We start from the raw sequence: 57,671 nt of genomic DNA, 5'->3' as shown, positions 1-57,671 counted from the left end.
GCTACTTGATGTGCCGTGCTCAGGTTTGGGTGTGTTAAGAAGAAATCCCGACTCAAAATGGAAGCTGAAACCGCAATTCCTGGATGAAATCAAAAAAGTGCAATGGCAGATTTTGAATAATTATAGCCAAATGGTCAAACCAGGCGGTAAAATGGTTTATGCTACATGCAGCGTGCTTCCGTCTGAGTCTGAGGATCAGGTCAAGCGGTTCATGAAAGCCAATAAAAAGGATTGGAAATTTATTTCCGCACATCGCACCTCCGCTGCAAAGGATGGCACCGACGGGTTTTACATGGCCCTGATGCAGCGGAAATAAGCCTAAGGTCCTGAGGCACGGTTTTTTGCAATTCCGGCAAAAATTAAACTGGACAATATGAAATCTCAGACAGAAAAGCGCGAAGAAACGCTCGACGACGAAACCCGCGATAGACAGCCAAGGCAGCAACCGGTGCCGAGTTATGGGGAACCGGGTCAAATGGGCCCCATGAATACAACTCCGGAAGTGCCAGGCGCCGATGCTCCCGATGTGAGTACAGGTAACAGATTTACTTCGGACGAGCCAGATGAGGAAACAGACGAGCCCGCCGAAGAAACTGACGAACAGGAAGTAGGGGAAATTGAGTCGGAAAATCCCTGATATCAGCTGTTTTCGACCAGTTTTTTAATTTCTACAAGGATGGGGTTCCAGCCATCCCCATTGTTGTAGGAATCCTGGTAACGGCTTTCTCCATTTGCAACCGTGCTGAAATCGCCTTGCGAAACATTTAGAACCGTCTTACCTTGCTGAGATACGAGTTCATATGTCACATCGACATAATTTTCGGGCACATCCTCAATGCTGGAATTGGGATCAATGGTTGTGTAAATCAGTAATTTTTCCGGCTGGATTTCGACAATTTTGCCCTTTACATACACGATCTCGTTTCCTTCATATTGACCTCGCCACAACAATTCGCTACCCACTTTCCAGTCGGAAACTGTTTCGCAACCAAACATGTATTTTTTTGTTTTTTCAGGATTGATTAATGCGTCCCATACTGCGGAAGCAGGAGCATTGATTGTAATGCTATTTTTGACAATGAGTTGTTCAGCCATTTGTGATTTTCTGTTAATGTTGGTGGTTAGCAAAAAGCATTAAGTTTCTGCAATTTTAGCGGCTTTTGACCTCATCACTATTGCGCTTCACGGATTATTTCTAACCAAATAAGGTGTGATCCCAAATTTCTTCTTGAATGCATTATTAAAATGTTGCGGCGTCGCATATCCCAGCTGAGAAGCAATTTCAGCGGCGGTTTTCTGCGTGTCCAGTAAATATTGTCGCGCCAGGTTCAAGCGCTGGTCGGTGAGGTAGCCAAAGACGGTGTTATTAAATGTCTCTTTGAAGCCACGTTTGAGCTTGTATTCATTCAATCCCACATATTGGGCGATTTCGGACAAGTTTGGCGGACAATGTACGCGATCGTTAATCAGGTCCCTTACGGCGATGATTTTTTCCTTATCTGTGGAATTTTTTATAAAAATCTCTTTTTTGGTTTTAGAAGCACTCACCGCATCCGCGCAAAGGACAAGCAACTCAATGCTTTTGGATAATAAAAACAGCTTTTTGAGATCATCGGCATATTTGCAATGAATGATCTGCTGGATGACCTGTTGGATCGGGGAATCAATGGTGCCCCATTTATCAGAAAGAATAGCGCTTCTCCCTTCCCCGATGTTTTCACAAAATCTGCTGAGAGATTCGCTCGAATGCGCTGTGAAGCGGATGAAGAGGTCTTTGGGGAACTGAATGCCAAATGTTTCCAATTCCAGCGTTTTGTTGTTGACCACCATATCAAAATCATGGGAATACATCATATTATGATGTCCGCCAATGAGGTCAAAAGTTTTATTAAGCTGCTTATAATCAAAGCTGTAATTGCCCCGCATTCCGAAATGCATGCGAACAACATCCGTTTTACTACTGGATGAGAAGCTGCTAAGTTCGGTAAATTTGGAAACGGCGTGGCCAATCCGGATGCCATCACATTGCCAGACGACACCAGTCATGCTGCCTTTTTCAAATTCTCTGGTTTGTATTTCTTCCATTTGATGAAGTTTTGGACGCTTATTATTATTTTTTTGCTTTGCCCAGCCAGAGCATTGTGTTCAAAATCAACTCATTCTGCGTGGGATTGTCGAATGTGAAGGAAAGTTCCTTGTTTGTTTTGTTCTCATAATCAATGTCGTTGTGACCCATATTCATATACACCATTTTGTATTTTTTATTGGTCCAAACGACAGGATAATAACCACTGTGCCAGATTTCGTGCTGTTTCGGGCCCGTTCCCAGCGGAAAGCTTGCCTGATCGATGGATAACAGGACTCGAATGTCAGGATTCGCTTTAAGGTCCTTTTCCCAGCGATACCATTCATTAGGCGATGCTTTGAATGTTTTTGATAATCCTCTGGTTACAGGACTTTTAGAATCTTCAACCTTCAGAATAGCCGATGTTGGACGCCAGGTATTGCTTTTATACTGGCCCGAGCCCAGAAATGCATTGTGATACCAATCCCAATTTTGCGGATAAGCCGATGGCGTCAGTGCAAATGCTGCGAAGTGGAAACCCAGCCAGCCACCGCCGTTCTCCATGTATTTTTGAAATGCCTCACGCTGCTCTGGTGTTTCGGGTCTGGTGTCCAGAAACAGAACAACTTGATAATCAGCTAGAAAATTTGCGTTCAGATTGTTCCAGTTACTGGTGGTGTCGTAAGTGAAGTTGTTATTTTTAGCCATTTCGGGAAAGCGCTTATTGGCTTCTCCAACAAAACTGATATGCGCCAAATCGTTTTTCCCGGTGAAGAATGCGATGACTTTGAACTGAGATTGGGCGTGCCCGGCAAGAGGCAATAATGTTGTGATCAGCAGGAGCAAGCCAATTGTCTTTTGGCTCAGGATTTTCATGAAAACGGGCATAGGGTAGGAAAGTTAACGGCATTAAATCTACGAATATCTGCTTTATTTGCGGAATGAATTTTAGTCAGTTCATCTAATGATTACCCAATTTTATACAAATGAATTTCCCTTACATTGCCCATCAGACGTCGATTTCTGAAAAACAGGTTAGAAGTACGATCCAACTTTTTGAAGAAGGGGCCACGCTGCCGTTTATATCGCGTTACCGGAAGGAAGCCACAGGCGGATTGGATGAAGTGCAGATCGGGGCGATAAAAGATGCCTGGCAGAAGCAACTGGAAGTTGAAAAACGCCGGGAAGCCATTTTGAAAAACATTGAAGAGCAGGGTAAACTTACGCCTGAGCTGCGTAAACAGCTGGAAAATGCATTTACGACAGTTGAACTGGAAGACATTTACCTGCCATACAAACAAAAGCGAAAAACCCGTGCAGGCATCGCCATAGAGCGCGGACTGGAACCGCTTGCTCAGCTGATTTTTACAGGCAAGGAATCGGATCCTGAAAAAAAGGCTGCCTCGTTTTTGAATGATCAGGTTGCATCAGTGGAAGACGCATTGCAGGGGGCCAGGGACATTATAGCGGAATGGATCAACGAAAATCAGGATTCACGGACGCGCATTCGCAATCTTTTCCAGCGCAGCGCAGTCATTAGTTCAAAGGTCAAGAAGAAAAAAGAGGAGGAGGGCGTTAAATACCGCGACTATTTTGAATTTTCAGAACCATTGTCGCGCATTCCTTCACACAGGCTGCTGGCAATCCGGCGCGGGGAAGAGGAAGGGATTTTGAATGTAACGATTTCACCGGATGAGGATCAGGCCATTGAGGCGCTGGACAGGCTTTTTCGCAAAGGGCCGCCTGCTGTGTTACAGCAAATGGAGCTCGCCATTTCAGACAGTTACAAGCGGCTCTTGAAACCTTCCATCGAAACAGAATTTGCTAACCTTTCGAAAGAAAAGGCAGATATTGCTGCTATTCAGGTGTTTACTGAAAACTTGCGGCAGTTGTTACTGGCGTCGCCGCTGGGACAAAAAAGCGTGCTGGCGATCGATCCTGGTTACCGGACTGGCTGCAAGGTGGTTGTATTGGATAGTCAGGGTAACCTGGTTGCGGATCAGGTGATCTATCCTTTTGATAAACCTGCCGAGGCAAATGCCAAACTTTCCGATCTGATCCAAAAATGGAAGATAGAAGCGATTGCGGTTGGTAACGGCACGGCGGGAAGGGAAACGGAGGATTTCGTGCGGAAGCTTCTGACTAACGCCGGCAAGTCAGAAGAGGTCGGTTTGTTCATGGTCAGCGAGCAGGGTGCTTCGATTTATTCCGCTTCGGATGTGGCCCGCGAAGAATTTCCTGAGAAGGATGTAACTGTTCGTGGCTCTGTTTCAATCGGACGCCGGTTAATGGATCCATTGGCAGAGTTAGTAAAAATTGATCCGAAATCCATTGGGGTAGGTCAGTATCAGCACGATGTGGACCAGAATTCATTGCGAAATGCTTTGGATACAGTCGTGGAAAGCTGCGTAAATTCCGTAGGCGTAAATCTCAACACGGCTAGCAAGCATCTTTTGCGCTATGTATCGGGCCTGGGAACGGCTCTGGCGCAGAATATCGTGGATTTTCGGGCCAAAAACGGCGACTTTAAATCGCGACAGCAATTATTGAAAGTGCCTCGGCTCGGATCGAAGGCATTTGAGCAGGCAGCAGGATTTTTAAGGATTGAAAATGGAGTCAATCCACTGGATAATAGCGCTGTACATCCTGAACGTTACGATGTTGTCGGACAAATGGCGAAGGATGTGGGTGCAGACATCAAGGATCTGATGCAGAAACCCGAGCTGCGGAAACAGATCAAGCCGGAAAAGTACGTTTCGGAATCAGTGGGACTTCCAACATTGAAAGACATCCTCCTTGAACTTGAAAAGCCGTCGCGCGATCCGCGCGAGGGAATGAAGAAATTTGAGTTTGACAGCTCGGTCAGAAAGCCGGAAGACTTGAAGGTCGGAATGGTGTTACCGGGAATTGTAACCAACATTACCGCATTCGGTGCATTTGTGGACGTCGGCGTGAAGCAGGATGGTTTGGTGCACGTCTCGCAGATGGCCGATAAGTTTATCAAAGATCCTAACGAAGTCGTGAAGCTTCAACAGATCGTAAGTGTAAAAGTCACTGAGGTCGATTTAGCAAGAAAGCGCATCGCACTGAGCATGAAGTTATAGAAATGCTAAGCCAATCCGGCGTATCCCAAGACCGGATTGGCTTTTTGCTAACCCTTTAAAGGACGTGTTTTTTGTCGCCTTCGAGAATGCGTTTGATATCTCCGACCACTTTCATCCAGTTGGCTTCCGCAGCAACCACCGCTTCATCCGTTTCCAGATTGTCCTGAGTTATGATGAGCGTTGTCTCATCGTCATATGCTGAGATGTGGTAAGTAACGTGTGCATAATTATCTTCAAAATCGTCGGTGCCTGAAAGCGGGCTCCAGTATGTGTAGCTGAGGACCCGTTCCGGAATGATTTCCAGTATTGTCCCTTTGTCCTCGTATGGCTGGCCGTCCCAGACGCCTTTGTAAACGATCGGGCTGCCTACCTGCCAGTCAGAGTATACTTCTGCGCCGTACATATATTGTTTTACGATTTCCGGATCTATCAACGCTTTCCATACAGACGAAGGACTTGAATAGATGGATGTGGATGTAGTGGCAATCAGTTTTCTGTTCATGTTTTTTGGAGTTAGATCATGCCAAAACACAGAGAAAATCATGCCAAGAATCTGCAATTTGGTCTGGTACGCGTCTTTTAGCGTATATAGGTCTAACATAACTCAATTCCAGTGCAAGAATTATATTTTACGCAAAGTCTGCCCATTTCGCTGGACGAAGCATGGTCTTTTTTTTCAAATCCCGGGAATTTAAAGGAAATTACACCTGCAAAAATGGGCTTTGTTGTCACATCTGTGCATCATGGCCAGAAGATGTACGCAGGCCAGATCATCCGTTACATTGTCAAGCCGGTTTTGGGAATTCCGCTCAAATGGTGTACGGAAATTACGCATGTAGCTGATAAACAATACTTTGTAGACGAGCAGCGCTTTGGGCCATACGCATTCTGGCATCACCAGCACCGCTTTACGGAAATTCCGGGTGGCGTTTTGATGGAGGATATCCTCAATTACAAAGTGCCTTTTGGTTTCCTGGGCGACTGGGTTAATGTGCTGTTTGTGAGGAGTGAAGTAACCCAGATTTTCAAATATCGAAGGAAAATCCTCACGGAACGGTTTGGAACTCTTTAAAAGTTATACTGAACCCGGCATGTGAAGATGTCGTCCGGCGCATCTGCTTCGAAGCCTTTTAAAGCCGATTTCTCATTTCTGACAAATTCATAGTAAAATGTGAATTTGAGCGATTCGTTCGCTACATATACATAACCCATTCCGATGGTGTCGTACCGCAAGTCGGCCTTATTGAATCCTCGTGCTTCGGATATATCCATTCCTGAAACACGCTTGTTGGGGTCATACCAGTCATATTTAAGGACAAACTGATGTTCCAGGCTCCCCAAATGCTGTAAGAAATAGAAGTAAGCACCATCAAAATTGCGAACGTAAAGCGGGTCTTTTGTCCCGTTCGTTACAGGATACACGCCGGGAGTCTCACTGCTTGCAAATGTTGCGGTCTGGTCACCGCGAATGTATTCCAGTCTGAATTCCGTTTCACCTTTTTTGTTAGGAAAAGAAATTTGAAAATCGGCCCCGGCGTAGTTCCTGGGGGCAACTTTCAGGTAATTGGAGGCCGACGAGTCACGAACCATTGCATATTCCCCCACATTTGCCTTAGTACGATACAAAACCGGGGACTGACTTGTAATCCCGCCCGCGTAGCCCGAGACCGCTGCTGAAATCGTAGCGCCTCCCAAGGCATTGTTTTTAAAAGGTTTCAGGCTGAACCGGCCAATTATATCCTTATGGCTATCGTAATCCGTCGGGCCGGACATGCCCTGCCCGTTAAAGACGCCAACGTCCAATTTTAGCTTTTGCCACCATTCGATGGAGTGGCGGCTCGTAACGGTGAGCATGACGCCAATGTCCCGTTCGGTCCGCATTAATATTTGCGACATTCTTCCCCGTTCCGGTGCTTCGCGGTTGGATGAAGAAAGGTTTATTTCATAGCCAAACGGCCGTGCAAACATTCCCGTAGTTAGCGCGAAAATTTTAAACTTGTTTTCGTAAAACCGCCCCCAAAAATCGCGGATCGCTACGCCGCGCTCCGTCCCGTCAAACTGGAATACAAAATAGGACGTCGGATCATTGTGCTCATTTAAGTGCGCGTAATCCACGCGCAAACGCCCGCGTCGAAGCATAAAACGATTACTAGCCTGCGCAGAAAAGTTGCCACCCCCATACGTTTCTGCCCCTTTCTTTGAAATGAATTGAAATTGAGGTTGAATATAACCACTGATCCGGACGCGATTGTAGCGTTCATAAATGGAAAGCATCCCTCTACCCATCTGGTTGGTCGTATCCACCAAGTCCATCAGGAAGCGTTGCGAGAAAGCTTTCGGGTTACTTAACAGGGTAAAAAAGAATAGCAAACCGGTAATGCGGGATTTCATTGGAACGAAGTTGGTGTCAGCAAATGGGCTACAAAGAACTTTATTTTCCGCCAATAATGCTGCCCGCTGGCCACAACTTTATTCTTAAAACGAGTGAATATGCGAGGAGTCCGGTGGCTAATCTCAATGTTTTAAATGGGCAAATGATGTCGAATTGCATTTGTATATTTCAAATAATGTATCCGGAACCCTTATCACCTTAAAAGTAAAATACTATCCGAAATAAAGGAAAGTTTTTAATGTATCGAAAGAGTAGTACTTTTTTTATATTAAAAATGTATATTGCTTTCTAAATGTAAACTACTTTTTAAATGTATAGTACATTTAAAAAGTAGTTTATTGGATAAATAGTATAAAATGTTTGTTACTATATTAATCTATTAAACATCTAATACTTTCTATATTTTACGTATCTTATATTCTCCTAACGATCAGCTAGTAAGCAGCTGTAAATCGCTTTTTAGAAAATTGCGGATTTTCAATTTCGTCCGCAACTGCCACAGCAAGATCTTCAACAGCGATAATGCTTCTCCCTTGCTCATTGTATACTGGCGTATCAAGCGAGGTGCGGTAAGTGCCTGTCCGTTTACCGGAAGTGCCGGGATGCATCTCAATTGCCGGGCTGACATAGGTCCAGAACAACTCGTTTTCTTCTTTGATCATAGCCTGATATTTGCGTGCAGCGCCAGCCCCGGCTTTGTATTCTTCCGGGAAACCAGGTGTATCGATAAGCTGTAATCCCGGGGCTACTTCCAGGCTTCCTGCGCCGCCGATGACGATAAATCTTTTAACTCCGGCTTGCTTCACACCAGTTTGGATAGCCTGCGCGCCTTCAAGATATTCGGCATAGATATTGGGATTGGTCCATCCGGGATTGTATGCGCTTACCACGACATCGGAGCCTGCAACAGCTTCTTCAACTTCTGAGACATTCAACACATCCGCCTGTCTGGGTGTTACCAGGTCGCTTTCGGTTGGGATCTTTTCAATGTTTCTGGCGATGGCGGTAACCGCGTGGCCGCGTGAAATCAACTCCTGTAAAAGGGGAGCGCCTACAAATCCTGTCGCGCCGATTAATGCTACTTTCATTCTTGATTTTGGTTTAAAATGGAACTGATTGAGATAGACAAAAAGGGTCAATGTTGCGTGTGTTCGGATTGGAAATTCCTGCAAAAATCTGCCAGCGATTTCTCACCCAGACTAGCCCTTAACGCGTGCTCTGCTTCGATATAAAGTTCGTCGAGATAGTTGTTAATTTGACGGCCCACATTGCACTTGGGATTGGGCACATTGATGCCCTTTCCAAGCAAATCATTCTGTCGTACGGCGTCGTAAATATCGGAAATGAAAATGGTTTCCGCCGGCCTGGCCAGCTTGCTCCCGCCCGCCTTTCCTTCCTTGCTGACAACAAGTCCATGTGCTTGAAGATTGCCAAGTTCCTTGCGAACCAGCACCGGATTAATATTAATGCTTCCAGCTAAAAACTTCGACGGTACCCATTCCTCATCATCCAATGCTAGCAAGGACAGTATATGCAGGGATATCGCAAAGCGACCGTTATTCATAACTGTATATTTTATTGTTACAGTATAAATATTGCGATAGGAAAATTAGAAACCAAATGGTGGTACTTATTTACTTTCCAGAGTCGGAAGTAGGAGATTAATTAGTGTGGAGGGGACTAATAAATGATTGATTTCCAAGTAAGTAAATTTTTGCTTTTTGTATTTTAAAAAAATATTATACATTTATGTATTAAAATACTTTTAATACATATTAAATATTATAGAATGTATCAACCAAGAAATACATTCCATATATTCCCGATTTCTCATTGAATTATTAGGTTGGTACATAGTATTAATTTAATACTTTTATTATGTATCCAAAGTATTAAAAGTATCTATTTGATTAGTACTTATTGAAAATACGAGATGTTTTATACATTCAGCAAGGGTTGAATGCCAAACAGCTCGCCGGGATAGCGAGCTTACAAGATGCCCCAGGTTATTTAAGGATGGTTAGTCCGCCTTTATAGGACTTGTTGGTGTACTGGACCACGTAGTAATAATAGCCTTGGGAGATGTCTGTCGGGCACCAGTTATTGCGGATCTTGGAGTAGTAAACCTGCTTTCCCCAACGATTGAAAACCGTCACATCTCTGAACTGATTCACACAGTTATCGGCGGGCAAATGTTCCAAAACAAAGCAGTCATTTTTCCCGTCGCGGTTGGGTGTTATAACGTTTGGAAATTCGGGAACCACGTCCGAAGTATCGTCCTTTACAATCACTTTCACAGTGGTCGTATCTGTGGCGGCAGCGCAGCTTTTGTCCTGTGTAATAAAGTCGATCATGAATGTTCTTTCGGATTGTCCTTCGAGCATCGGGCATTCAGGTGACCAGGCGTAAGGCGAGGTCACCTGCTTCACGCCTGTCTTGTTCGCAAACTTCATCCCCGCATCGCTAATGCTGAACCCGCGGCCTGCCGCAGTAAGGCTGATCGTATTGGTGTCGGGATCAGTAGCAAGGACGTCAAACACAATTTCGGAGCTGCTGCCAATCGTGTAGGTGATTTCTGGTATGGCCAGCGAAGTTTCAACCGCGGGCGGATTATTGGGCGATTGATCAACAATAAAATACACCGGCTTGGAAACGGCAAGCGGATTGCCAACACAGCGCATATCTTCCACTTTGAAATCCACGGCCAGCGTATCACCCTTTTTGGCATTACAAGGCGGCGTCCATTTGAATGTTTGCTGGATCTGCGCTTTTCCACTAGTCGCTTTAAAATCCATGGCCATATCCACCATATTGAAATCCTGCCCGCGGCCGGAAAGGGAGATGCTATCTTTGTCAATGTCTTTGCCGTAGACGGTGAAAGTGATCGGCACACCGGCTGTAACATGCACATATTGCCCGGGCAGGGAAGTGGTGACCTCGGGCGACTTATTGCCACTGCTTTCGCGCCGGATCAGAATGCTAAGCGTATCCATCAACGGGACAGGGCAGCTCTCGTCTTCTGCGATGAGTTCGATCTTGATGGGACGCTCATCGTATGTCACAAAGCATTCATCCAGGCATACCTCGAATTTGAGCGTGTCATTGGCGACCTTCGTTTTAAATTCGGCGGGAAGGATCGTGAAATAATCCTTCGAATTATTAACGGCCCGGCCATTGATACGGATCACCTGATTGATTGTCGGATCGGTAACCATTACTTCAAAGCAGTTCGGGTCGCCTTCCTTCACTGTGATGATCTCGTTTTCCTTATAGTATGTGTTTTTCCCTTTGGGTTTAAACAAAAGTTTAGGCGCGTCCATTTTAGGGCAATCGACCACTTTTAACTGGAAGTCCCGGGTCAGGCTGCCTATCTTTACACCGTTTCTGAACTCATCAACTTGCACGGCAAACACATATAATCCTACATTTCCCGGCGTGACGGAAAGCATTCCCGTTTTGGGATTCACGGTCAATGGCTTCGGGCCGGGGATAATGTTGGCTTCTGAAATGCCGGGCAGCCAGGTAAGACGGGGATAATTAGACGAGCCTCTGGCTTCCACGCTTGGGTTGGCTTTGTCGGAAAATCCCTGCATAGGCGTGATCAGCTTATAGGTAAGGCTATCGCCATCCGCATCCTTTCCTCCGAAATCAAAGAAAAACGGAGAGTTTACGCAGGCATAATCGCCTTTAATTGCAGGAAAAACGGGGGAGGAGTTTTTGAAATTTGCGTTGTTTTTGAAAAGCGGGGGGAATTCGAGATAAAAAAGGCTTCCCGCATCACCCGGCGCCTGGATATTGGTAATCGTGCCATTTCGGCAGCAACGGTCCCAAACCATATAGTAGCCCTGCGGGTCGCTGAAATCGGTCGGTTCCAGCCTTAAAGACGAGCTGTAAGTGATCATATATGTTTCCAGCGACGATATTCCGCACTGCGGATTAGCATACGTGACCGATTTTCGTTCTATTTTTGGGGCCTGAAGATAACCGATCGGTTGATTGTCACGTTTTCTGAAGACGTAAATGTTTACAAACGGGTCTTCCGCGCCGGGGTTGCCGTTGAGGGCATCAAAATACATCGTTAAGCCGATGTTATAGTTATAGTAATTGTTTGGGTTTTCAGTGATAAATAGCTGGCCGCCGACGATATGGGTTGCATAAGTTTTCGAAAAGGCAAACAACATCAGCATGAATAAGATGTACCGTTTTTTCATGGCTTGACAAGGGAGTAGAATTTATCCGATAGGATTTGGAATTAGAAATTAAAAAAGAAATATGGTTAAGAATATCAAGTATGAATACGTTGAAATTACCGATTTTGCGGCAGAAGGCAAATGTATATTTAAATCAGAAGACGGCGTAATATTTGTAGAAGGAAATGTGGCTCCCGGTGACATAGTTGATTTACAAGTTGTTAAAACCAAGAAAAAATTAAAGGAGGCGATCGTTACCAAAATCCATTCGTACTCGCCTCTCAGGACAGACCCATATTGTCTGCATAACGTTGTATGCGGTGGCTGCAAATGGCAACACATTGCTTATGAGCATCAGCTGAAATTCAAAAGACAACAGGTTGTTGACCATTTCCAGCGGATCGGGCACATTAAAAATGTCGGTATTAATGAGATTATTGCAGCTCCGAAAACGGAATATTACCGCAACAAACTTGAATTTACCTTTTCAAACTGGCGCTGGCTGACGAAAGATCAATTGGATTCCGGTGCGAAATTTACCAAACATGCGCTCGGTTTTCACGTGCCGAAACGTTTTGATAAAATATTTACGGTTGATCATTGCCATTTGCAACCTGATCCTTCCAACACGATCCGCAATTCGTTGCATCATTTCGGTGAGTTGCATAATATTCCTTACTATGATGTGAAGTTTAATGTGGGAACACTTCGAAACTTGGTAGTCAGGACGGCCAATTCGGGCGATGTGATGGTTATCGTGCAGTTCGGCGAACAGAACGATGAAGCCATCGAGCAGGTGATGCAGTATTTGCACAAGACACACAGTGAAATCACATCACTCAATTACATTGTTAATTTGAAAGGAAATGATTCCTACCAGGATCAGGAAGTGATCCATTATGCAGGCGAAACTGCCATCCGCGAGACGATGGAAGACCTGACTTTTCTGGTTGGTCCTAAATCATTTTATCAAACCAATTCCGAACAGGCTTACCAGCTTTTCAGCGTAACAAGGGAATTTGCCGGGTTGACAGGCAATGAATCGGTGTATGACCTTTACACCGGAACCGGAACCATTGCCAATTTTGTAGCGCGTCGGGCGAAAAAAGTAGTTGGCGTTGAGTATGTTGAAGCCGCTGTGCAAGACGCCAGAAAGAACTCAGAATTGAATGGCATCACGAACACATCCTTTTTCGCGGGTGACATGCGCAGGATCATGAACGAGGACTTCCTTCAAGAGCATGGGAGGCCCGACGTTATCATTACCGACCCGCCCCGGGCAGGAATGGATCAGCCTGTGGTAGAAACGATCCTGAAGGCAGCACCAGACCGCATTGTATACGTAAGTTGCAATACGGCTACGCAAGCGCGTGACCTCGCGCTAATGTCCGAGGATTACGAGGTGACTAAGGTGCAGCCGGTTGATATGTTCCCGAATACGCACCATGTGGAGAATGTGGCGTTGCTGCAAAGGAAGTGAGTCCGGCTACGCTCACTCTGACAATTGATTTCAGGTTGAGCGTTGTCAAAGATAGCGGTTGTGAGTTGCTTTGCGCTTGTTTTGCCCCTAAATCCCCTGAAGGGGACTTTGCGTTTTTACTTGGATGTTCGCCACCCCTTCAGGGGCCGGGGGCCGAGATGAATGCCCAAGGCACCGATGACGTCAGAACGGTGGCGACTTTGCGTGTTACCAGAATGTTCACCACCCCTTCAGGGGCCGGGGGTGGAGTTGAGATGCCCAGGGCCCAAGGGCGTCAGAACGGCGGCTCGTTTTCCGGTCCTTTATAATCAAAATTGCTCAGGTCATTTGCCCTGCTCCTCAGCGTTCCGCCTGCGGGAGCGGGCTTGCTTTGGCTTTCGAAGGAGGCGATTGGATTTGTGGTTTGGATGGGGCGGTCCACCGAGAATGGTGCAGGTATAATATGTTCCCTATACGCACCGTGTGGAGAATGTGGCGTTGCTGCAAAGGAAGTGAGTCCGGCTTCGCTCACTCTGACAATTGATTTCAGGTTGAGCGTTGTCAAAGATAGCGGTTGTGAGTTGCTTTGCGCTTGTTTGCCCCTAAATCCCCTAAAGGGGACTTTACGTTTTACTCGAATGTTCACCACCCCTTCAGGGGCCGGGGGTGGAGTGAGATGCCCAAGGCCCAAGGGCCTCAGAACGGCGGCTCGTTTTCTGGTCCTTTGTAATCAAAATTGCTCAGGTCATTTGCCCTGCTCCTCAGCGTTCCGCCAGCGGGAGCGGGCTTGCTTTGGCTTTCGAAGGAGGCGATTGGATTTGTGGTTTGGATGGGGCGGTCCACCGAGAATGGTGCAGGTGTGAATTGTGAATCGAGGTCGGTGAATTTGGTGTATTTTCCGATGAACCTTAATTGAACTGTATCCAATGAACCAGCACGGTTTTTAGCGACGATCACTTCACCGATTCCGGCGACGGAATTGCCAGATTCGTCTTCTGTAATGCCATAATATTCAGGTCGATATAAGAAAAGAACCATATCCGCATCCTGCTCGATCGATCCTGATTCCCTTAAATCTGAAAGTTGCGGCCGCTTTTCGCCACCACGCGTTTCCACCGCACGGCTTAGCTGCGACAGTGCGATAACGGGCACATCCAACTCCTTCGCCAGATTTTTAAGTGAACGTGAGATCATTGCAATTTCCTGTTCACGGTTACCGGCTCCTTTTCCCCCCGTATCCCCGGTCATAAGCTGGAGATAGTCAATCACGATCATTTGAATGTCGTGCTGGGCTTTCAGACGGCGGCATTTCGCACGCAGTTCGAGAATGGATAGGGCAGGGGTGTCGTCAATATAAATGGGTGCATTGGTCAGGCGGTGAATGCGGTGGTGCAATTGCTCCCATTCGTGCGGCGCCAGACTTCCCTTTCTGATTTTTTCACTGTCGATCTCAGCCTCAGCCGAAATCAGACGATTAACGAGCTGAACGGAGGACATTTCCAGCGAGAAAATGGCAACGGGCATGTTGAAGTCCACAGCTGCATTTCGCAGCGATGAAACAACGAAAGCCGTTTTTCCCATACCGGGACGGGCCGCCAGGATCATTAATTCCGTTTTTTGCCAGCCCGACGTCAACCTGTCCAGGGCGCTGAAACCGGACGGAACGCCGGTAAGGCCATCTTTATTATTCTTCTTCTGATCGAGCTCTGCCAATGCCTGACGCATTAGGGCACCCATATCCGCGTAATTCTTTTTAATGTTGGATTCGGAGATCTGGAATAAACTCTGCTCTGTCTTGTCCAGCAGTCTGAAAACGTCAGTTGTGTCTTCAAAAGCTTCGCGCTGAATCTCCGATGCGACCTTGATCAGCTCTCGCTTGATGAAGGCCTGAGATATGATCCGCGCATGAAATTCAATGTTGGCAGCCGAGTTGACCTTCGAGGTCAGCTCCATAATGTACTGCGCTCCGCCGATCAGTTCAAGCTCTCCTGTGCTGCGCAGTTTGGAGGTGACGGTAAGCATGTCAATCGGCTCCGAATCAGCGAAAAGAGTGATGATTGCGGTGTAAATCCGGACGTGTGCTTCCTTGTAAAAACTGTCTGGCCGCAAGATATCCGCAACGGCTGTGAGCGCGTCTTTTTCAATCATCAAAGCACCCAGAACGGCCTCTTCCACGTCCACCGCCTGAGGAGGTAACTTGCTGAAAGTCTGATCAATACCAGGTGTTCTTGTGCCCATTGGCTTGCGCCCCTGATTGCTTTGTTTTGATCCTGATTTTGAGAAATTGCCGGGTGCCTTGTCGTTTTCCATGTTAACACAAAGTTAAGGAAACCGGGGCGCGTAAGAAAGAAAGGAAGGAGAAGTTCGGCCAATTATTTTTTTTCAAAAACCGGTTGATTTTGTCCGGCTCTGATAATGAAAGAGTTGATCAGAATATGTTTAATATTCGTTATAAAAAATGAGATCGGAATTGTAATTCTCAGCTTTTGTTTACAATTGTTGGTTATTATTACTAAATTTTAGAACAAATAGACAAACACTAAACTTTAATTCATTTGCTGGAAAAAATCATCACGCTCGAGGACGTTTCAATGGTTGATTTTTTGGGTATTCACAATGCGAATATCAAGGAAGTTGCAGCCGCTTTCCCTGGAAGCAAAATTATTTCACGCGGAAACGAGATCCGCATTCAGGGCACTGCCCCGGAAATTATTCGTATTACAGATGTAATGGACTCGTTAATAGCCCATTACCAAAAATACGGCAAGGTTACGAATGACAATGTGAAGGGTTATTTAAATGGCGTTGTAAAGTCGCCTGTCGCCAGTGCAGAAGATGATGCGGATGTGATCATTTACGGCAACAAGGGGCTGGTTGTGAAGGCAAAAACACCGAACCAAAAGTTACTGGTGGAGCAAGCCGAGAAGTTTGACCTCGTGTTTGCGGTAGGACCGGCCGGAACCGGAAAAACGTACACAGCTGTGGCCATTGCCGTGCGCGCTTTAAAAAACAAGGAAGTTAGAAAGATCATTATAACACGCCCTGCTGTTGAGGCTGGCGAAAACCTGGGTTTTTTGCCGGGTGATTTAAAAGAAAAAATAGATCCCTACCTGCGCCCGATTTACGACGCGTTGGATGATATGATCGCGCCGGAAAAACTGAAATTGTATCTGGAAAGCCGGACCATTGAGATCGCGCCGCTGGCCTACATGCGTGGCCGTACATTGAACAATGCATTCATTCTGCTTGACGAAGCGCAAAACACTACGCCGATGCAGATGAAAATGTTTCTGACCAGGATGGGGCCTAGCTCCAAAGCCATCATTACCGGTGACAAATCGCAGATCGATTTACCTAAGAACTTAAAATCAGGGTTAATTGACTCATTAGCAGTCCTGAAAGGGATCAAGGGGATTAGTTTTGTAGAGCTGGATGGATCCGATGTGGTTAGACACCGTTTGGTAAAAGATATTCTTGCAGCTTATGACAAATCTGAGCAGTAAGCTTCTGCTGATCCTTTTATTGATTGTTATTTCAAAAACGTTCGTGCTGGCGCAGGGAAGCAACTTGCCGCTTAACCGCTGCGCCAGCGATGAACTGAACGCGCTGATGATTTCCAAACATCCGGCTTTGCAGAGTCTGCGAATGAAGTCGGAGGAAGCTATTCAAACGCGCATCAAAGCAAACAGGGCGTCTTTGCGGAAAAACGCGGATGAAACGATAACCATTCCGGTTGTCGTGCATGTCGTTCATAGCAAGGATGATAACACAATGGGCGGGCAAGGCAACGCGAACATTACGGATGCCCAGATCCAGAGCCAGATCGACGTTTTGAATGAAGATTATGGTAATGCTTCGGGTTATAAGGGTTATTACACAGATTCGCTGGGCGTAGACACGGGGATCCGGTTTAAGCTGGTGAACATTGTGCGGACGTTTAATGATAAAGAGCAGTTCAGTCCTATTACGGATGCAGATGAGCTGGCGGGAATTTCTCCTGCGTGGCTTACCAACCGTTACCTGAATATCTGGGTTTGCCGGTTGTCGGACCGCTATTTAGGAACCTCCCAGTTTCCCGTTGTAACCGAGCTGACCGATCTGACAGCAGGCTTGTCGACAGCTGAGGACGAGGCATTGCGCTCTTTGACGGACGGTGTGATCATTGACTTTCGCTATTTCGGCAGGAATTCGCCAGCTATTACCAGCTCCGTTTACAACCTTGGCCGTACTACGACGCACGAAGTAGGCCATTGGCTGGGGCTGATACACATCTGGGGCGATAGGAATTGCGGAACCGATCATTGCAATGATACACCAACTGCTTTTACCAAAAACGAAACGACGGACATTTCCTGCACGCCCGTTTTCTCGGAGTGTCGTGGCACAATGACGCGGAATATGATTGAGAATTATATGGATTATTCTCCTGATGTCTGCATGAGCGTTTTTACCAATGACCAGAAAGAGCGGATGCACGCTGTGCTCGAATTGAGCCCCAGGCGTGCAAAACTCGTTGAATTCTCGAAAATTTCTGGCGAGGATCTGCTGGTAGACCTGTATCCCAATCCCGTCAGCGAGACTTTAACAGCCAATGTTTTTACACCGAATTTTCAGCTTTACACGGTCGAGGTCTTTAATCAACGCGGTCAGCGCATGGTTTCCGGCGCGACGAATCTGAATTATCTGCAAGTCGATAAGTTTCCCAGCGGATTGTACTACTACAAAGTTTCGTCCGGCGGACAAACGGTCACCAAACGGTTCGTCGTTCGTTAATATGCTCCCACGCTCACCATTTGTCGGCATCGTTTTATGCTATATAGCCGGCATTTTGTTGAGCGAAATCCTTCCTGTATTCGATCAATTGGCTGCATTACTTAGTTCGCTGTCTGTTTTGCTTCTGTCATTTTGTTTTGTGTTTTATTTCAAAGGCTTGAAAACGGCGTTTGGAATTGCGTTTTTGCTGTTCATAGTTTCCATTGGGGCATTTACAATGTCGGTCTTCGAGAAAAACAACGATGCGAACATTGCTGCATTATCCGAGGTCAGCTATTCAGCCTACGAAGCAGAAATCATAAGCTTACCCGAAAAGCGAAGCAAAACGGTTCGCTATGAAGCGCAAATACTTCGCATTAAAACCAAAGAAAAGTGGGTTAATGTCGATTTAAAAGCATTAATCAATATTAGCCAGGAAGCCGTAATAATGCCGGAACCAGGTAACAAGCTGGTCATTCACGGAACACTGGAGCGTCCGTTGGAAGCCAAAAATCCCATGCAGTTTGATTACCGCCGGTATCTCAGCAATAAGGGCATTGTGTGGACGGACTATCTGGATGAGGATTCTTTTCAGCTGGTTTCGGTTGCCGACCATTCCTTTTTGCTGAAACAATGGAGCACCGGCATTTCCAAATGGGCCGCCGGAGCGTTTAGGGAAAATGTGGATGACGATGAGGCTTATGGATTGATCAAGGCCATGTTACTAGGCAGGAGAGATGATCTGCAATCGGATCAGGTTAGCGATTACACGACTTCGGGGACGGTGCACATTCTGTCTGTTTCTGGCATGCACGTTGCAATTATTTTCCTGGTTATCAGTTATTTGTTTGGATGGATGAAGCGGTGGCCGGTGGGTAAATTTGCTTATCTAGCATTGATAGTCGGATTGCTAGGCTTTTATGCATTGGTTACCGGCTTGCCTCCATCGGTGCAACGCGCGACGCTCATGTGCATTATTTTTGTCATGGCCGAAGTGTTCAGCCGGAAGCAGAATGCGATGAATACGCTTGCATTTTCTGCATTGGTTATATTGCTTTGGGATCCTGCTGCGCTTTATGACGTTGGTTTTCAGCTTTCTTACCTTGCCATGAGCGGGATATTTTTGCTGTACGCGCCTTTGAACAGCATTTTCAGTCCCGAGAATAGAGTTGTGAAGTTCGTCTGGCAGATCTCAGCATTGTCATTAGCTGCGCAGCTGGCCACATTTCCGCTGAGTTTGTTTTATTTTCATCAGTTTCCCAGCTATTTCTGGCTGGTTAATCCGTTTGTGATTGCATTCACGAATGTGCTGTTACCGGCTGCGCTCGTCTTATTGTTAGTATCGCCGCTGCACGTGTTCTGGTTGCAATGGGTTGTAAATAAAGTGGTTTGGCTATCTGCTTACCTGACCAACGTGGCCGTCGCTGTTCCAAAAGCATTGCCGGGATATTTGATTGAAAACCTGAATCTTGATAAAGTTGAAGTTACTCTGCTATATGCATTGCTTTTTGCGATTTGGTATGCCTATCATACGAGGATTTACCAATATCTTAAATTTTCTTACTTGCTGGTGCTCGTTTTCGTAACCTATTCCGTCTCCAAAAGCATTCAGATCCGTCTATCCGATCAAATGGTCGTGCATTCAGTTCCCAGGCATCAGGTCGTAAGTTTTAAAAAGGGAAGTTCGCTTTACATAGTGAGCGACAGGGCTTTTAAGGAGAACATTGATGCCTATAATTTTTGTATCAAAAACTACGCAACCAGCCGGGAAGTGGTAAAAACGACGTTTATTACAGCAAGATGATAGACATTCGCCGTATTCAAAATTATTTCAGCATTACTGAACGGAGTAAACAGCCGAAATTTCGCCTGCAATTTTCCGGTCCCAGGCGGCTTGGGCGCCAGCATTGAGGCCGTGACCGGTTTCGCCGTCGTAACGTTCCTGGTCTCTATTCATCTCACGAAAGGCTTCCAAAAACTGATATTGAATTTCGCTATCATAGTCTTCAATGGTCAGATCGGCTTTCAGCAAACGCGCCTTAAATTTTTCGACCACAAGCCTCGTTATGTCGAAATGGATCTGCTCATGCCTTAATGTGCCGGCATTTCGGGATTCCGGGCGTCCCCAGGACATGCTTTTTACCATGAATGTTTTCAAACCGATTTCTACCACAAGATCATCGTCTTTGGGATAGGAACGGCCTTCATAGCCGAAACTGGTAAACACCGCCGCCGCATATCGGCTGCCGGGTTTGGCATTTCGTACTTTGAAATCGTCCCAGATCAAAGGCCTTTTGGGCGAATAAAAAACTGTATCGGGGTCATTATTAACGATTTCCTTAAAAACCAGCTGAATGTTCCTGGCCAGGGCCGGATTTTTCCCAGCATTCAGCGTCATCCATTTTTGAAAGTGCGCCAGGGATTGATCCAGGAGCTGTTTGACTAATTTTTCGTAGTCGTATTCCCTTTCGGGACGAGTGTAATTGGCAGCGGTTTGATAATTGGTCAATTCTACCGGCTGCATGTTTCTGTACCAGCGAAATTTGACGGAAAGCTTTACTTCGCCTGTCACCTTATTGGGCGCGACGCGCTTTTCATTTAAAGAGAGTTCCTTCACGCTGATATAAAGCGGCAAGTAAGTCTGTTCTTTTTTGGGGGCTGCAAACGACCAGTAATTGAAGAGTTCTTTATCCGCCTTTCCGGGTAACGTGGCAGGAACATCTTTGCCATACAAAACCACCTTTCCTAACGTAGAGCCTGGAATAAGGCGCTGATCTTCAACTTCCTGAATATAAAATTTATAGTTTTTAAGCAGCGATGCCGGATCTTGTGCAAGCTTCATCACAACCTTTTCCTGCTGCGAAAAAGCAGGAAGGATCATTGAAACCATTAAAAGGGCCAGCAAAAAACTTCTGATCATACTTTAAAATCTTGTGTTGAATCCCGTTTTCAATTCAATAAGTTTGTATAAAAATTATTAAAGAAACGAATGACTTTACCTACAACGAATTTGCGCCCGAAATTTGATGATATCTACATGGAATTAGCAAAAAATCTGGCGTTGCGTTCCCATTGTATCAAGGCGCAAGTCGGTGCTGTATTAACAAAAGACACGCGCATTATTTCTATCGGTTACAACGGTCCGCCTGCCGGAACGCATAATTGTGATGAGGAGTTTCCGGAAGTGGGTTGTCCCAGAGATGCGAAAGGAAGCTGTTCACTGGCTTTGCACGCAGAACAAAACGCTATTTTATTTGCTGTAAAAAATGGCTCAAATATTGAAGGATCGACGCTTTTCGTAACATTAGCGCCATGCATTGCCTGCGCCAGGGTGATTTATACAATGAAAATCAAAAAAGTAATTTTCCTGCATTCCTACGCAGCCTACAAGGGAATCGCAGTTGAGGAAGGAGTGGAGTTTTTGAGGAGGTTCGGAGTGGAGGTGGAGCAGTATGTAGTGAATGATTGAATGATCGAATGATTGAATAGGGAAAAAAACATTCAGTCATTCAGTCATTCAATCATTCAAAATTATCAATGATGATGCACCCCACCAGCACCATGCACATGCCCGTGGCTGATTTCTTCTGCTGTGGCTGGGCGGATTGAGATGATCTGCCCTTTGAAATGCATTTCTTTTCCTGCCAATGGGTGGTTGAAGTTCATGACAACTACATCGTCCTTGATTTCAATAACCTGGCCGTGCATGCGCTCACCGTCTTCGTTCGTCATGGGAATGATGTTACCGATCTGCAATAACTCCTCCTGGTTAACATCTTCCATCTGGAAAACCGCCTTTGGCAATTCAACAATTGCTTCTTCGTCAAACTCACCGTATCCTTCCTCAGGGGCAACGGTAAATTCGAAAATATCACCTGCAACAAGCCCTTCAATCTGGTTTTCGAAGCCCTCAGGAAGGCCGCTGATGCCTTGAATGAAGTACATTGGATCTTCCTCTGTCACAACTTCTACAACATCGGTTTCGCCATCTGTATCAGGAATTCTCAGGCTGTATGTTAACGCTATCACGTTATTTTTTTCGACTTTCATTTGCTAGTTTGATTAAAATAATTGTTGTTGTAAAAAATTGTTCCAAGAGGAGTAACGAAAAACAAACGTACGGCTAATTTGCCAAAATGCCATTTAGATGAATTTTTTAGCACACATTTTGCTGTCAGGAACAAAGGAGGGCGTGATTATGGGCAATTATGTGGGCGACTTTATCAAGGGCCGGCTGACGGATGAAAAAACGGAAAGCTGGGACCCTGATTTTGTCACCGGATTGAAGCTGCACCGGTTCATTGATTTCTTCACCGATCAGCACGGAACTGTCCGCGAGGCAACGCACAAGGCTGCCTTATCGCAGGGAAAGCTTGCCGGCATCGTGATGGATATTTATTTTGATTATTTCCTGGCCAAACATTTCGACCAGTTCCGACCGGAACCGCTTTTTACATACGCACAAAATATGTACGCGCTGATCCAGGAAAACGAGCATTTCATTCCCGTTGATATGATGCGCATGGTGCAGGCCATGCGGAGTGAGGATTGGCTGACGAGCTATGCAACACTGGAGGGAGTGGATTTGACTTTTCACCGCATGTCGCGGAGGGCCACTTACCTGGCTCCGCTGCGCAATGCGATGTTGGAGCTTAGCGAAAATGAAGATTTTTATCAGGACAAATTTTTCAGCTTTTTCCCGGAACTTCAAAAAGCGTCCAAAGAGTTTATATTAACACATTAACATCAATGCTTACCGGCATTCCCAATGGCGCAGACACCGGATATTGTCCTTAAAGAGATCAGAAGTAAAAAATTCAGGCCCATCTATTTCCTGCACGGCGATGAGCCGTATTACATTGATTCCATTGCCGAAGAACTGGAAAAACGGGTCGTGCCCGAGTCTGAAAAAGGCTTTAACCAGTTTGTCCTGTACGGTAAGGATACGGATATGGCCGGCGTGCTCAGCTATGCCCGACGTTTTCCGTTTATGGCCGAGAGGCAATTGATCCTGGTGAAGGAAGCCAACAAGTTAGGCGGGATCGAGCAAAAAGAGCAGCAAGCCAGGCTGGAAGATTATGCATTGAATCCGCTGAACAGCACCGTGCTGGTGTTTTGTTTTCATGCCAATGCTGACGAGCGTAAGACTTTTATCAAATCCATCAATACGAATGGTGTGGTTGTGCAGTCTAAAAAGATGTACGACAACAAGTTACCGGAATGGGTCGCTTCTTTTTGCCAGCATGAAGGTGTGAAGATCAGTCCCAAGGCCGTGCAGATGCTGGTTGATAACATTGGAAACGATTTGAAGCGACTGTCTAACGAGATCAGGAAAATAATGGTCAATCTGCGGGTGGATGAGGGAATTGACGCTTCGGCGATTGAGCGGTTTGTTGGGATCAGTAAGGAATATAATGTTTTTGAATTTCAAAAGGCACTAATGACGCGTGATGTCATGAAGGCCAATCAGATCGCCACCTATTTCTCTGCAAATTCAAAGGACAACCCGCTGGCACCGATCCTGATCATTCTCTTTGGATTTTATACAAAAGTGCTGCTTGCGCACGCCAGCAAGGATAAAACGGAGAAAGGGCTTGCCACTGAACTGGGTGTTAACCCTTACTTTGTAAAGGATTATTTGCTTGCGATCCGCAATTATCCGCTTCCTAAGGTTGCCAATATCATTCACTATCTGCGGGAATGTGATGCGCGGCTGAAAGGTTTGGATGGCGTGAGCATTCCCGAAGGTGAGCTGCTTAAAGAGTTGGTTTTCAAAATTGTACATTAAGATCATCATTAGCAAGAAACAGGTTTTGGCTTGTGTTCGGCTAGGATATATTTGGTAAATGAATAATGAGCATAAGATCTTAATCCCCGTTCCGGCGCTTTTTAGTTTTGAAGAATGTATGTGGTTTCTCAACAGGAACTACGATGACTGCCTCCACATCATTAAAGGCAATACAATTTTTAAAGCATTGGAAGTGGAAGAGGAAATGCTGCTGGTTGCCATTAAGGAGCACGCAGGTTTTCTGGAACTGGAAATTCTGCAAGGAGAGACAACACAGGAGAACAAATCCTATCTCGTTGATTATGTGCGTGAATGGTTTGATATGGACACCAACATTCAGCCATTTTACGACCTGCTCAAAGCCGACGGACGCATTGCTTACATGGCCGAAAGTTACAAAGGCTTGCGACTGATTGGGATTTCTAATCTTTTTGAAGCCATTTGCTGGTGCATTATCGGTCAGCAGATTAATTTGTCCTTTGCCTACAAAGTGAAGCGCAGGCTGGTGGAACATTATGGTAAGCGCATTGACCATGAAAATGATTCCTATTTTGTTTTTCCCGAGCCGGAAGTGCTGGCAGCGGCCGATCCCGATCTTCTGAAAGAGATGCAGTTTTCAAAACAGAAATCGGATTACCTGATTGGCATTGCGAAAGCGTTTGCAAACGGAAGTCTTAATAAGGAAGCAATTCGTGCATTACCAGACTTTGCAGCGCGGAAAAAGGCACTGACGGATCATAAAGGGATAGGTGTCTGGACAGCTAACTATGCGTTAATGAAGTCGTTGCAAGAGTCGGGCGGCATTCCGCATGGCGATATTGGTCTGTTAAATGCGCTATCCAATCACAACATTATTGAGGACAGAAGCCAAACGGGCAAGATTGAAGCGCTTTTCCAGCGTTTTGCAGGCTGGGAGAGTTATCTGGTGTTTTATCTCTGGCGAAGCCTCACGGTCAAGGTTTTGGAATGATGTTCTGTCCGGTTTTCCATTTCAAATAGGCCTCCCGCAAACAATGTCCGCACGGACGAAAGCCCTGCGCCAATGCCTCTGCCACCGAACTGAAAAACACCCGGTTCTTCATTTTCATGCGCTTTCCCGAAGCACATTGCAATGTCCCATAGATTTTAAGCGTGGCATTTCCACCGTAGCAAATCATATTTTTATCAATGAGCTTTTTCAACTTTCTGCTCGTTTGAAACGAAGGCGGCCCGAGGTCTGAATGCTTGAACATTGCTCTCAGTTTAATGCGTCGTGAAAAATAATCCCAAGGGTAAAGCGGTTGCCGGAAGTCACTTCGGAAATGCCATGCTTCATATTGACCCGATAATGACCTTTTGTCCCTTTCACTGGCTTGAAATTGGTTGTGAAGAGCAGAATGTCCCCTTTTTTCGGTTTTAAAACAATGGCTTTGGATTGCGCGCGCGGCGTTTGTTGGGTCAATACAAATTCTCCTCCCAGGTAATCGTTCTCAGGATCGCTGAGGAAAATAACCAGCTGAATAGGAAAGAACACATCTCCGTACAAGTCCTGATGCAACGTATTATGCCCGCCTTCACCATATTTCAGGATCAAAACCGTAGGCTTGGTTTGCTGCCGGGCGTGACATTGTGACTGAAAGTCTTGAAAATCAGATGGATATCGCTGGGTAATGTTTAGGACTTGCATCCACTTATTGGCAACCGGGGCGAGTTTTGCATAAAAGCTTTCGCGTAAATGCTGGATAATGTTCGGCAGCGGATATTGGAAATATTTATATTCACCTAGTCCAAACCGGTAACGCTCCATCACGATCGTTTTGCGATAATGTGCTGGTTCCTCATATGATGCAATCAGTTCATCACATTCCGCAGGCGAAAGGACTTGTGGGACTAACCCATATCCTTTGCTGTGCAGATCGTCGGTAATGTGCAGCCAGTCCAGCGTTTCAATGTTTTTCATCGTTCTGAATTATTTGTCCTAAACTTGAATGTTGACAGGACAAAATTATGGGTCACCAGACGGATGAAAAACCCGGATCTTGCTAGGTTTTAAGTATCAATGTGCATTATGACGAAAGCACCGACTCATCCTTCCGCTCGCCGATCTGCTGGCGCCACATGGCATAATACAAGCCTTTTTCATCAAGCAAAGCATGATGGCTGCCGGTTTCTACAACATGGCCTTTTTCAAGGACGTAAATGCGGTCCGCATGCATGATGGTCGATAACCTGTGCGCAATCATCACCGTGATGTGCTGACGCTGATCGGTAATGTTGCGTATTGTGTTGGAAATTTCTTCCTCTGTCAACGAATCCAAGGCAGATGTGGCTTCATCAAAAATGATCAAATGCGGCACGCGCAACAGCGCACGGGCAATGGATAAACGCTGACGCTCACCACCCGAAAGTTTCAGTCCGCCTTCGCCAATAACCGTATCAATCCCGCTCTCGGCTCTTGACAGTAAGTTGTAACAAGCCGCTTTCAGCAACACATCGTTGATCATTTCATCTGTCGCATCCGGATTTACAAAGAGCAGGTTTTCTTTAATCGTGCCAGAGAAAAGCTGCGTATCCTGCGTTACAAAGCCTATTTTGTTTCTGATTTCATCAAAATCGATGTTATTACCATCAATGCCATTGTAATACACAGCGCCTGAAATGGGATGATAAAGGCCGACGAGCAGTTTAACCAATGTTGTTTTCCCCGAACCTGATGGCCCAACGAATGCGATGGTTTCTCCACGTTTCACATCAAAGGAAATGTCCTCCAATGCGGGCCGGTTCGCCGATTGGTGCTGAAAAAGGACGTTGTCAAACCGTAGCTCTTCAATGTCTGTAATGACTTCCGGATTCGACGGCTTATGCTCAACGGGTCTGGCTAGCAATGTCTGTAAGTTGTTCAACGACGCCTCGGCTTCGCGGTAGGAGAGGATCACATTGCCCAGCTCCTGCAAGGGCCCGAATATGAAGAAGGAATAGAACTGCATCATCATCATTTGACCCACGGTAATTCTGTCCCGGAAGACAAAAAACAGCAGCGCAAACATGATACATTGTTGAAGGAAATTCACGAACGTGCCCTGTATAAAGCTGATTGAGCGAATGCTTTTGACCTTTCGGAGTTCCAGTTTGAGGATTTTGAACGTCGTCGCGTTCAGGCGGGTAATCTCCTGATTGGTCAGGCCGAGACTTTTGACCAATTCAATGTTCCGCAAAGATTCTGTCGTGGACCCAGCCAGCGCCGTAGTTTCTTTGACAATGTTCTTTTGAATAGACTTGATTTTTTTACTCAAAACACTCGTCAATATGGCAAGAACGACCGAGCCAACAAGGTAAATAAGCGGCAGTGACGGACTAAGCTTGAAGGCTACAACTACCACAAAAACAATTCCTACCAATGTGGCAAAGAGCACATTAACAAAACTGGTAATGAATTTTTCGCAATCGGCCCTAACCTTTTGCAGCACCGAGAGCGTTTCACCGCTGCGCTGGTCTTCAAAATCCTGGAAAGGGAGGCGTAATGCATGGCGTAACCCGTCTGTATAAAGGTTTGCGCCAAACTTCTGGATCACAACGTTAACAACATAATCCTGAAATGCTTTGGCAATCCGCGAAACCATGGCCACGCCAATGATCATGAGCAATCCAATGAGGATGCCTTTGAAAAAAGCGTCATCGAGGCCATTATTGCGATAATATTCTGCTTTGTTGGCGTAAGGGTCGATCAGGTAATTACCGAGAATGTAGGGGTTCAGGAGTGAAAAAACCTGATTGATGGCGGCGAGTACAAGCGCCAGGAAAATGAGGGCTTTGTACCGGCTAAGGTATTGTATTAATAATTTCATGGTGAATGAGAGGCGAACCAGCGTTAGACTATTATGGCAAACCGAAAATCCGGTAATTTAATTCTCGCAGAACGCAGAAGAATCACGTATGGGCAATAAAAAAGACATCCATCGGGATGTCTGATCTTTCGTAGCGGGGAGCAGAATCGAACTGCCGACCTTAGGGTTATGAATCCTACGCTCTAACCATCTGAGCTACCCCGCCGTGATATTGTGGTGCAAAAGTATGTTAAATAAAATTAAACTCCAACCCGTTTTTTCAATTTACGAGCTAAATTTCCGTTAAGGGAAGTGAGCAAAAATTAACTTTGATGACATTTATTGTTGAATTATGCTATATTACAACTTTTAAAATCAGCATATAAGGCGGTACTGTTGTGGTTAACCCTTTTTAATTTTAGTTCATATGGAAAAATATAAATTTATTACTGAATTTGAATTGCGCTCCTCGCCAAAAGTACTCTTTCCATATATATCGACGCCCTCCGGACTGGAACAATGGTTTGCTGAAAAAGTCACTGTGCTGCCCGATCACCGGTTTGACTTCCAGTGGGACGGCGATAGCCACATTGCCAGACAAACAGGTTTGCGAATTAATAAAGCCGTAAGATTTGATTTTGAAAATACCAGCGATGACAACCTTGATAACAATCATGTGGAACTAAAACTTGAAGTGAGCGAGTTAACCCAAACAACATTCCTGCGCGTGACGGATTACTCCGCAAACCGCGATGAGCGCGAGCTGGCTTCGCTTTGGGATGGTTTTATTGATAATTTGAAAGATATCGTAGGCAGTTGATGAAAAAGCTTGATAAGCTTATTTTAATGTCCTTCTGGGGACCTTTTGTGATAACCATGTCCGTCGTGGTCTTCGTTTTCCTGATGCGGATCATGATTTTTTATATAGATGATTTTGTATCGAAAGATCTCGGAATAACGGATTATGCGCAATTATTCTTCTTTTTTAGCCTGATAACTGTTCCTACGGCACTTCCGCTAGCCATGCTGCTGTCTTCTCTGATGGCATTTGGTAATCTGGGTGAGTTTTTCGAGCTCACAGCAATTAAAAGTGCAGGGATTTCGGTTGTGCGTGCTATGGCGCCGCTTTTTATAGTTGCGGTCTCCGTAAGTGTGTTTTCCTTCTATTTTAATGATCGGGTTTCTCCCTGGGCTAACTTAAAGGGTTACAGCCTTTTATATGACATTAAGACTACAAAAGCCACATTAAAGATTAAAGAAGGAATTTTTTATAATGATCTCCCTGGGTTTAGCATTAAGGTGGATAAAAAAGAGGACAATGGCAAACTGAAAGGAATGGTGATCTATAAGCATAGCAACCGTTCCTATGAAGTGGGCAACACCGAGATCATTCTTGCGGACTCTGGCCGTATGTATTCCATCAATGACAATCGTTACCTGGTGATCGAGCTTTACAATGGGACGCGTTACACGGATGAGGTGAGTTCTGGCAGCGCACGGCCTGCGTATATCTCTTCACCGATAGGCGGCAGCAGCGCACCCAACTACTCAAATTTCAGCCGGAACTCATTCAAACACTTCCGCTTAACGGAAAGCCTTTCGTCATTTGGGATGAAACGGACGGATGAAGGTCAGTTCAAATATCATGAGTTTATGAAGAATATCAGTGATCTTACTTCGACCGCAGATTCCCTTCGTAGCTCTTACAATGAAACACGGAAGAACTTAGTGGCTGGGAGCCAGCAATATTATTCATACAATTATCGCGAAGGGACCGATAAAACATTGAAAAAGGGCCCCTGGATTGATTCATTGCTGGTTAAGCCTGTTACGGACAGTTTGAAAAAAGAGATTTTGATGAACACCAAGAGCGCTGCTAACAGCATGCTCAGCTATACCAAGTCGCAGAAGGATTATTTGCAGACTAAATTGAAGGACGCGAATAAGTATGAATTGGAAAAACACCATAAATACACCAATGCATTGTCATGCCTGATCATGTTCCTGATCGGTGCTCCGCTGGGGGCAATCATTAAAAAAGGCGGGTTTGGTGTGCCGGTTCTGGTGTCGATTATCTTCTTTATACTGCTTTATGTTTTGACAAACCAGGGCGATAAATGGGTTAAGGAAGGGCTGCTTGTTGTGCCTGTGGGGGCCTGGATGGCTAATACGGTTTTGTTTTTGACGGGCTTGTATTTCATCGACCGGGCCAGAAGTGACTCCCGGTTATTCGAAAAAGACGTCTATATCATGATGGTAAAAAGAATTAAAGAAAAATGGGCAAGTAGATTTGGAAAAAGCCAGCTTATTCAATCATAGTAAAATTACATTTTTTAATTCGGGCCAAAAACCGTAATTTTGCGTCCTTATTTACGGCAGGGTGCTGTGAAAAGTTGAAAATAATTAATCTGTTGTTACAATTATGTATTTAACCGCGGAAAAGAAGGCTGAGATCTTCGAATCAAAAGGTTTTAAGAAAGAAGGCGGAGACACTGGATCTGCTGAATCACAAATTGCTTTATTTACGTATCGTATCAATTATTTGAACGAGCACTTAAAAACGCACAAAAAAGATAACGATACAAGACTTGGTCTACTTAAAATGGTAGGAAAGCGCCGTAGATTGTTGGATTATCTGTACAAAAAAGACATTAACCGCTACCGTGCGATTATTGCCGAATTGAACATACGTAAGTAATTTAGAAATCAGGGAACTTCAACAAGATGAAAGTTCCCTGATTTTTTGCGGAATTAACAAACATTTGGAACGTCAGGATGGCGTTTCGCAGCTACAAAAAACATCTTTTTATGCTCTTTAATATAGTTACGAAGACTATACCCTTACCAGACGGTAGGGAAATCACCATTGAAACAGGAAAATTAGCAAAGCAAGCCGACGGTTCGGTTGTAGTTCGTTTGGGTAACACCATGTTACTGGCGACAGTTGTTGCTAATAAAGATATTAAGGAAGGTCTTGACTTCTTACCACTATCGGTTGATTATCAAGAGAAATTCGCATCTGCCGGACGTATTCCTGGCAGCTTCCAACGTCGTGAAGGCAAATTGTCTGATCCGGAAGTTTTGACAAGCCGCCTGGTGGACCGCGTTTTGCGTCCATTGTTCCCGGACGATTACCACGCAGAAGTTCAGGTCAACATATTGCTGATGTCGGCTGATGCAACTGCATTACCTGATGCATTGGCAGCGTTGGCAGCTTCTGCTGCACTTGCAGCTTCCGATATTCCCTTTGCCGGACCGGTTTCAGAGGTTCGTGTTGCGAAAATTGATGGCCAATACGTGGTTAATCCAGGTTCAGCGGATCTGGAACGTGCTACATTGGAACTTATGGTTGGCGCAACTTATAACGACATCGCCATGGTTGAAGGCGAAATGAGTGAAGTTTCAGAGGAAGAGGTCGTGGAAGCATTGAAAGTGGCTCATGAAGTGATCAAGCAACAATGCCTTGCTTTGAAAGAATTCGAAGCGGCAGTTGGCAAAACAGAAAAAAGAGAATACGTAGGCGATGCATCTGACGAAGCGCTTGAAGCTCGTTTGAGAGCATTTGCATACGATAAAATATACAAGGTAACCCAACTGGGCTCTACCAACAAAACAGTTAGAAAAGAAGGTTTCAAGGCAGTTTGGGAAGAATTCACGGCTTCTATTCCGGAAGACGAAGAAGGATTCGACAAAGGCCTTGCGAAACGTTATTTCAATGACCTTGTTTGGGAAGCATCACGTCGCCTGGTTTTGGATGAAAGAATCCGCCTTGACGGTCGTAAATTGGACGAAGTTCGCCCTATCGCTTCTGAAATTGATTTCTTGCCCAATGCACACGGTTCTGCTTTGTTTACAAGAGGAGAAACGCAGTCATTGACAACTGTTACACTGGGTACAAAAAATGATGAGCAGATTGTTGATACGCCGATGAAATACGGTTACAGCAAATTCATGCTTCATTATAACTTCCCAGGATTTTCAACAGGTGAAGTAAAACCAAACCGTGGTCCTGGCCGTCGTGAAGTGGGTCATGGTAACCTGGCGTTGCGTGCATTGAAAAAAGTATTGCCCGTGGCTGAGGACAACCCATACACAATCCGTATCGTATCCGATATTCTTGAATCAAACGGTTCGTCATCTATGGCAACGGTTTGCGCTGGATCGCTTGCATTGATGGATTCAGGTTTAAAGATCAAAGCACCGGTTTCGGGAATTGCGATGGGTCTTATTTCTGATGAGAAAACAGGCAAGTATGCGGTTCTTTCAGACATTTTGGGTGATGAAGATCACCTGGGAGACATGGATTTTAAAGTAACGGGAACTGAAAAAGGAATCACGGCTTGCCAGATGGATATGAAAGTAAACGGACTTTCATATGAAGTTTTGACCGAGGCGCTGATGCAAGCGAAAGCAGGCAGATTGCACATTCTAGGTGAAATGAATAAAACCTTGAAGGAGAGCCGCGCTGACCTTAAACCACACACACCACGTGCTATCGTTATCAAGATCGACCGTGAAATGATCGGGGCTGTAATCGGGCCTGGTGGTAAGGTTGTTCAGGATATTCAGAAAGAATCCGGTGCTACGGTCTCTATTGAAGAAAAAGATGGAGCAGGATTTGTAAGTATATTTTCTGCTGACAAGACTTCGATGGATAAAGCAGTTTCCCGCATCAAAGGAATCATTCTGGTGCCGGAAATCGGTGAAGTATATTCTGGAAAAGTGAAGTCAATTATGCCATTTGGAGCATTTGTTGAGTTCTTGCCAGGAAAAGACGGCTTGCTTCACATTTCCGAAATCAAGTGGGAACGTCTTGAGAAAATGGACGGAGTTCTTGAAGTAGGAGAGGATGTTCAGGTTAAATTGGTTGAGATCGATAAGAAGACTGGCAAATACCGTCTGTCCCGGAAAGTATTGCTGCCGAAGCCAGAGAACAAAAATGATTAAAATAGTGTTTTTGGTAACAGGGGCAATATTTAATGTCGTTATATATAAAATTAATAAAAGATAGATGAGACAGCTAAAGATCAGTAAGCAAATTACCAACCGTGAGAGTCAGTCGTTAGACAAGTATTTGCAAGAAATCGGGAAGGTGGATTTGTTGACGCCGGACGAGGAAGTGACGTTAGCTCAGAAAATTAGGGATGGTGATCAGCTTGCATTGGAAAGACTAACCAAGGCAAATCTTCGCTTTGTTGTGTCTGTGGCCAAGCAATATCAAAATCAGGGCTTGTCGTTGGGCGATTTGATCAATGAAGGTAACCTGGGTTTGATTAAAGCTGCTCAGCGTTTTGACGAAACAAGAGGTTTTAAATTCATTTCTTACGCAGTTTGGTGGATTCGCCAGTCTATTCTGCAGGCACTTGCAGAGCAGTCGAGGATTGTACGTTTACCCCTCAACCGTGTTGGTTCTTTAAATAAAATATCAAAAACTTTTTCAGAACTAGAGCAGCGTTTTGAACGTGAACCTTCTCCTGAGGAATTGGCAGAAGTGCTTGAAATTTCTTCTTCTGAGGTTGTAGACACCATGAAGATCTCTGGCCGTCACGTCTCTATGGACGCGCCGTTCGTTCAAGGCGAGGAAAACAGCCTTTTGGACGTGTTGGAGAATGATTTGGAAGACAAGCCTGATTCCGGTTTGGTGAATGAATCATTGCGTAAAGAAGTGCAGCGTGCACTTTGCACATTGACGCAGCGTGAAGCAGATGTTATCGCATTGTACTTTGGCCTGAATGGCGAGCATGCGATGACGCTGGAAGAGATCGGTGAGAAGTTCAACCTTACCCGTGAACGCGTTCGTCAGATCAAAGAAAAAGCAATCAGAAGATTGCGTCACGTTTCAAGAAGCAAAGCTTTAAAAACATACCTGGGATAATCTGAACTGATGATGTTGCAGTTAACCAGTAATTTGATACAGTATTAATTAAATAGCCTCTTAATGAGGCTATTTTTATTTATGATATGGCCATTTTACAACCTTTGGTAGACCTTGCCGCCATTTGCTATGCCCAGGGCGTGAGACATGTTGTGGTTTCTCCCGGCTCCCGCAGTGCGGCGCTTACACTCGCCTTTACACGCTCCGGGCGCTTCAAGTTGCATGTTTGTATGGACGAACGCTCCGCAGGCTTTATAGGGCTTGGGATAGCCCAGCAAACAGGCGTTCCGGTGGTTTTAATCTGCACGTCGGGGAGTGCGGTCTATAACTTTGCTCCGGCTGTTTCTGAGGCGTTTTTTCAGCAAATTCCGCTGGTCGTGATTTCCGCAGACCGGCCCAAGGAATGGCTGCATCAGTATGACGGGCAGACAATCTATCAAAGCGAAATATTTGGCAAGCATATTAAGCGATCTTTCGAATTTTCAGCGGATTATGGGCACGCAGATGTGCTGTGGGCCATTAACAGAGTGTCCAATGAAGCAGTGACCCTGGCTGCAACAATTCCCATGGGTCCGGTCCACATTAATGTTCCGATCAGGGAGCCGTTTTATCCGGCGTCAGGAGATGAAATGGTTCCTTCTGCCAATCTCAAAATTATAAAAAGACAGTCAGCGGAGAAGATCCTGGCTCCGGATGTATGGAATACATTACTGGATGAATTTGAAGAATATCCCAAAATATTAATTGCGGCAGGCCAGCATTTACCGGATCACGAACTGAGCGAGGTGCTGAATAAGATTTCAGAAGAGTGGGATATTCCCGTGCTGGCAGACAGCATTGCAAACATTTCAGGGTTGAACATAATCCGAAATCACGACCTGTTTTTGGCCAGTAAAAATGCCGGCCAACTGGTTCCGGATCTGCTGATCACCTTCGGATTGTCATTTATTTCCAAGGATTTCAAGCAATTCATCAGGAAAAACCCGCCGCGGGCACACTGGCACATTGGAGAAGAAGTATTCTTAGCTGATCCAACCCAGTCATTAACCAGAACGATTCCAGTTCCGGCATCGTATTTCTTTAAAAATCTGTTTGAAAAGATTGATTATAAGCTCTTTACTGAGAATGCTGACCCTGAAACTGACTCAGCATTCCTCCGGAATTGGTCTGCCAGTAATGCTGGTTCAGAACAAATAATGCATGACTACATCTCAAATCTATCTAAGTTATCAGATATAACATCGTTAGATTTATTATTTAAGTGTATAAATCGAGTGTTTCAGTTACATGTTGCAAATAGCATGTCGATCCGTTATATCAACGTGCTCGACATTGGCACTAACATTCGAAGTGTATTTTGTAACAGGGGAACAAGCGGCATTGATGGTTGTGTAAGCACGGCGATCGGCGCAGCTCTCGTCAATGAGGAAGAGACATTGCTGGTCGTGGGCGACGTTGCATTTATGTATGACCGTAATGGCTTGCTGATTAACTCACTCCCACAAAACCTGAAAATTGTTGTGATCAATAATGCCGGTGGAAATATTTTCCGGATGATCGATGGACCGTCCGGGCTGCCGGAAATTGAAACTTATTTCGAAACCAGACACGCGTTCTCAGCGAAGCGAACTTGCGAGGACTCTAGCATCGCTTACTTCAGTTGTCGGGAGCCGGAGTTATTGGAATCCTCGGTCCAGGCATTTCTCGAAAACAAGGCGATCAGTTTACTTGAAATATTTACGGATCCTTACGAAAACGAAAAAGTCTGGAAGGAGCTCCGAAGACTCGGCCGGGAACAATAATTACCGGCAGTTTTTTGCAGCTTCCGCAATGGCGAGCGAGTCATTTAACATAATGCCCTGCTTCCAGATTTTGCAGGCTTCTGCGATATTTTTTTGTTGGAAGTAAACTTGTCCAGCCAGCCCGTAAAGCATGTCCACGGGCTCCGCAATATCCATTGCTTTTGAAAAAGCTTCGGTTGCCTTTTCCGGCCGTCCGGCCTTCTGATAATATATCCCGAGATTTCGGAAAGCATATCCATTCTTAGGAAGCTTATCCAGGGATTTCTCGATCAAATTTTTCGCCTGCTCCACCGAGCCGGTTTGCAAAAGCACGTAGCCTTTGTTGTTGAGCGAATACGGATCGTCCGGTGCGGCCGACAGCACTTTGTCGAAATAGGAGAGTGCCGACTTCCAATCCTGCTCTTTTGTCGCAATTAGTCCCAGATTATTGAGCGCTTCCGGCTGAGCAGGATTCAGTGCAAGCGCATTTTCAAAATCTTCCTTGGCAGATTTCCAGTTTTTCAGGCCGTAGTATATAGCTCCCCGGTTAACATATGCTTCAACATTCAGCTTCTGTAACTGGATCGAGCGATCATAGTCAGCTAATGCGAGGGAAGCATTTCCTTCTGCACCGAGCAGGTTTCCGCGAACGAGGAAAAACCTGGACGAATCCTTGTAATCTTTTTCAATTTGCTGCAAATCCTGTTTTGCCTCGCGCAACCGGCCTAAATCAAGCCCTGATTCTGCCCTGACGAGATTTGCCTGTGTGAGCGTCGGGTCAATTTTAATTGCTTCTGTCAAAATCTCGTGAGCATCTGCCGGCCTTCCCATTTTTAACAAAGTTATTCCTTTATTGAGGTAGGCGTCTGAAAAATCTGCATTTTTGGCAATTGCTTCGTCATACAGGCGCAAGGCTTCGGCATAGTTCTTTTGATTTAATGCCCGGTTGCCTTTCAAGAAAAAGTCAGCAGCATCCTTCTTGTCCTGACCCGAACAAGATGATAGGATTAGCACTAATAATATTAGTATTTTATTTAGTTTAATATTGATAACCATGATATTGCAACAATTTTGATAAAATGAGATACATTAAAGATATACCCAACGACAAATTTAAGATCGGCCTGTATCAGTGGAATAATAAATACATTGTCAAGATTGAATCGGGCATGTACGAGCAAACTTACAAAATCGATGACTATGAAATTGAAAGTGCGGCAGAAATAGAACGCTGCTTGGACGAATCATTTATCGCTGCAATCACCTCTCGTTTTGATGCAATGCATGGTGATTTTTCAGCGTCTTTAATGCGAAATGAAGTGATCTTCTAAGGTTATAAATATTGCGTTTGCCTGCAATGTATACGGTTTTAGTACACTTTTCGTTAGATAGCAAACAATTTTAGGAGGTAAGAGCGCACCAAATTACTCTTTAAAAGGATATGGTTAATGACATTAATTCAAATCAAAAATTCACCAACTCAGTCTCTATGGTTTTTAAACACGGCGCCTCCACTTTCGGAATGCTTTTATATGTTGGCGCATCTTCGGTTTTTGCTCAGAATACATTAAGTATTACAGAACCGGAAGCCCATTTTCGAAACGGCCTGGAATATTATGAAAAGTCTAACTATGTCGCTGCCAGGCAGGAGTTCAACGAATTTCTGAGCAATGACGACAAGTTGCTGAGTACCACCGATTATAATAAGGTCACAGCTGAATATTATGTGGCAGTGACCGGTTTATACCTCAACTATCCGGAGGCAGAAGTACAGGTAGACCGGTTTGTCAAGAACCACTCAGAACATCCGAAGGCTCAGCAAATCTACGGCGACCTGGGGCGTTATTATTACAACTCAGGGCAATACGACAAAGCCATAACGTATCTCGAAAAGGCTGTTAACGTATCGGGAAGCGGTGCTAACAAACAGGAAAGCACTTATCAGCTGGCCATGTCATATTATAATACCCAGCAGCTGGATGCGGCTTTGCCATTGTTTAATCAGGTAAAAACCGACGCTTCATTTGCCAACGCCGGTGATGCCTCGTTCTATGCGGGTGTAATTAACTATCAGAAAAATAAGTTCGAAGAAGCTTATCAGGATTTTCAGCGTATCGAAGATCATCCTTATTACAAAAATGAAGCACCGAACTGGATCATCTCTTCATTGTATCAGTTAAAGCGGCATGATGAGCTTTTAGCATACGGTGAAAAAGTATTGAAGACACAAAGAGGCAATACTAAGCTGGATGACGTCGCTTTATATGTGGCAGAGGTTTATTACGAAAAAGGCGACTACGCTGCGGCTGTTACATCTTACGAGCGCTACAAGCGTATGAAACCCGGTGCTGTGCCTCCTACGGTAGCGCTTCATTACGGGCATGCGCAGTTCAGGAGTGGGAATTATGAAGGTGCAATAACCAACCTAAAACCCATCGGACCAGGTAAAGATTCTGTTTCGCAGTACGCTTCTTACATACTGGGAATCAGTTATTTAAAGACTTCTAATTTAAGTTATGCTTTAACTTCATTTGACAATGCATCAAAGCTTGACTTCAACCCGGTTATAAAGGAAGAAGCGGCATACAACCACGCCAAGGTGCAATTGGAGTCGGGAAACAACAATGAGGCCGTTAAGGAGTTCAATGACTTCATGGCGAAGTATCCCCAGAGCAAGCATACAGAGGAAGCAACCGAACTAGTGGCAGAAGGATATGCCAGTGCAAGCAACTCGGTAGGGGCAATAAAGTACATAGAAGGCCTTTCCAGGCGGAATACTAAAATTAATGGCACCTATCAACGGCTTACTTATAACCAGGGCGTGCTTGATTTCAATGCACAGAAGTTTGACAACGCGATTGTAATGTTTGATAAGTCCATCAAGTTTCCGATTGACGAACAACTTTTCATTTCTGCAACATATTACAAAGCTGAGTCCACATACGGTTTGAACAAAGTGGATGAAGCTGCCAACCTTTACTCGCAGATTTCTAAAAATCCCAAGGCAGGCATTTATGCAAGAAAGAGTTTGTACGCTTTGGGATACATTTATTATAATCAAAAAAAATACGCCCAGGCGTTAACATACTTTAAGGAATTCACGAACAACATTGAAGGCATTGAGCCGGCAATGATTGAAGATGGCTTTTCGCGACTAGCGGATTGTTACCTGGCTGCAAAGAATTACAATGAAGCGATTAAAACCTACGAACAGGTTTCGGCCAAAGGGAATGTGGATAAGGACTACGCATTGTTCCAGAAAGCCCGCGCATATGTATACATGAACCGTGAGCAGGAAGCGCGCAAACAATTTGATCAGTTGATCAGCCAATATCCGCAGTCGAGATATCTGGATGATGCGTACTTCCAATTAGCCGACATTGATTTCCAGAAACAAAGTTATTCTGCTGCTGTGAAAGGTTTCACACGGATGATAAACGAGAAGCCCAAGAGTAACGCAATTCCGGCAGCATTACTTCGCCGGGCACAGTCATATTATAACTTGCAGGTTTATGAACAGGCTATTGTCGATTTTCGGAAGATACTGACTGAATATCCGGATTCTCCGTCTGCGAGCAGCGCATTGGAAGGGATTCAGGAAGCTTATACGGCTGTCGGTCGTCCTGAAGAGTTTACGCAAGTGCTTGGTGTAGTGAGAAAGAACAACCCGGGCAATGAAAAGCTGGAAGAAGTTGAGTTTGATAACGTCCGGAATCTCTATTATGCCGAGAAATACGAAAATGCGATCAACTCGCTGCAAAGCTTTGTTCAAAGCTATCCAGCCAGCAAGCATCAATATGACGCTAATTACTTCATCGCCTCGTCCTATGACAAGATTGGCAAGGTGAACGAAGCTCTGGAATATTTCGGTAAAGTGGTTCAGCAGAACAAATCGACATTCGTCGCAGCGGCCGCACAGCGTTCGGCTGAGCTGGAAATTGGCCGCGGCAACCATAACAATGCCGTGTCAAATTTCCGCGTACTGCTTCGTAATTCTGAAAGCAAAAAAGAGCAGGCTCAGGCTTGGGTTGGTTTAATGGACACTTATTATACATTGAAGAGCTACGACTCGACACTGTATTATGCAAAAGAAGTGATCAATACAGGTAACCTGATCCCGGGTGCAGTAGGTAAAGCGCAGTTGTATGCGGGTAAGGTTCCCTACGAGCGCGGAGATCTGACAAAGGCCGGCGAGGAGTTTAAGAAAATCGCAGCTTCCTCGAAAGACGAATATGGTGCTGAGGCAAGTTATTGGTCCGCTATGGTGCTATTTAAAAACAAAAAATACAAAGATGCCGAGACGGCGATCATTGAGATGGGCAAGAATTTCGAGGGGTATGACTACTGGCGTGTAAGGTCTTTTATACTGCTTGCTGAGGTGTATGTCGGGCTGAATGAGATGGGGCAGGCTAAGGCCACATTAACGTCGATTATCGACAATTCCGATGACAAGGAAGCAGTTCAGCTTGCTAAGGAAAAACTGGCTCAGATCAGCAAATAAAAAAGATTCATTCCTGCGGGACAAACAGAAAATATTAAGACTCATGACGAAATCCACCGCGATACGTTCTTCCTTATTTTTATTGACACTTGGCTTCTCATCCCAGTTTGCTATGGCACAACGCGGAGAGATCGAGAGCCAGACTTATGAGATTGTTAAAGAGAAAAGCATTGAATTTGCACCTGCCAACAGGGTTTATGATAAAGTGGACCCTATCAAAGGAGAAACAGGCAAGAAAAAGGTCGATTATCAGATCATTGATCCGCAAATAGACCTTTCGTCACCAAAACTTACACCCAGCGTAGCTGCGTCCTCTGATGAACAAAAACGCGAGGATGAACCCGATGTGCTGAACAACTATGTTAAGCTCGGAGCTGGTAACTACGGCCGTTTCCTGGGTGAAGCGTTTGTTGGGGGGCGGCCTTCCGAAGATCTGGTCTTTACCACGCAGCTCAAACATTTGTCTGCTGCCAATGGTCCTGTCGATAATAAAAATTCTGCAAACGCAGCCACGAATTTCAAGATCGGCGGTAAGTACATTCGCAGCAAGTACAAAGTGGAGGCTGCATTGGATTATGACCGTAAGAACTATTATTTCTATGGTTACAAACCCCAGCCCGAAACCGTTCAGGTGAACCGGGACAGCATCCGCCAAACGATCAATCGTTTTGGAGTTGCATTGGGTTTTGAAAATACAGACGCTTCTGTGTTAGTTGATTATTCTGTGAAAACCAGCTTACATACACTGCGCGACAGATATGAAGCGTCCGAGCTTGACTGGGGAACGAAGTTAATGGCTTCGGTTCCTTTGTCAGAATCATTTCACGCATTACTGGAAGCGGATGCATTCATAACGCAGCGGGTTGACAGGTTTACATACAACAGAAATCTGTTTCGTGTAAAACCTACATTCAAATATACCTCGGAGCTTTTCTCGGTGACTGCGGGTATCAATGTTGCCAACGAAACGGATAGCGAGCTCGAAATCAACAGGACGAAGGCATTTCCGGTGTTAAACATCGATGTGGCCCCATTTGCAGGATTGCACATCTTTGCTGGCTGGAATGGCGATATGGTAAGAAATACCTTGAAAAGTATGCTGGGGGAAAACCAATGGCTGGGTCCCAATGTTCAAATACTTAACACTGATAAGGACTATGAAATCAGTGCAGGGGTGAAAGGTGAAGGGCTTGCCGGATTTAACTATGAAGGTAAAGTGGCCTACTCGCAATACAGGAATTTTTATTATTTCAATAATTCAATCGCCGATACATCCATGTTTGCCATTCTATACGATCCGGGCAAAACAAAGGTGTTAAGTATTGCAGGTCAGGCAGGCTATAACTTTAATGATTTGTTTAAGACTTCTCTCAAAGTTAACTTCTTCGATTACGCTGTTTCAGACCTGGAAGAGCCCTGGCACCGTCCGGACCTTACGTTAAACTGGTTTAACGCACTTGCCATCAGCAAAAAACTATTTGTTACGGCTGATTTTTATATGTTGAGAGGGATAAAAGCGAAAAATTTCCAAACTGGCAAAGTGACAAAATTGCCTGTAATCGCAGATCTGAATTTCAAGATCGATTATCTGTTAACCAGGAACTTCTCAGCCTTTGTGTCACTCAACAATGTGTTGGGCAAAGAGTATCAACGTTATCAATATTACCCGCAGCAAGGACTAAACTTTATTGGAGGATTATCGTTTTCTTTTTAACTTCGCTCAGTTAACTGAAAAAACGTTCATGATAGCAGTCGAAACAGTAATCCGAAAACTTGTAGGTGAATATGAATTTGTAATCATTCCAGGATTCGGAGCATTGCTTTCGCACCAGATTCCGGCTGCTTACGATGATATGTCACAAACTTTTTCCCCGCCTGCCAAGAAGCTAGCATTCAACGAGTTTCTGAAACTGGACGACGGGTTGCTGGCGAATTACATTTCGCGCCATGAAGGTTTGTCGCATACGGAGGCAGTTGATTATGTGAAACATTACACGGACGAGCTGCGCCAAAATCTGGAACAGCGCGGTCAGGCCCAGATTACCGGGATTGGCGATTTCAGTAAAAATATCGAGGGCAAGCTCGTTTTTGAACCCAACACGGAAAAGTATTTTAAGGACGAATGGTACGGTTTCGAGAAGATCAGAGCGAAGCAAATTGATAAAAAGCTGATTTCGGTTGCAGCAGCGGAAACATACATTGCCGAAGAACAAGTTGAAGTGATTGAGGCAGAGGAAGAAAGGTCCAACACATTCAGGTGGGCCAAGTGGGCTGCTGCTGCGGTAATAGCAACGATCGTCTGCGGTTTAAGCGTGTTTTTAGTGAATTCAAAAAACGGAGACATTCAAAGCACATTGAATCCGTTTGCAGAGCTGTTCCCGAAATCAGAAACTGTTAGTGAAGAAAAAACCGAAACAGTTGTTGTACCAGTGGAAGTGGCTCCATCACCAGCGACGCAGCCAGTTGTTGTTGATTCTTCGGTAATTGCTACAAAGCCTGGTGAGGCAGCCACAGTTGTTAAAGTTGATTCAGCAAAGGAGAAAGCATTTGTTCCTGCGGCTAAGCCGCAACCTGCCGGGTCCGTTGAACCAGTGAAAGAATCGAAATTTTATGTGATCGCGGGAACATTCAAGGGAATGAGACAGGCAAATGTCCTTTTAACGCAATTGAAAGAAAAAGGTTTTGAAGACGCGAGCATCTTGCCTCCGGATAGATTTGGTAAAAAAGTGAAGGTGGCAGTCAATGGCTACGGTAATGAAACCGATGCTTACCGTGCCTCGGCAAAATTGAAAAGGGTAATTGGAGAAGCAGGCTGGGTCTACGTGAGAAAGTAAACAGACAGCATATCAAAAGGGGAAGCAGTTAATGCTTCCTTTTTTCGTAACACACGATTTTTTTTAGTTTTGCGTTGTTGAGAAAGTAAAATAAAAGCAAATACGATGATTGTATTACAAGCCGAAGATCGTCAGCGAATTGCAGTTTCCTGGGCCATGTCCATCGGGATTACGGTTGCAATGCTGGGCATGTTCTTCTTTATCAGGCTCAATAGTTCGCTGCCAAAAGTGCAGCCTATGGAACTGTTTGTTGAAGTTAATTACGGAACAAGCAAAGTCGGTAAAGGTGATATTCAGACATTCAATAAGCCTAACGACAGCAAGGTGGCGGAAAACATGCGCGCCGATGCAGATGAAGTGAAGAAGGTTAAATCTGTGGCCACGCCAAAGCCGACACCACCTACACCTCCGAAAATCGAGCCTGTTAAACCCACAAAAACGGTCGCAGAAAAGCCTGTAATCACTTCCAAGGCAGAAAGTCCCGTGGAAGCGCCGGAAAAGAATGAGAGCAAGAAATCAACTGGTTCGGAAGCTTCGTCGGCACCCGCTGTAAAGCCGGCTCCCGAGAAGGCTGTTAATAAAGATGCATTGTTTACCAAATCATCCGGCAGCAAGTCAGGCAGCAACGGCACCAATGGCACGAAGAGCGGCGTGGGTGGTAATAATAACGGAGACGATGCAGAAGGAGTGGGCGATAAAGGGTCGAAGACAGGAAGCCTTTTCGCAAAAACATACAAAGGCGAAGGTGGCGGTGGCGGAACGGCAGTAGGGTTGAGCTTATCCGGATGGAGCTGGTCTAGAAGACCGGTCGTAGACGATAATTCGGACGCTACGGGAGACATTACATTCAAGATAACGGTGGATAAAAACGGCCGTGTGAAAAGCATTATCACGCAAAACACAACGGTAACCGATTATGCAGTTGTTAACAAATATAAAAGCGCAGTCCGGGACCTGACTTTCATCCCAAAGTCATCGAATGTGCCGGATGAGTCAGTAGGAACGATCACATTCAAAATACGTTCCCAATAGTTTAGAATGAATTACCAGGAAACATTGGATTATCTGTATAGCCGCCTGCCGGTTTTTCAGAATATCGGGGCCCGTGCTTTTAAGCCGGGCCTTCATACTACACAGGAGCTATGTAAGTTCCTGGGCGACCCTCAGAATGATTATCCGACATTGCATGTAGCTGGCACAAACGGCAAAGGAAGCACATCGCATATGCTTGCAGCCATACTCCAGCAGGCAGGATACAGGGTCGGACTCTACACTTCTCCTCATTTGAAGGATTTCAGGGAAAGAATTAAGGTAAATGGTGAATTTGTAACGGAAGACTTCATCATGCGATTTATCGGTGAAAATAAATCTAACATTGAAAGATTGTCTCCTTCTTTTTTCGAGGCGACCGTTGCCATGGCCTTTTCGTATTTCTCTAAGCAATCAGTTGATGTTGCGGTAATTGAAGTAGGGATGGGCGGGCGCCTTGATTCTACCAACATTATAACACCGGAACTCTCCCTGATCACAAATATCAGCCTGGACCATACTCAGTTTCTCGGTGAAACTCTGGAAGCAATTGCTGCTGAGAAAGCCGGTATCATTAAGCCGGAAGTCCCTGTTATTATAAGTGAAAAACAGAGTGAATCAATCGCGCATGTATTTTCCGCAGCGGCTGAGCAGGTAAATTCGCCCCTAATCTTTGCTTCCGCTGCATATGAAGTCCAGAAAACAGGTATGGAGGGTGGATTAATGGTGGTTGATGTGATTAAAAAAGAATCACTTAAACCTGTTTATTCCAGCTTACGTTTAGACCTTACCGGTGCTTATCAGTTGCAAAACATCGGTGGAGTGGTTGCTGCGATAGAGGCTTTGAATGAAGCTGGTTGGAAGTTGTCAGATACGGATGTTCGTGCGGGACTTGCATCAGTAACCAAGTTGACTGGCCTGAAAGGGCGCTGGCAAAAGTTGGGGGAAAAGCCGGACATTTATTGTGATACAGGCCATAATACAGCCGGGTTGGCTTCTGCGTTGGAACAATTTGATAGCGTTGCCAGTGGCTGTCAACGCTTCGTAATTGGTTTTGTTGGCGACAAGGACATTTCATCTATGCTGCGGTTGTTCCCATCGGAAGGCGTGTATTATTTTTGCCAGCCTTCTAATATGCGTGCGCTTGATGTAACGGAATTGATGCACCTTGCAGCTGTATATGGCCTTAAAGGAAAGGCTTTTTTGAACGTGAATGATGCTATGGAAGCAGCAGTAAGTGAATCGGAACCGGATGACACGATCTATGTGGGCGGGAGCACTTTTGTGGTAGCCGATATTAAGGATTTGTAATTGATATTTGAATAGAATGACGAGAAGAAAATTAGAGCACTACAAGTTTAGCGCCGTAGCGGCGAATGTTATTGAAGCAGGAAAACCATTATACACGCAGATCAAAGGCCAGTGGAACCAGTTATACTTTGAGAATGACAACCCGGTAATCGTTGAGCTTGCGTGCGGAAAGGGTGAATATACTGTGGGGTTGGGCAAGCAGTTTCCGGAAAAAAACTTCGTAGGAATGGACATTAAAGGTGATCGTATTGCCAGAGGGAGCCTGATCGCGACAGAATATGGCCTTAATAATGTTGCCTTTTTAAGAGCCGGGATCCAATATGCGGATGAGTTTTTTGAAGAAAACGAACTGTCTGAGATCTGGTTGATCCATCCGGATCCGCAGGTCAGGGATCGCGACGAAAACAAAAGACTCACGAATCCTACGTTTTTGGCACGCTACGCCAAATATTTAAAACCCGGAGGAATGTTTTATCTAAAAACCGACAGCACATTCCTTTACGAATACAGTTTGGAGAAACTAAGCGAATCCAACCGGTTCCAATTGATCGAACACACCGATGATCTTTATGAATCGCCATTGCATGACGAGCACTATGGCGTTAAGACGCATTACGAAAGCATTTTCGTGTCGAAGGGCTATACCATTAAATACATTAAAGCGACAGTCTTGTAAGCAAAGAGGCCTTTTTATCACATGATAAAAAGGCCTCTTATTTTTATGCGTATTAAGCTGATTACTTGCCAATCAAACTTGCGAAGTAATAAACTGTTCTAACCAATTGAGATACATATGACATCTCGTTGTCATACCAAGCCACAGTTCTAACGATCTGTGTATCACCAACTTTCTGTACTCTTGTTTGCGTAGCGTCAAACAATGATCCGTAGCTGATGCCGATGATATCGCTGCTTACGATTTCATCTTCTGTATATCCGTAGCTTTCGTTCGAAGCCTCTTTCATTGCTGCGTTGATCTCTTCAACAGAAGTTTCTTTGCCAAGAATAACTGTCAATTCAGTCAACGAACCAGTCAATGTTGGTACGCGTTGTGCAGAACCGTCCAATTTACCTTTCAGAGCAGGAAGAACAAGTCCGATTGCTTTCGCAGCTCCGGTGCTGTTAGGAACAATGTTTTGTGCGGCTGCACGGGCTCTTCTCAAATCACCTTTTGGGTGAGGTGAATCCTGAGTGTTCTGATCATTAGTATATGCGTGGATAGTGGTCATCAAACCATTAACGATGCCGAATTTCTCTTCCAACACCTGTGCCATTGGCGCAAGGCAGTTAGTTGTACAGGAAGCACCACTGATAATTGTTTCAGAACCGTCCAGGATGTCATGGTTAACATTGAAAACGATTGTTTTAAGATCGCCGGTAGCAGGAGCGGAGATAACTACTTTTTTCGCACCAGCTTTAATGTGAGCACTTGCGGACTCCTGGCTTGTAAAGAAACCTGTACATTCCAGAACCACGTCCACATCATGTGATCCCCAGGGGATTTGTGACGGGTCACGTTGTGCATAAATCACGATATTTTCGCCGTTCACGACAACCGAATTTTCGGTAGATTTCACGTCCGCATCGAAACGGCCCTGTGCAGTGTCATATTTAAGCAGGTGAGCCAATACTTTTGGGCTGGTAAGGTCATTGATCGCGACGATATCGATGCCTTCCATATTATAAATCTGACGATAAACCAGACGGCCGATACGGCCAAATCCATTGATAGCAACTTTTACTTTAGACATGTCTTTCTAGTGATTGTTTATTTCAGAGGCGAAATTAATAAAATTGCGCCCTTAATTAAAGGAATTGGGTAAAAAAGTAAGATTGCAGATGTATGCTGGTATACTATTTATATTAGTAATTTTCGGAAAGTGCTATTATTTTTAGCAATTCGCTATTTTTGCTAATATAAATAGTATTATTTCAGATACTTTTATTTATATCCTTTGATATATGTGTTTATATTTGCCTGTCTGAGGGAAGTCCCGCCTATGAGCGTCTATCAAGCCTAGCCAAGCGCTATTTTAACAGAGGAATTGTCTATTTTAAAGATTTGGTTGAAAGCTGATTTTTTGATACTTATTTTTGTTTAATTCAGTAACTATCTATATTACAGTACTTTAAAACAATTTAACTAATCCATTACTTAAACATGTTTATTGCAGAAAAGATTGAGTCTTATTGGTCAGATCGGGAATTATTAAAGGATCCGGCATCAGTGAATTACATTAAAGATATCATTGAAGAAGTGGATAAGGGTCGGCTTCGGGTAGCGGAACCTCAGGAAGATGGTTCATGGAAGGTAAATGAAGCATTAAAAAAAGCGATTATCCTGTATTTTCCTATTCAACAGATGTCCGTGAGTGAAGTAGGTATCTTTGAATACCATGATAAAATGAAACTCAAGACGGGTTATGATAAATTGGGCGTTAGAGTTGTCCCGCCCGCCGTTGCACGCTATGGTGCTTACATATCCAGAGGCGTGGTGTTGATGCCTTCTTACGTTAACATTGGCGCCTACATTGATGAAGGCACAATGGTTGACACCTGGGCGACCGTGGGAAGCTGCGCACAGATTGGAAAGCATGTACATTTAAGTGGTGGCGTTGGAATAGGTGGCGTCCTCGAACCTGTACAAGCGGCTCCTGTAATCATCGAAGATGGCGCTTTCATAGGATCCCGGTGCATTGTCGTAGAAGGCGCTCATATCGGCAAAAGAGCCGTGCTAGGGGCAGGCGTTACTATTACAGGAGGTTCCAAAATTATCGACGTGACCGGCAATGAGCCGATTGAGTACAAAGGATTTGTTCCAGCTGACTCCGTAGTTATCCCTGGCACTTTACCTAAGGAATTTGCGGCCGGGACATATCACGTTCCCTGTGCGCTGATCATTGGAAAGCGGAAAGCCAGCACTGATTTGAAAACATCATTAAATGATGCATTGCGAGAAAACAATGTGACAGTTTAATTTTATTAATTACAATGTTGAAAGAGCGTTATCTAAGATAACGCTCTTTTCCTTGTTTTATAGCCCATGAATGATGAAGCGTCTAGCTCGCTGTACAAATGTTAATTTAAATTGTTAACATTTACAATTTAACGTATTAACTAACACTGTAATCTTGTAAACTATATTTGTAGACAGTAATTGAATTTAGTAACTTTACAGGTAGCAATGTAAACTGAGCGTAGCATGGATTTAAATGACAAGATTAAACAGATCATGGTTGACAAAAATATGTCTCCATCCTTTTTTGCCGATGAGATCGGGATACAGCGTTCCAGCATGTCCCACATTATCGCAGGACGGAACAAGCCCAGTCTGGATATCGTACAGAAGATTGTCAGGCGCTTTCCGGAGCTCGGCACAAACTGGATTCTGGATGACGAAGTTTTGCCTATGATTTCCCCTGACATTTCAAGTGTTTCCGGCCCGACTCGATACTTCTCGAACGGAGGCGGGAATGCGGGTTTGGGAGCTGCGCATCCGGCAAGAAATCCAGATAGGAGCCAAGCAAATAAAAGCGCTGCCCTCCCCAATACAGCCACAGTAATGGCAAATGACAGACGGATTGAACAAATTATGATTTTCTACTCTGACGGGACATTTGAAGAGGTAAAACCAGCTTGAATAACATTGTTAAGTTATCTACCAACTATAAGAAACTAACTATTTCAACAGCAAAATTGTACCATTCAGATTCATTTCAGCGGTTTTTATGAGATAAGGGTAACTTCCTGCTGGAACTGGTGTGTTGTCTTTGTATTTCCCATCCCATGGAACGGAATAGCCATTCGAAGCGTAGATAACCTCACCCCAGCGGTTAAAAATTCGTATTTCCAGGATCTGATCCTTGGCATTGAAAATCTCAAAACGGTCATTATGCCCGTCATTGTTAGGTGTAAACGAAGTTGGAATATGCATTTTATCAATCACATACACCTGCGTTGACGCCTGAGCCTGGCAGCCATTCATCGATTCGACCATTAATGTATATTCCGTATCAACAAGTGGGGCAACAACGGCATCGCGAGCATCATTCGCAGAGACTAAGCCGTCAGGAGGCGACCACATATATGTATATGTCGCTCCCAAAGGGCTGATTATCGGCCGGAGCGTGGTTTTGGATCCCTCGATAACGCCCTTTTTTTCCGGAAGAGAAACCGTGAGAGACTCTTTGGTCACTAACAATGTATCGGAACCAGAGCATCCCGTTGCTTCACTGGTAATTTTGAGCATATAAGATCCCTGATCTTTCACTTGGAGCATAGGTCGGGTTTCCTCTAAAACCTGGGTATCCCTGCTCCACGAAATTGCCAGGCCGCCGGGAACAGTTCCTCCATTGGCCAGTAAGCCGCTAACTTCTCCATCACAGATGACTTGCTTATCGGCAGTGATAACCGCTTCAATCGGTGGAGCAAGTGCCACATTCACCACAAGGGAGGACGTATCCCGCGAACACTTTTTCGTATAGCTTTTGACAACGGAATAAACTCCGGTGTCACTTACTGCAATGCTTGCCGCAACTGCACCGGGTATATTCAGGCCATTGCGCTGCCATTGATATGCCCAATCCTCCGAACTTTCAGTTTCCAGCGTGACGGGCTGTTCAGGGCAGAACAGTACTTCCCTTACCGGCGTAGCATTCAACATAATAACCGGCTGCTCGGGCTGATCATCATTGCAATCAATCACTAAAAGCTGAAAATCCCTTCTGATCAAGCCAATTTGCCTGCCATTCCTATACTCTTCCACTTGTACGGTAAAGACATATAATCCTAGTCTGTTCGCCATGACGGTTAGTTGGCCAGCATTATCTATCGCCAGCGGTTTCGGTCCGGGGATTGTATTGGCTAACGAAATGCCGTTTTCCCAGGAAACCAACGGATAACCGGCCTTGGGTACATTGTTGCCATTAATCACATTAGGCGAGGTGTAACCCTGGTACGGCGTCACCAGAGAATACCTGAGGTCATCACCATCGGGATCCGAAGCAGACATGTTCATTGTGAATGAACGGTTGCTACATATATACTGCCCATTAGGTGATGAGAACTGCGGAGAAGCATTGCGTGTGCTTACGGGCGGGAATTCCAGATAGAATACCATTCCCATTTCACCCGGGAACTTAATGTTATTAATGTCTGAATTGCGACAGCATCGTTCCCATACAATGTAATAACCGTCCGGATCATTATAATTTTGATCCGACAACGTCACACTCCCATTGTAAGTACCAATCACCGTGTTCAGCGAACGCAGGTTTGCGCACGCTTTATTCTGATAAGGGATGGGTTCCGACGATATATACTGAACCCTGACCTGCTGCATGAACTCATTATCGCGCTTTCTGTAGATGAATAGCTCTGCAAACTCGTCCCGGTTTCCCTGTCCGTTCGCTGTTGGCTCTTGCAAATTGTTTTTATCCCAAAATTGTATCAAAGTGACCTCATATGATCCAGCCTTGGATTGTGGACGCATAACCAGCTCACCACCAACGATATGATCAGATTTAGCTGGCGTTGAAAGAAAAACTAACATTGATAAAACAACAGCAAAGCAACATAAATTTCTTGTCATCAGCAGTGCGTTTAGTGAAACAAAGCCGCCTAAATTTAACAATAGAACGTCCAAATTTAAACGACCCAGGGAAAAAAGTTGATACAGGGAAATTTAAATTAAATGTCCCTCAGATCCAATATTCAAACTTTACCGGACAGAGCAGGATAGTAAGATTCTGAATTAGGCATACTATTGCTATTATGATATAATTCATATCATTTATTGCATTTATTGAATATTTTCTCTCCCCCATACATTTAGATACGCACATTTTTTCAATCTAACCTATGATCACATGTGATGAAAAAACCACCTTAAACGCTCCCAAACAGTCTTATTACAGTCGTTTCAATTTTTAAACAGTCAAATCCCTAAGCGTATGAATGAAATTCGACAAACAAAGCTGGGCAGTTGCTTGCGGCTATTTGGGAAAATAGCATTGAGCCAGATTCTGATTGGTACTGCTGTTACCACAGTACTACAAGCAGGAACCATACCGAATCTCTCTGCCAAACATTTTGCATCAAGAGCAGACCGCGCGGTTGCGGGTAAAGTAGCGGATGACAAGGGTCTTGGCCTGCCGGGAGTCAGTGTCATTCTCAAAGGATCCAACACTGGAACTGTGACGGATTCGGAAGGAAATTATAGTCTTAGCATTCCTGAATCCGGAGAAAACATTTTAGTGTTTTCTTTTGTCGGGTACGTACCAAAAGAGATAACAGTGGGGAATCAGTCGTCCGTGAATGTGGAATTGGCGGTGGACACCAAAGCGCTGGAAGAAGTGGTCGTTGTGGGTTACGGCACCCAGCGCAAGCGTGACATTACTTCCGCTGTATCAGTGATCAGTATGGAAGATATTGGAGAAGTGCCTAAGTCCAATGTTACGCGTATGCTGCAAGGGCAGGCTCCGGGTGTAATCATTAAGCAAAAAAGCGGAACGCCTGGCCAGCAATTCGAGGTAAAAGTGCGCGGCATCAGCTCGTTAGGTGCAGGAAGTGATCCGCTGTATGTAATCGACGGATTCCCGGTCGGCACATCGGCGGGACAAAATCTAAACCCCAACGATATCGAGACCATTTCCATCCTGAAAGATGCCGCGGCAACGGCGATTTATGGTGCGCGTGGTTCCAATGGTGTGGTTCTGATCACGACAAAATCGGCAAAGGACGGAAAAACCAGTCTGAACATATCTGTTGATTATGGAATACAGAACGTTCCTGAAGGCAGAAAAACCAAGGTGCTTAATGGCCAGGACTTTGCGCAGTTCAAACGTGAAGTGTTCATTGGCCGCTACGTTCTTGCCAATAAAAAGCAGCCGGAAGAATCCGACATCCCCATTGATTTCAGAAATCCGCAGGACACAAAGTATTCTACAAACTGGTTTGACCTGATCCTGCACAACAATGCACCTTACAAGGACATTAACCTGACATTGTCATCAGGAAAAGGACCCATCAAATCCGTTCTCTCAGCGGGTTATTACAAGGAAGACGGCGCATTGCAATACACAGGCTACGACCGGGCCTCATTGCGGACCAACCTGGCAGGTGAAGTGAACAAGTTTATCACCATCGGAATGAACATTGCGGGAAGCTACTCCCGGTCCAGTTTGTCCAGCACAGACGGCCGTAATGCGCAGGTTGGATTAACATTGATCAGTGACCCGCGTTATCCTGCTTATGATGAAAAGGGCGAGTTAATCCCTTACTATAACGGTGTGGGTGATATTTTCGGGTTTCCGAATCCGCTTTATATGCTCAAAAACATCAAGCGGAACCGGAACATTGCGGACGTGCTGGCGAGTGGATACGTTGAACTGAACATCGCAAAGGGCCTTAAATTCCGGTCGTCTGTAAATGCAAAGATCAATTACAACACTTATAAAGAATTTGTGCCCTCCACGATCGGCTTGCCTGTACAGACGGGAACAAACGGTGCACCTCCGCGTATCGCCACCGAACGGGACGATTCGGAAGAGTTGAAAAATTATGCTGCTGACCAGGTATTGACCTACACCCCAACACTTGGTAAAGATCACGCATTGGAAGCAACAGTCGGATATTCCGCTCAGCAAGAGGTGGTTAAGGGACTATACGGATCGGGCAACACGTTCCCGGATGACCTGGCGCCATTCCTGGGCAATGCAACCATCCGTTCATCCAACTCCATGGAAAGAAAATGGACTATGATCGCCTACATTGCCAGGCTAAATTATTCATTCAGAGATAAATATCTTTTTTCTGCAACATTCCGCCGTGAAGGGAGTTCCAGATTCAGCGAAGGGCATCAATTCGGTAATTTTCCGGCAGCTTCGGTGGGCTGGCGGATCTCGGAAGAATCATTTATACCAAAAGCTTCCTGGCTAACCGACCTGAAATTGCGCGCGAGCTGGGGCATGACAGGGAATAACACGTATCGCGTGAGTGCCAATAACAATTTTGGGGTTTCACAAAATGCAGGCGACGACGGAAACTATGAAAGCTTGTCGTTCCTCGGCGTGAACAATTATATTTTCAACAACTCACTGGCTTCCGGGAAAACGGTTACACGCTTTGCAAACCCTGAACTAACCTGGGAAACTTCCAATCAGCTGGATATTGGTTTCGACCTGGCCACATTTGATAACAAACTGGTCTTCACAGCCGAATATTATAAGAAGATTACGGACGACATGCTCCTCGGTTACAACATTCCGGCGGTTTCAGGATTTACATCTACATTGAAAAACCTGGGTAAGGTGCAAAATCAGGGAATCGAACTGGCAGCGACCTATCGCATCAAAGTGGGCCAGGTTAACCTGAGAACGAATGCTAACATTACATTCAACCGCAACAAAGTGCTGGCGATCAGAGGACAAAACGATTTCATCCTGCAGGGAAGTCAGTATGGCGGCTATAACATTCAGCAAGTAGGCCGTCCGATCGGAATGATTTTCGGTTATCGCAAGCTAGGCATTTTCAATACACAGGCTGAAATCGATGCAGCTCCATTGCAGGAAGGCGCAGTGCCGGGTGCGATGAAATTCGCGGATTTGCACGGTGCACCAGATGGCGGACCGGATGGAATCGTGTCATATGATACCAAGGATATGACTGAGATCGGTAACCCAAACCCGAAATTCAACTGGGCCTGGACGGTAGGGGCCGATTACAAGCGATTTGATGTGAGTGTTTTGCTGATGGGGGCCTACAAATATGACATTTACCGGAATATCGAAGCCTCTACCATGAATATGGATGGTGTGTTCAATGTTCTGGAAAAAGCAAAAGACAGATGGAGATCGCCTGAAAATCCGGGCTCAAATCCCAATGGCAAGAATTCGCAGGGAGGAACGGATTATTTCAAATGGTCACGCGAGAGCAGCGAGCGTTATGTATATGACGGCACCCACATGTGGATCAAAAACATAACAATCGGCTATACGCTTCCTAATGTGAAAGGCATTCTATCGGATGCACGGATATTCGTGAATGCGGCCAACTTGCTTCTTGTGACCAAATATCCTGGAAACAACCCGGACGCTGGCGTTAGAGGCGGTACAGAGCTCAATAACGACGATGAGTCATATCCTGTACCAAGAACATTCTCCGCCGGTCTAAAACTTAATTTCTAAATCTGATGAAAACGAAAAAAATTACAGCAATAGGTTTAGTCCTGCTCCCGCTGCTCATATCCTCCTGCGGCGAAGATTTCCTGAACCAGACGGACCCGACAAAGGTGAATGTGGATTTGTTTTATAAAAACGAAGCACAGGCCAAACAGGCGCTGAATGGTGTTTACGGACAGGTGCAAACCATTACAACGCTCGGGTATTTGTTCGGTGAATTCCAGACGGACAACACAACCATCGACCTGAACCCTTCTGACCGTGGTGGCGCGGGCGGCTGGGAAGCATTTGAATTTTCAACTGTTAACTCGGGAAACGGTGAAATCAATGCAGTTTGGAACATTTATTACGCAACGCTCTATAATGCAAACCTCACACTCGAAAAACTGCCGGATGCGGAGATTGCGGATGGGCCCAAAAAGGAGATTGAAGGCCAGTTGAAGTTTTTACGAGCCTATTTATACTTCAATTTGGTGCAGTATTTTGGTGACGTGGTGATCGTCACCAGCACATTTACGGTCCCTGAGCCTACTTTCGATTTGGTAAGATCACCGCAAACGGAGGTTTGGGCACAAATCGAAAAAGACCTGAAAGAAGCCATTGCCTTGCTTCCTGCAAAATATGCAGCGGCAGGTGATAAGGGTCGGGCCACAAAAGGGGCAGCATTGTCACTGCTTGGCAAAACATATTTAACTACAAAAAAATATGCAGATGCCGTCACCACGCTAAAAGAAGTGACGACGCTCGGCTATGCGTTGAATACAAACTATGCAGACAATTTCGATCCGGCACCAGCCAAGAAAAATGGCCCCGAATCGATATTTGAAATACAATATCAGGGAGACAATGACCTGGGCGAGCAAAGCAGTTTTCAGTATGTGTTTGCGCCAAGGGTTTCCAAAGGTGCGGTGACAGGCTTTGCCGCGGGCGGAAACGGGGGCAGAAATTCGCCCACCAATGACATGATCGCAGCTTACGAGACGGGTGATCTAAGGAAAGACCTTTCGCTCAAAACAAGCTTTACACTGGATGGCAAGGTTTATCCGGTCCCGCATGTTACCAAATACAATTATCCGCATACGATTATAGGCAGGACCAACACAAACTGGCCTGTTTTGCGCTACTCAGATGTTTTGCTAATGTTGGCGGAAGCTATAAATGAGCAAAGCGGCCCCACAGCCGAAGCAGCCGACTATCTGAACCAGGTTAGAAAGCGCGCAGGGTTGGCAGCAACCAAAGCGACCGGCAAAGCAGTTTTCCGGACAGCCGTGCTGAAAGAACGAAGAGTAGAACTGGCATTTGAAAATCATCGCTGGTTCGATCTGAAAAGGACCAAAACTCCGGCGGAATGGGCTGCATTCATGAATGCACACGGAGCGGCTGAAAGGGCGAAGCCAACCATCGACCGGGGCAATGTTCCCTTTAACTCAACGGATTACGTGTTTACCGAGAACGAATATCTGTTGCCAATCCCCGCGCCGCAGATCCTTATTAATGCCAAACTGACCCAAAACCCGGGATATTAAGTGTTCGAATTGATTTGAATTGGATCACAATAAGGAGAGGCGCTGGAAGACGGCCGTTTCTCCTTATTAATTTTACAAGGAAACCAATAAATATTTCGTTATAAAATAGACTTCCCAGTAATTCATTATTGGAAACCTTCTAAAAAGTCACGGTATTTAAATAAAATAACAAGACAGAACAGGATAGTCCACAAGCATATTCGTTCTAGTATTGTAATGTTACAGGCTGACTTTAAGCCGAGTTCCTAAACCACTAACCCGCTGCATTGTGTTACTTGAAGCAACCGAAACTTTCTGGCTTTGGCAATTTTTAGGACGTTTACATCCTATGATGGTCCATTTTCCCATAGGACTTTTATTAGTTGCCCTGATCCTTGAACTGATAGACTGGAAACGCAAATCAACGGGTTTGCGTGACGCAGTCGGCATTTTGACCTGGATCGGCGCGGCGAGCGCTGCCTTTTCCGTCACATTCGGCTTATTGCTTTCCGATGCAGAGCAGTCCGAAGGACAAACATTTGAAATACACCGCTGGGCTGGCTTTATCACATTGGGGCTAGCCGTACTGGCAACTATATCACTCCGAAACGTTAACAGGAATATTTATCGGTCCTTATTATTTATCACCGTGTTCGGAGTGTCATTTGCAGGCCATTACGGCGCAATGATCACCCACGGCGATGATTATCTCACAAGCGTTTTACCATCGTCCGTTGAGCCGGAGCAGGAACAGTCCAATGAAGATCCGGCTGATTTTGTACTTACAAACAATGGTGCGCTGAATCCGCAGCAAATACAGGACCTGAATGTGGAAGTAAGAACAATCCTGGCACACAACTGTTACAGCTGCCATGGTGAAGCTAAATCCAAAGGCGATTTGCGGCTGGATAGCAAGGAAGCCATTATGAAAGGCGGTGAGAATGGTGTCGTCGTTGTTCCTGTTCATCCCGATAAAAGCGAGATCATCCGCCGTATTACATTGCCTAAGGGCGATAAAGAAGCGATGCCGACGAAAGGCAAGCGCCTGACAGAAAGAGAAGTGAAAGTGCTGAAATATTGGATAGAGAAAGGAGCCTTATGGCCGGACGGCAAGCAGAAGAGCATTTACAGGGTCGCTGCGTTGGAACCCAGAACGCCTGAACTTCCTCCCGCAAGCGGCGACATCGTGCAGCCTGTGGACCGTTTGGTTAATGCGTATTTTCAAAAAAATAAAATTGCCTGGAAACCGGCTGTCAACGACCGTATCTACATGCGCAGGCTTTACCTGGATATCATCGGCCTTTTGCCGCCCCCCGAAAAGGTGGAAGCTTTTGTTGCAGATGAGCGTCCTGATAAAAGAGAACAACTGGCAAAAGAGTTGCTGAACCGCAACGACGATTATGCCCAGCACTGGATGTCGTTCTGGAATGATGCGCTTCGGAATGATTACTCAGGAACAGGATACATTACCGGCGGCAGGTTTGACATTACCAAATGGCTTTACGCTTCTTTGGAGGTTAACAAACCTTACAACTGGTTTGTGAAAGAACTGATCAGTCCTACCAAAGCGTCCGCAGGTTTTATCAAAGGGATCAAATGGCGTGGAACGATTAATTCCAGTCAACGCACCGAAATGCAGGCGGCGCAAAATGTGTCACAGGTTTTTCTTGGGCTTAACCTCAAATGCGCTTCTTGTCACGACAGTTTCATCAGCGATTGGAAGCTGGCAGACTCTTACGCATTCGCAAACATTTTCGCCGACACATTGCTGGAGATAAACCGTTGCGATAAGCCGACCGGAAAAATCGCGGGGACAAAAATGCTTTTTCCTGAGCTTGGCGAAATCAGCGTAAATGCAAGCACTGAAAAAAGGCTTCGGGAACTCGCGGACTTCCTGGTTCAACCCAAAGACGGCAGGCTTTACCGGACGGCAGTTAACCGGATCTGGGCCCAGCTTCTGGGCCGCGGCATCGTAGAACCTGTCGACATGATGGACAACATGCCATGGAGCGAAGATCTGCTCGATTGGCTGGCTTCGGATTTTGCGGCCAACGGTTATGACATGAAAAAATTGATATACACGATTGTCACTTCGAAGACCTA

48 protein-coding genes and 1 tRNA gene (2 of these 49 running past the window's edge) are annotated in these 57,671 nt (G+C 45.2%); 30 read left to right on the top strand and 19 right to left on the bottom strand.

The features are described from left to right. Both MUK70_RS07415 and MUK70_RS07410 read left to right on the top strand, forming a co-directional pair. Positions 1 to 316: the final stretch of an RsmB/NOP family class I SAM-dependent RNA methyltransferase gene (locus MUK70_RS07415; protein WP_234656064.1), read on the top strand. Its footprint begins 908 nt before the window's first position; only the last 316 of its 1,224 coding nucleotides appear in the window; the start codon falls outside the window, past its left edge; the stop codon is at positions 314 to 316. Positions 317 to 373: 57 nt separating this feature from the next. Continuing rightward, entirely contained in the window at positions 374 to 637 is a 264-nt protein-coding gene (locus tag MUK70_RS07410; protein ID WP_234604976.1) for a hypothetical protein, read from the top strand. 2 nt (positions 638 to 639) lie between these two features. Here the strand turns inward: MUK70_RS07410 and MUK70_RS07405 are convergent, their stop codons facing one another. The 3 genes from MUK70_RS07405 to MUK70_RS07395 form a co-directional block, all read right to left on the bottom strand. Beyond that, positions 640 to 1,095, bottom strand: coding sequence for an SRPBCC domain-containing protein (locus MUK70_RS07405; protein WP_234656065.1), 456 nt, complete (start codon positions 1,093 to 1,095; stop codon positions 640 to 642). Positions 1,096 to 1,182: 87 nt separating this feature from the next. Beyond that, positions 1,183 to 2,085: a helix-turn-helix transcriptional regulator gene (locus MUK70_RS07400; protein ID WP_234656066.1), complete on the bottom strand. Its 903-nt coding sequence runs from the start codon at positions 2,083 to 2,085 to the stop codon at positions 1,183 to 1,185. 25 nt (positions 2,086 to 2,110) lie between these two features. Next, positions 2,111 to 2,941: a ThuA domain-containing protein gene (locus tag MUK70_RS07395; RefSeq protein WP_234656067.1), complete on the bottom strand. Its 831-nt coding sequence runs from the start codon at positions 2,939 to 2,941 to the stop codon at positions 2,111 to 2,113. Positions 2,942 to 3,051: 110 nt separating this feature from the next. Here MUK70_RS07395 and MUK70_RS07390 point away from each other — a divergent pair, with 110 nt between their 5' ends. After that, positions 3,052 to 5,169 (top strand): Tex family protein, encoded by a 2,118-nt coding sequence (locus MUK70_RS07390; protein ID WP_234656068.1) that lies wholly within the window; start codon positions 3,052 to 3,054, stop codon positions 5,167 to 5,169. Positions 5,170 to 5,224: 55 nt separating this feature from the next. Here MUK70_RS07390 and MUK70_RS07385 read toward each other — a convergent pair whose 3' ends face one another. Next, the gene (locus MUK70_RS07385) at positions 5,225 to 5,671 is read right to left on the bottom strand and encodes an SRPBCC domain-containing protein (RefSeq protein WP_234656069.1); all 447 of its coding nucleotides are present in this window, start codon (positions 5,669 to 5,671) and stop codon (positions 5,225 to 5,227) included. Between the two features lie 111 nt (positions 5,672 to 5,782). Here MUK70_RS07385 and MUK70_RS07380 point away from each other — a divergent pair, with 111 nt between their 5' ends. Beyond that, positions 5,783 to 6,241, top strand: coding sequence for an SRPBCC family protein (locus MUK70_RS07380; protein ID WP_234656070.1), 459 nt, complete (start codon positions 5,783 to 5,785; stop codon positions 6,239 to 6,241). Here the strand turns inward: MUK70_RS07380 and MUK70_RS07375 are convergent. From MUK70_RS07375 to MUK70_RS07360, 4 genes are all read right to left on the bottom strand, one after another. Continuing rightward, positions 6,238 to 7,560 carry a putative porin gene (locus tag MUK70_RS07375; protein ID WP_234656071.1) on the bottom strand — a complete coding sequence of 441 codons (1,323 nt, stop codon included), beginning with the start codon at positions 7,558 to 7,560 and terminating at the stop codon, positions 6,238 to 6,240. The two genes, MUK70_RS07380 and MUK70_RS07375, sit on opposite strands and share 4 nt — an antisense overlap. 435 nt (positions 7,561 to 7,995) lie before the next feature. Beyond that, positions 7,996 to 8,649, bottom strand: coding sequence for an NAD(P)-dependent oxidoreductase (locus MUK70_RS07370; protein WP_234656072.1), 654 nt, complete (start codon positions 8,647 to 8,649; stop codon positions 7,996 to 7,998). A 47-nt stretch (positions 8,650 to 8,696) separates the two neighbouring features. Further along, positions 8,697 to 9,125, bottom strand: a complete 429-nt coding sequence (locus MUK70_RS07365) for an RrF2 family transcriptional regulator (protein WP_234656073.1) — start codon at positions 9,123 to 9,125, stop codon at positions 8,697 to 8,699. Between the two features lie 442 nt (positions 9,126 to 9,567). After that, the gene (locus MUK70_RS07360; protein ID WP_234656074.1) at positions 9,568 to 11,772 is read right to left on the bottom strand and encodes a T9SS type B sorting domain-containing protein; all 2,205 of its coding nucleotides are present in this window, start codon (positions 11,770 to 11,772) and stop codon (positions 9,568 to 9,570) included. 61 nt (positions 11,773 to 11,833) lie between these two features. On the opposite strand from MUK70_RS07360, the gene rlmD reads away from it, so the two are divergent. After that, entirely contained in the window at positions 11,834 to 13,231 is a 1,398-nt protein-coding gene (rlmD, locus tag MUK70_RS07355; RefSeq protein ID WP_234656075.1) for a 23S rRNA (uracil(1939)-C(5))-methyltransferase RlmD, read from the top strand. A 274-nt stretch (positions 13,232 to 13,505) separates the two neighbouring features. On the opposite strand, the gene MUK70_RS07350 is transcribed toward rlmD, so the two are convergent. Together MUK70_RS07350 and dnaB are read right to left on the bottom strand one after the other, a co-directional pair. Next, the gene (locus MUK70_RS07350; protein ID WP_234656076.1) at positions 13,506 to 13,775 is read right to left on the bottom strand and encodes a hypothetical protein; all 270 of its coding nucleotides are present in this window, start codon (positions 13,773 to 13,775) and stop codon (positions 13,506 to 13,508) included. 131 nt (positions 13,776 to 13,906) lie between these two features. After that, positions 13,907 to 15,520, bottom strand: coding sequence for a replicative DNA helicase (dnaB, locus tag MUK70_RS07345; RefSeq protein ID WP_234604950.1), 1,614 nt, complete (start codon positions 15,518 to 15,520; stop codon positions 13,907 to 13,909). A 245-nt stretch (positions 15,521 to 15,765) separates the two neighbouring features. Between dnaB and MUK70_RS07340 the strand changes: the two genes are divergently transcribed. Genes MUK70_RS07340 through MUK70_RS07330 form a run of 3 tightly spaced genes read left to right on the top strand, consistent with a single transcriptional unit; the run spans position 15,766 to position 19,766 of the window. After that, entirely contained in the window at positions 15,766 to 16,713 is a 948-nt protein-coding gene (locus MUK70_RS07340) for a PhoH family protein (RefSeq protein WP_026628791.1), read from the top strand. Beyond that, a complete protein-coding gene (locus MUK70_RS07335; RefSeq protein WP_234656077.1) occupies positions 16,694 to 17,983 on the top strand; it encodes a M43 family zinc metalloprotease in 1,290 nt (429 codons plus the stop codon). Before MUK70_RS07340 ends, MUK70_RS07335 begins: the two co-directional genes overlap by 20 nt. A 1-nt stretch (position 17,984) precedes the next feature. After that, the gene (locus MUK70_RS07330; protein WP_234656078.1) at positions 17,985 to 19,766 is read left to right on the top strand and encodes a ComEC/Rec2 family competence protein; all 1,782 of its coding nucleotides are present in this window, start codon (positions 17,985 to 17,987) and stop codon (positions 19,764 to 19,766) included. A gap of 33 nt (positions 19,767 to 19,799) precedes the next feature. On the opposite strand, the gene MUK70_RS07325 is transcribed toward MUK70_RS07330, so the two are convergent. Continuing rightward, positions 19,800 to 20,882 (bottom strand): DUF922 domain-containing protein, encoded by a 1,083-nt coding sequence (locus MUK70_RS07325; protein ID WP_234656079.1) that lies wholly within the window; start codon positions 20,880 to 20,882, stop codon positions 19,800 to 19,802. A gap of 69 nt (positions 20,883 to 20,951) precedes the next feature. Here MUK70_RS07325 and MUK70_RS07320 point away from each other — a divergent pair, with 69 nt between their 5' ends. Continuing rightward, the gene (locus MUK70_RS07320; RefSeq protein ID WP_234656080.1) at positions 20,952 to 21,431 is read left to right on the top strand and encodes a deoxycytidylate deaminase; all 480 of its coding nucleotides are present in this window, start codon (positions 20,952 to 20,954) and stop codon (positions 21,429 to 21,431) included. Positions 21,432 to 21,496: 65 nt separating this feature from the next. Here the strand turns inward: MUK70_RS07320 and MUK70_RS07315 are convergent, their stop codons facing one another. Beyond that, a complete protein-coding gene (locus tag MUK70_RS07315; RefSeq protein WP_234656081.1) occupies positions 21,497 to 22,012 on the bottom strand; it encodes an FKBP-type peptidyl-prolyl cis-trans isomerase in 516 nt (171 codons plus the stop codon). Between the two features lie 97 nt (positions 22,013 to 22,109). On the opposite strand from MUK70_RS07315, the gene MUK70_RS07310 reads away from it, so the two are divergent. Genes MUK70_RS07310 through MUK70_RS07300 form a run of 3 tightly spaced genes read left to right on the top strand, consistent with a single transcriptional unit; the run spans position 22,110 to position 24,720 of the window. Beyond that, a complete protein-coding gene (locus tag MUK70_RS07310) occupies positions 22,110 to 22,706 on the top strand; it encodes an acyl carrier protein phosphodiesterase (protein ID WP_234656082.1) in 597 nt (198 codons plus the stop codon). Positions 22,707 to 22,730: 24 nt separating this feature from the next. Further along, entirely contained in the window at positions 22,731 to 23,750 is a 1,020-nt protein-coding gene (gene holA / locus MUK70_RS07305) for a DNA polymerase III subunit delta (protein ID WP_234656083.1), read from the top strand. A 58-nt stretch (positions 23,751 to 23,808) separates the two neighbouring features. Continuing rightward, the gene (locus MUK70_RS07300) at positions 23,809 to 24,720 is read left to right on the top strand and encodes a DNA-3-methyladenine glycosylase family protein (RefSeq protein ID WP_234656084.1); all 912 of its coding nucleotides are present in this window, start codon (positions 23,809 to 23,811) and stop codon (positions 24,718 to 24,720) included. On the opposite strand, the gene MUK70_RS07295 is transcribed toward MUK70_RS07300, so the two are convergent. The 4 genes from MUK70_RS07295 to MUK70_RS07280 form a co-directional block, all read right to left on the bottom strand. Continuing rightward, entirely contained in the window at positions 24,704 to 24,982 is a 279-nt protein-coding gene (locus tag MUK70_RS07295; protein WP_234656085.1) for an Ada metal-binding domain-containing protein, read from the bottom strand. The two genes, MUK70_RS07300 and MUK70_RS07295, sit on opposite strands and share 17 nt — an antisense overlap. 5 nt (positions 24,983 to 24,987) lie before the next feature. Next, positions 24,988 to 25,689: a 2OG-Fe(II) oxygenase gene (locus MUK70_RS07290; RefSeq protein WP_234656086.1), complete on the bottom strand. Its 702-nt coding sequence runs from the start codon at positions 25,687 to 25,689 to the stop codon at positions 24,988 to 24,990. Between the two features lie 106 nt (positions 25,690 to 25,795). Then, positions 25,796 to 27,574 (bottom strand): ABC transporter ATP-binding protein, encoded by a 1,779-nt coding sequence (locus tag MUK70_RS07285; protein ID WP_234656087.1) that lies wholly within the window; start codon positions 27,572 to 27,574, stop codon positions 25,796 to 25,798. A gap of 131 nt (positions 27,575 to 27,705) precedes the next feature. Beyond that, positions 27,706 to 27,779 (bottom strand) — tRNA-Met (locus MUK70_RS07280). A 201-nt stretch (positions 27,780 to 27,980) separates the two neighbouring features. On the opposite strand from MUK70_RS07280, the gene MUK70_RS07275 reads away from it, so the two are divergent. From MUK70_RS07275 to menD, 6 genes are all read left to right on the top strand, one after another. Continuing rightward, complete coding sequence (locus tag MUK70_RS07275) at positions 27,981 to 28,373, top strand: START-like domain-containing protein (RefSeq protein ID WP_082215018.1); 393 nt, start codon at positions 27,981 to 27,983, stop codon at positions 28,371 to 28,373. After that, positions 28,373 to 29,872, top strand: a complete 1,500-nt coding sequence (locus MUK70_RS07270; RefSeq protein WP_234656088.1) for an LptF/LptG family permease — start codon at positions 28,373 to 28,375, stop codon at positions 29,870 to 29,872. Before MUK70_RS07275 ends, MUK70_RS07270 begins: the two co-directional genes overlap by 1 nt. Positions 29,873 to 29,975: 103 nt before the next feature. After that, positions 29,976 to 30,251 (top strand): 30S ribosomal protein S15, encoded by a 276-nt coding sequence (gene rpsO, locus MUK70_RS07265; protein WP_234604919.1) that lies wholly within the window; start codon positions 29,976 to 29,978, stop codon positions 30,249 to 30,251. A 110-nt stretch (positions 30,252 to 30,361) separates the two neighbouring features. Beyond that, entirely contained in the window at positions 30,362 to 32,500 is a 2,139-nt protein-coding gene (gene pnp / locus MUK70_RS07260) for a polyribonucleotide nucleotidyltransferase (protein WP_234656089.1), read from the top strand. Between the two features lie 64 nt (positions 32,501 to 32,564). Continuing rightward, a complete protein-coding gene (locus MUK70_RS07255; protein WP_015810559.1) occupies positions 32,565 to 33,428 on the top strand; it encodes a sigma-70 family RNA polymerase sigma factor in 864 nt (287 codons plus the stop codon). Between the two features lie 86 nt (positions 33,429 to 33,514). After that, on the top strand, positions 33,515 to 35,230 hold the full coding sequence (menD, locus tag MUK70_RS07250; protein WP_234656090.1) for a 2-succinyl-5-enolpyruvyl-6-hydroxy-3-cyclohexene-1-carboxylic-acid synthase: 1,716 nt from the start codon (positions 33,515 to 33,517) through the stop codon (positions 35,228 to 35,230). Here the strand turns inward: menD and MUK70_RS07245 are convergent, their stop codons facing one another. After that, entirely contained in the window at positions 35,231 to 36,223 is a 993-nt protein-coding gene (locus MUK70_RS07245; RefSeq protein ID WP_234656091.1) for a tetratricopeptide repeat protein, read from the bottom strand. Between the two features lie 65 nt (positions 36,224 to 36,288). Between MUK70_RS07245 and MUK70_RS07240 the strand changes: the two genes are divergently transcribed. From MUK70_RS07240 to trmB, 7 genes are all read left to right on the top strand, one after another. Next, positions 36,289 to 36,540 carry a hypothetical protein gene (locus MUK70_RS07240; RefSeq protein ID WP_234656092.1) on the top strand — a complete coding sequence of 84 codons (252 nt, stop codon included), beginning with the start codon at positions 36,289 to 36,291 and terminating at the stop codon, positions 36,538 to 36,540. Positions 36,541 to 36,698: 158 nt separating this feature from the next. Beyond that, complete coding sequence (locus MUK70_RS07235) at positions 36,699 to 39,710, top strand: tetratricopeptide repeat protein (RefSeq protein ID WP_234656093.1); 3,012 nt, start codon at positions 36,699 to 36,701, stop codon at positions 39,708 to 39,710. 43 nt (positions 39,711 to 39,753) lie between these two features. Beyond that, on the top strand, positions 39,754 to 41,424 hold the full coding sequence (locus MUK70_RS07230; RefSeq protein ID WP_234656094.1) for a TonB-dependent receptor: 1,671 nt from the start codon (positions 39,754 to 39,756) through the stop codon (positions 41,422 to 41,424). A 28-nt stretch (positions 41,425 to 41,452) separates the two neighbouring features. Further along, positions 41,453 to 42,544, top strand: coding sequence for an HU domain-containing protein (locus MUK70_RS07225; RefSeq protein ID WP_234656095.1), 1,092 nt, complete (start codon positions 41,453 to 41,455; stop codon positions 42,542 to 42,544). 105 nt (positions 42,545 to 42,649) lie between these two features. Then, complete coding sequence (locus MUK70_RS07220) at positions 42,650 to 43,576, top strand: hypothetical protein (protein ID WP_234656096.1); 927 nt, start codon at positions 42,650 to 42,652, stop codon at positions 43,574 to 43,576. Between the two features lie 6 nt (positions 43,577 to 43,582). Further along, positions 43,583 to 44,884 carry a bifunctional folylpolyglutamate synthase/dihydrofolate synthase gene (locus tag MUK70_RS07215; RefSeq protein WP_234656097.1) on the top strand — a complete coding sequence of 434 codons (1,302 nt, stop codon included), beginning with the start codon at positions 43,583 to 43,585 and terminating at the stop codon, positions 44,882 to 44,884. A gap of 16 nt (positions 44,885 to 44,900) precedes the next feature. Continuing rightward, positions 44,901 to 45,560 carry a tRNA (guanosine(46)-N7)-methyltransferase TrmB gene (gene trmB, locus MUK70_RS07210; RefSeq protein ID WP_234656098.1) on the top strand — a complete coding sequence of 220 codons (660 nt, stop codon included), beginning with the start codon at positions 44,901 to 44,903 and terminating at the stop codon, positions 45,558 to 45,560. Between the two features lie 61 nt (positions 45,561 to 45,621). On the opposite strand, the gene gap is transcribed toward trmB, so the two are convergent. Continuing rightward, the gene (gene gap, locus MUK70_RS07205; protein ID WP_234656099.1) at positions 45,622 to 46,635 is read right to left on the bottom strand and encodes a type I glyceraldehyde-3-phosphate dehydrogenase; all 1,014 of its coding nucleotides are present in this window, start codon (positions 46,633 to 46,635) and stop codon (positions 45,622 to 45,624) included. Positions 46,636 to 47,045: 410 nt separating this feature from the next. Between gap and MUK70_RS07200 the strand changes: the two genes are divergently transcribed. After that, a complete protein-coding gene (locus tag MUK70_RS07200) occupies positions 47,046 to 47,861 on the top strand; it encodes a 2,3,4,5-tetrahydropyridine-2,6-dicarboxylate N-succinyltransferase (protein WP_234656100.1) in 816 nt (271 codons plus the stop codon). 225 nt (positions 47,862 to 48,086) lie between these two features. After that, positions 48,087 to 48,524, top strand: coding sequence for a helix-turn-helix transcriptional regulator (locus tag MUK70_RS07195; RefSeq protein WP_244784742.1), 438 nt, complete (start codon positions 48,087 to 48,089; stop codon positions 48,522 to 48,524). A gap of 39 nt (positions 48,525 to 48,563) precedes the next feature. On the opposite strand, the gene MUK70_RS07190 is transcribed toward MUK70_RS07195, so the two are convergent. Continuing rightward, positions 48,564 to 50,435 carry a T9SS type B sorting domain-containing protein gene (locus MUK70_RS07190; protein WP_234656102.1) on the bottom strand — a complete coding sequence of 624 codons (1,872 nt, stop codon included), beginning with the start codon at positions 50,433 to 50,435 and terminating at the stop codon, positions 48,564 to 48,566. A 400-nt stretch (positions 50,436 to 50,835) separates the two neighbouring features. On the opposite strand from MUK70_RS07190, the gene MUK70_RS07185 reads away from it, so the two are divergent. The 3 genes from MUK70_RS07185 to MUK70_RS07175 all read left to right on the top strand — a co-directional run. Continuing rightward, entirely contained in the window at positions 50,836 to 54,069 is a 3,234-nt protein-coding gene (locus MUK70_RS07185) for a SusC/RagA family TonB-linked outer membrane protein (RefSeq protein ID WP_234656103.1), read from the top strand. A gap of 5 nt (positions 54,070 to 54,074) precedes the next feature. Next, positions 54,075 to 55,589: a RagB/SusD family nutrient uptake outer membrane protein gene (locus MUK70_RS07180; protein WP_234656104.1), complete on the top strand. Its 1,515-nt coding sequence runs from the start codon at positions 54,075 to 54,077 to the stop codon at positions 55,587 to 55,589. Between the two features lie 328 nt (positions 55,590 to 55,917). Next, positions 55,918 to 57,671, top strand: partial view of a PSD1 and planctomycete cytochrome C domain-containing protein gene (locus MUK70_RS07175; RefSeq protein ID WP_234656205.1) — the 5' portion only. The gene runs 550 nt beyond the window's last position; 1,754 of the gene's 2,304 nt are visible here — the first part of the coding sequence; its start codon is at positions 55,918 to 55,920; its stop codon lies off the right edge, out of view.

Origin of the sequence: Dyadobacter chenwenxiniae (genome assembly GCF_022869785.1) — a bacterium.
GTDB classification, from domain to species: domain Bacteria; phylum Bacteroidota; class Bacteroidia; order Cytophagales; family Spirosomataceae; genus Dyadobacter; species Dyadobacter chenwenxiniae.
The sequence above is the reverse complement of the archived record's forward strand: the minus strand, read 5'-3'. Positions and strand labels throughout refer to the sequence as shown.

Excerpts from the sequence above, each read along its gene's own strand:
- MUK70_RS07410 (WP_234604976.1), top strand. The coding sequence starts at position 374 with ATGAAATCTCAGACAGAAAAGCGCGAAGAAACGCTCGACGACGAAACC.
- MUK70_RS07405 (WP_234656065.1), bottom strand. The coding sequence starts at position 1,095 with ATGGCTGAACAACTCATTGTCAAAAATAGCATTACAATCAATGCTCCT.
- MUK70_RS07400 (WP_234656066.1), bottom strand. The coding sequence starts at position 2,085 with ATGGAAGAAATACAAACCAGAGAATTTGAAAAAGGCAGCATGACTGGT.
- MUK70_RS07395 (WP_234656067.1), bottom strand. The coding sequence starts at position 2,941 with ATGAAAATCCTGAGCCAAAAGACAATTGGCTTGCTCCTGCTGATCACA.
- MUK70_RS07390 (WP_234656068.1), top strand. The coding sequence starts at position 3,052 with ATGAATTTCCCTTACATTGCCCATCAGACGTCGATTTCTGAAAAACAG.
- MUK70_RS07385 (WP_234656069.1), bottom strand. The coding sequence starts at position 5,671 with ATGAACAGAAAACTGATTGCCACTACATCCACATCCATCTATTCAAGT.
- MUK70_RS07375 (WP_234656071.1), bottom strand. The coding sequence starts at position 7,560 with ATGAAATCCCGCATTACCGGTTTGCTATTCTTTTTTACCCTGTTAAGT.
- MUK70_RS07370 (WP_234656072.1), bottom strand. The coding sequence starts at position 8,649 with ATGAAAGTAGCATTAATCGGCGCGACAGGATTTGTAGGCGCTCCCCTT.
- MUK70_RS07365 (WP_234656073.1), bottom strand. The coding sequence starts at position 9,125 with ATGAATAACGGTCGCTTTGCGATATCCCTGCATATACTGTCCTTGCTA.
- MUK70_RS07360 (WP_234656074.1), bottom strand. The coding sequence starts at position 11,772 with ATGAAAAAACGGTACATCTTATTCATGCTGATGTTGTTTGCCTTTTCG.
- rlmD (WP_234656075.1), top strand. The coding sequence starts at position 11,834 with ATGGTTAAGAATATCAAGTATGAATACGTTGAAATTACCGATTTTGCG.
- dnaB (WP_234604950.1), bottom strand. The coding sequence starts at position 15,520 with ATGGAAAACGACAAGGCACCCGGCAATTTCTCAAAATCAGGATCAAAA.
- MUK70_RS07335 (WP_234656077.1), top strand. The coding sequence starts at position 16,694 with ATGACAAATCTGAGCAGTAAGCTTCTGCTGATCCTTTTATTGATTGTT.
- MUK70_RS07330 (WP_234656078.1), top strand. The coding sequence starts at position 17,985 with ATGCTCCCACGCTCACCATTTGTCGGCATCGTTTTATGCTATATAGCC.
- MUK70_RS07325 (WP_234656079.1), bottom strand. The coding sequence starts at position 20,882 with ATGATCAGAAGTTTTTTGCTGGCCCTTTTAATGGTTTCAATGATCCTT.
- MUK70_RS07320 (WP_234656080.1), top strand. The coding sequence starts at position 20,952 with ATGACTTTACCTACAACGAATTTGCGCCCGAAATTTGATGATATCTAC.
- MUK70_RS07315 (WP_234656081.1), bottom strand. The coding sequence starts at position 22,012 with ATGAAAGTCGAAAAAAATAACGTGATAGCGTTAACATACAGCCTGAGA.
- MUK70_RS07310 (WP_234656082.1), top strand. The coding sequence starts at position 22,110 with ATGAATTTTTTAGCACACATTTTGCTGTCAGGAACAAAGGAGGGCGTG.
- holA (WP_234656083.1), top strand. The coding sequence starts at position 22,731 with ATGGCGCAGACACCGGATATTGTCCTTAAAGAGATCAGAAGTAAAAAA.
- MUK70_RS07300 (WP_234656084.1), top strand. The coding sequence starts at position 23,809 with ATGAATAATGAGCATAAGATCTTAATCCCCGTTCCGGCGCTTTTTAGT.
- MUK70_RS07295 (WP_234656085.1), bottom strand. The coding sequence starts at position 24,982 with ATGTTCAAGCATTCAGACCTCGGGCCGCCTTCGTTTCAAACGAGCAGA.
- MUK70_RS07290 (WP_234656086.1), bottom strand. The coding sequence starts at position 25,689 with ATGAAAAACATTGAAACGCTGGACTGGCTGCACATTACCGACGATCTG.
- MUK70_RS07285 (WP_234656087.1), bottom strand. The coding sequence starts at position 27,574 with ATGAAATTATTAATACAATACCTTAGCCGGTACAAAGCCCTCATTTTC.
- MUK70_RS07275 (WP_082215018.1), top strand. The coding sequence starts at position 27,981 with ATGGAAAAATATAAATTTATTACTGAATTTGAATTGCGCTCCTCGCCA.
- MUK70_RS07270 (WP_234656088.1), top strand. The coding sequence starts at position 28,373 with ATGAAAAAGCTTGATAAGCTTATTTTAATGTCCTTCTGGGGACCTTTT.
- rpsO (WP_234604919.1), top strand. The coding sequence starts at position 29,976 with ATGTATTTAACCGCGGAAAAGAAGGCTGAGATCTTCGAATCAAAAGGT.
- pnp (WP_234656089.1), top strand. The coding sequence starts at position 30,362 with ATGCTCTTTAATATAGTTACGAAGACTATACCCTTACCAGACGGTAGG.
- MUK70_RS07255 (WP_015810559.1), top strand. The coding sequence starts at position 32,565 with ATGAGACAGCTAAAGATCAGTAAGCAAATTACCAACCGTGAGAGTCAG.
- menD (WP_234656090.1), top strand. The coding sequence starts at position 33,515 with ATGGCCATTTTACAACCTTTGGTAGACCTTGCCGCCATTTGCTATGCC.
- MUK70_RS07240 (WP_234656092.1), top strand. The coding sequence starts at position 36,289 with ATGAGATACATTAAAGATATACCCAACGACAAATTTAAGATCGGCCTG.
- MUK70_RS07235 (WP_234656093.1), top strand. The coding sequence starts at position 36,699 with ATGGTTTTTAAACACGGCGCCTCCACTTTCGGAATGCTTTTATATGTT.
- MUK70_RS07230 (WP_234656094.1), top strand. The coding sequence starts at position 39,754 with ATGACGAAATCCACCGCGATACGTTCTTCCTTATTTTTATTGACACTT.
- MUK70_RS07225 (WP_234656095.1), top strand. The coding sequence starts at position 41,453 with ATGATAGCAGTCGAAACAGTAATCCGAAAACTTGTAGGTGAATATGAA.
- MUK70_RS07220 (WP_234656096.1), top strand. The coding sequence starts at position 42,650 with ATGATTGTATTACAAGCCGAAGATCGTCAGCGAATTGCAGTTTCCTGG.
- MUK70_RS07215 (WP_234656097.1), top strand. The coding sequence starts at position 43,583 with ATGAATTACCAGGAAACATTGGATTATCTGTATAGCCGCCTGCCGGTT.
- trmB (WP_234656098.1), top strand. The coding sequence starts at position 44,901 with ATGACGAGAAGAAAATTAGAGCACTACAAGTTTAGCGCCGTAGCGGCG.
- gap (WP_234656099.1), bottom strand. The coding sequence starts at position 46,635 with ATGTCTAAAGTAAAAGTTGCTATCAATGGATTTGGCCGTATCGGCCGT.
- MUK70_RS07200 (WP_234656100.1), top strand. The coding sequence starts at position 47,046 with ATGTTTATTGCAGAAAAGATTGAGTCTTATTGGTCAGATCGGGAATTA.
- MUK70_RS07195 (WP_244784742.1), top strand. The coding sequence starts at position 48,087 with ATGGATTTAAATGACAAGATTAAACAGATCATGGTTGACAAAAATATG.
- MUK70_RS07190 (WP_234656102.1), bottom strand. The coding sequence starts at position 50,435 with ATGTTAGTTTTTCTTTCAACGCCAGCTAAATCTGATCATATCGTTGGT.
- MUK70_RS07185 (WP_234656103.1), top strand. The coding sequence starts at position 50,836 with ATGAATGAAATTCGACAAACAAAGCTGGGCAGTTGCTTGCGGCTATTT.
- MUK70_RS07180 (WP_234656104.1), top strand. The coding sequence starts at position 54,075 with ATGAAAACGAAAAAAATTACAGCAATAGGTTTAGTCCTGCTCCCGCTG.